The 57,671-nt window shown below is 42.8% G+C and carries 54 protein-coding genes, 1 pseudogene and 3 riboswitches (1 of these 58 only partly in view); of the genes and pseudogenes, 42 read left to right on the plus strand and 13 right to left on the minus strand.

Going from position 1 to position 57,671, the window contains the following annotated elements; translation table 11 throughout:
- Positions 1-323: 323 nt before the first annotated feature.
- A riboswitch (cyclic di-GMP riboswitch) is annotated at positions 324-408 on the plus strand.
- Positions 409-566: 158 nt separating this feature from the next.
- Entirely contained in the window at positions 567-2,543 is a 1,977-nt protein-coding gene (locus CVD19_RS02680) for a methyl-accepting chemotaxis protein (RefSeq protein WP_101580334.1), read from the plus strand.
- A 313-nt stretch (positions 2,544-2,856) separates the two neighbouring features.
- On the opposite strand, the gene CVD19_RS02685 is transcribed toward CVD19_RS02680, so the two are convergent.
- Positions 2,857-3,282 carry a CPBP family intramembrane glutamic endopeptidase gene (locus tag CVD19_RS02685; RefSeq protein WP_101580335.1) on the minus strand — a complete coding sequence of 142 codons (426 nt, stop codon included), beginning with the start codon at positions 3,280-3,282 and terminating at the stop codon, positions 2,857-2,859.
- A 61-nt stretch (positions 3,283-3,343) separates the two neighbouring features.
- On the opposite strand from CVD19_RS02685, the gene CVD19_RS02690 reads away from it, so the two are divergent.
- From CVD19_RS02690 to CVD19_RS02725, 8 genes and pseudogenes are all read left to right on the plus strand, one after another.
- The gene (locus tag CVD19_RS02690; RefSeq protein WP_101580336.1) at positions 3,344-3,499 is read left to right on the plus strand and encodes a DUF1540 domain-containing protein; all 156 of its coding nucleotides are present in this window, start codon (positions 3,344-3,346) and stop codon (positions 3,497-3,499) included.
- 340 nt (positions 3,500-3,839) lie between these two features.
- Positions 3,840-4,463 carry a TetR/AcrR family transcriptional regulator gene (locus CVD19_RS02695; RefSeq protein ID WP_101580337.1) on the plus strand — a complete coding sequence of 208 codons (624 nt, stop codon included), beginning with the start codon at positions 3,840-3,842 and terminating at the stop codon, positions 4,461-4,463.
- A 53-nt stretch (positions 4,464-4,516) separates the two neighbouring features.
- Positions 4,517-5,401: an ABC transporter ATP-binding protein gene (locus CVD19_RS02700; protein WP_101580389.1), complete on the plus strand. Its 885-nt coding sequence runs from the start codon at positions 4,517-4,519 to the stop codon at positions 5,399-5,401.
- A gap of 6 nt (positions 5,402-5,407) precedes the next feature.
- A complete protein-coding gene (locus tag CVD19_RS02705) occupies positions 5,408-6,205 on the plus strand; it encodes an ABC transporter permease subunit (RefSeq protein ID WP_101580338.1) in 798 nt (265 codons plus the stop codon).
- Positions 6,206-6,250: 45 nt separating this feature from the next.
- Entirely contained in the window at positions 6,251-7,048 is a 798-nt protein-coding gene (locus tag CVD19_RS02710; RefSeq protein ID WP_101580339.1) for an ABC transporter permease subunit, read from the plus strand.
- 102 nt (positions 7,049-7,150) lie between these two features.
- The gene (locus CVD19_RS02715) at positions 7,151-7,438 is read left to right on the plus strand and encodes a hypothetical protein (RefSeq protein WP_101580340.1); all 288 of its coding nucleotides are present in this window, start codon (positions 7,151-7,153) and stop codon (positions 7,436-7,438) included.
- Positions 7,393-7,719, plus strand: a pseudogene (locus tag CVD19_RS02720) (GntP family permease); the annotation flags it as partial. The gene CVD19_RS02715 and the pseudogene CVD19_RS02720, both read left to right, overlap by 46 nt.
- A 16-nt stretch (positions 7,720-7,735) precedes the next feature.
- Entirely contained in the window at positions 7,736-8,872 is a 1,137-nt protein-coding gene (locus CVD19_RS02725; protein ID WP_101580390.1) for a glycerate kinase family protein, read from the plus strand.
- A 39-nt stretch (positions 8,873-8,911) separates the two neighbouring features.
- Here the strand turns inward: CVD19_RS02725 and CVD19_RS02730 are convergent, their stop codons facing one another.
- Complete coding sequence (locus tag CVD19_RS02730; protein ID WP_101580341.1) at positions 8,912-9,940, minus strand: CdaR family transcriptional regulator; 1,029 nt, start codon at positions 9,938-9,940, stop codon at positions 8,912-8,914.
- 328 nt (positions 9,941-10,268) lie between these two features.
- On the opposite strand from CVD19_RS02730, the gene CVD19_RS02735 reads away from it, so the two are divergent.
- From CVD19_RS02735 to CVD19_RS02745, 3 genes are all read left to right on the plus strand, one after another.
- Positions 10,269-11,438 (plus strand): sensor histidine kinase, encoded by a 1,170-nt coding sequence (locus CVD19_RS02735; RefSeq protein WP_101580342.1) that lies wholly within the window; start codon positions 10,269-10,271, stop codon positions 11,436-11,438.
- Between the two features lie 3 nt (positions 11,439-11,441).
- Positions 11,442-12,116, plus strand: coding sequence for a response regulator transcription factor (locus CVD19_RS02740; RefSeq protein WP_101580343.1), 675 nt, complete (start codon positions 11,442-11,444; stop codon positions 12,114-12,116).
- 175 nt (positions 12,117-12,291) lie between these two features.
- Positions 12,292-13,398 (plus strand): serine hydrolase domain-containing protein, encoded by a 1,107-nt coding sequence (locus CVD19_RS02745; protein ID WP_101580344.1) that lies wholly within the window; start codon positions 12,292-12,294, stop codon positions 13,396-13,398.
- Positions 13,399-13,498: 100 nt separating this feature from the next.
- Here the strand turns inward: CVD19_RS02745 and CVD19_RS02750 are convergent, their stop codons facing one another.
- The gene (locus CVD19_RS02750; RefSeq protein ID WP_101580345.1) at positions 13,499-14,002 is read right to left on the minus strand and encodes a hypothetical protein; all 504 of its coding nucleotides are present in this window, start codon (positions 14,000-14,002) and stop codon (positions 13,499-13,501) included.
- A gap of 99 nt (positions 14,003-14,101) precedes the next feature.
- On the opposite strand from CVD19_RS02750, the gene CVD19_RS02755 reads away from it, so the two are divergent.
- Together CVD19_RS02755 and CVD19_RS02760 are read left to right on the plus strand one after the other, a co-directional pair.
- Positions 14,102-14,692 (plus strand): vWA domain-containing protein, encoded by a 591-nt coding sequence (locus tag CVD19_RS02755; protein ID WP_101580346.1) that lies wholly within the window; start codon positions 14,102-14,104, stop codon positions 14,690-14,692.
- 651 nt (positions 14,693-15,343) lie between these two features.
- The gene (locus CVD19_RS02760; RefSeq protein ID WP_101580347.1) at positions 15,344-15,964 is read left to right on the plus strand and encodes a hypothetical protein; all 621 of its coding nucleotides are present in this window, start codon (positions 15,344-15,346) and stop codon (positions 15,962-15,964) included.
- 203 nt (positions 15,965-16,167) lie between these two features.
- On the opposite strand, the gene CVD19_RS02765 is transcribed toward CVD19_RS02760, so the two are convergent.
- On the minus strand, positions 16,168-16,821 hold the full coding sequence (locus CVD19_RS02765; RefSeq protein ID WP_257985004.1) for a DsbA family oxidoreductase: 654 nt from the start codon (positions 16,819-16,821) through the stop codon (positions 16,168-16,170).
- 297 nt (positions 16,822-17,118) lie between these two features.
- Here CVD19_RS02765 and dacB point away from each other — a divergent pair, with 297 nt between their 5' ends.
- From dacB to CVD19_RS02780, 3 genes are all read left to right on the plus strand, one after another.
- Positions 17,119-18,642, plus strand: a complete 1,524-nt coding sequence (gene dacB, locus CVD19_RS02770) for a D-alanyl-D-alanine carboxypeptidase/D-alanyl-D-alanine endopeptidase (protein WP_101580349.1) — start codon at positions 17,119-17,121, stop codon at positions 18,640-18,642.
- Positions 18,643-18,988: 346 nt separating this feature from the next.
- A complete protein-coding gene (locus CVD19_RS02775; RefSeq protein ID WP_101580350.1) occupies positions 18,989-20,179 on the plus strand; it encodes a murein hydrolase activator EnvC family protein in 1,191 nt (396 codons plus the stop codon).
- A gap of 258 nt (positions 20,180-20,437) precedes the next feature.
- Entirely contained in the window at positions 20,438-21,010 is a 573-nt protein-coding gene (locus CVD19_RS02780) for a GNAT family N-acetyltransferase (protein ID WP_101580351.1), read from the plus strand.
- 52 nt (positions 21,011-21,062) lie between these two features.
- On the opposite strand, the gene pdxR is transcribed toward CVD19_RS02780, so the two are convergent.
- Complete coding sequence (gene pdxR, locus CVD19_RS02785) at positions 21,063-22,463, minus strand: MocR-like pyridoxine biosynthesis transcription factor PdxR (RefSeq protein ID WP_101580352.1); 1,401 nt, start codon at positions 22,461-22,463, stop codon at positions 21,063-21,065.
- 341 nt (positions 22,464-22,804) lie between these two features.
- Here pdxR and CVD19_RS24485 point away from each other — a divergent pair, with 341 nt between their 5' ends.
- The 3 genes from CVD19_RS24485 to CVD19_RS02795 all read left to right on the plus strand — a co-directional run bounded on the left by CVD19_RS24485 (position 22,805) and on the right by CVD19_RS02795 (position 26,219).
- Positions 22,805-22,960 carry a hypothetical protein gene (locus tag CVD19_RS24485; RefSeq protein WP_180953484.1) on the plus strand — a complete coding sequence of 52 codons (156 nt, stop codon included), beginning with the start codon at positions 22,805-22,807 and terminating at the stop codon, positions 22,958-22,960.
- 594 nt (positions 22,961-23,554) lie between these two features.
- Positions 23,555-24,109 (plus strand): GNAT family N-acetyltransferase, encoded by a 555-nt coding sequence (locus CVD19_RS02790; RefSeq protein WP_101580353.1) that lies wholly within the window; start codon positions 23,555-23,557, stop codon positions 24,107-24,109.
- 313 nt (positions 24,110-24,422) lie between these two features.
- Complete coding sequence (locus CVD19_RS02795; RefSeq protein WP_257985003.1) at positions 24,423-26,219, plus strand: bifunctional metallophosphatase/5'-nucleotidase; 1,797 nt, start codon at positions 24,423-24,425, stop codon at positions 26,217-26,219.
- Positions 26,220-26,373: 154 nt separating this feature from the next.
- On the opposite strand, the gene CVD19_RS02800 is transcribed toward CVD19_RS02795, so the two are convergent.
- Positions 26,374-27,573: a NupC/NupG family nucleoside CNT transporter gene (locus tag CVD19_RS02800; RefSeq protein ID WP_101580392.1), complete on the minus strand. Its 1,200-nt coding sequence runs from the start codon at positions 27,571-27,573 to the stop codon at positions 26,374-26,376.
- Positions 27,574-27,808: 235 nt separating this feature from the next.
- Between CVD19_RS02800 and CVD19_RS02805 the strand changes: the two genes are divergently transcribed.
- The 11 genes from CVD19_RS02805 to CVD19_RS02855 all read left to right on the plus strand — a co-directional run bounded on the left by CVD19_RS02805 (position 27,809) and on the right by CVD19_RS02855 (position 40,482).
- Positions 27,809-28,639 carry an SPL family radical SAM protein gene (locus tag CVD19_RS02805; protein ID WP_101580354.1) on the plus strand — a complete coding sequence of 277 codons (831 nt, stop codon included), beginning with the start codon at positions 27,809-27,811 and terminating at the stop codon, positions 28,637-28,639.
- A 494-nt stretch (positions 28,640-29,133) separates the two neighbouring features.
- Positions 29,134-30,024, plus strand: a complete 891-nt coding sequence (locus CVD19_RS02810; RefSeq protein WP_101580355.1) for an SAM hydrolase/SAM-dependent halogenase family protein — start codon at positions 29,134-29,136, stop codon at positions 30,022-30,024.
- On the plus strand, positions 30,011-30,568 hold the full coding sequence (locus tag CVD19_RS02815) for an ECF-type riboflavin transporter substrate-binding protein (RefSeq protein WP_101580356.1): 558 nt from the start codon (positions 30,011-30,013) through the stop codon (positions 30,566-30,568). The genes CVD19_RS02810 and CVD19_RS02815 overlap by 14 nt, the downstream gene beginning before the upstream one ends.
- 53 nt (positions 30,569-30,621) lie before the next feature.
- Positions 30,622-32,334: an ABC transporter ATP-binding protein gene (locus CVD19_RS02820; protein WP_101580357.1), complete on the plus strand. Its 1,713-nt coding sequence runs from the start codon at positions 30,622-30,624 to the stop codon at positions 32,332-32,334.
- Positions 32,325-33,155: an energy-coupling factor transporter transmembrane component T family protein gene (locus tag CVD19_RS02825; RefSeq protein ID WP_101580358.1), complete on the plus strand. Its 831-nt coding sequence runs from the start codon at positions 32,325-32,327 to the stop codon at positions 33,153-33,155. The genes CVD19_RS02820 and CVD19_RS02825 overlap by 10 nt, the downstream gene beginning before the upstream one ends.
- A gap of 102 nt (positions 33,156-33,257) precedes the next feature.
- A riboswitch (SAM riboswitch) is annotated at positions 33,258-33,363 on the plus strand.
- 86 nt (positions 33,364-33,449) lie between these two features.
- Positions 33,450-33,556: riboswitch (SAM riboswitch) on the plus strand.
- A gap of 87 nt (positions 33,557-33,643) precedes the next feature.
- Positions 33,644-34,675 (plus strand): methionine ABC transporter ATP-binding protein, encoded by a 1,032-nt coding sequence (locus tag CVD19_RS02830; RefSeq protein WP_101580359.1) that lies wholly within the window; start codon positions 33,644-33,646, stop codon positions 34,673-34,675.
- The gene (locus CVD19_RS02835) at positions 34,665-35,315 is read left to right on the plus strand and encodes a methionine ABC transporter permease (protein ID WP_101580360.1); all 651 of its coding nucleotides are present in this window, start codon (positions 34,665-34,667) and stop codon (positions 35,313-35,315) included. The genes CVD19_RS02830 and CVD19_RS02835 overlap by 11 nt, the downstream gene beginning before the upstream one ends.
- Before the next feature lie 16 nt (positions 35,316-35,331).
- Positions 35,332-36,159, plus strand: a complete 828-nt coding sequence (locus tag CVD19_RS02840; RefSeq protein WP_101580361.1) for a MetQ/NlpA family ABC transporter substrate-binding protein — start codon at positions 35,332-35,334, stop codon at positions 36,157-36,159.
- Between the two features lie 121 nt (positions 36,160-36,280).
- The gene (locus tag CVD19_RS02845; protein WP_101580362.1) at positions 36,281-37,492 is read left to right on the plus strand and encodes a M20 family metallopeptidase; all 1,212 of its coding nucleotides are present in this window, start codon (positions 36,281-36,283) and stop codon (positions 37,490-37,492) included.
- Between the two features lie 277 nt (positions 37,493-37,769).
- Entirely contained in the window at positions 37,770-38,738 is a 969-nt protein-coding gene (locus tag CVD19_RS02850; protein ID WP_101580363.1) for a carbohydrate kinase family protein, read from the plus strand.
- Between the two features lie 58 nt (positions 38,739-38,796).
- On the plus strand, positions 38,797-40,482 hold the full coding sequence (locus tag CVD19_RS02855; RefSeq protein ID WP_101580364.1) for a glycoside hydrolase family 13 protein: 1,686 nt from the start codon (positions 38,797-38,799) through the stop codon (positions 40,480-40,482).
- 149 nt (positions 40,483-40,631) lie between these two features.
- Here the strand turns inward: CVD19_RS02855 and CVD19_RS02860 are convergent, their stop codons facing one another.
- Positions 40,632-41,600 (minus strand): sugar phosphate isomerase/epimerase family protein, encoded by a 969-nt coding sequence (locus tag CVD19_RS02860; protein WP_101580365.1) that lies wholly within the window; start codon positions 41,598-41,600, stop codon positions 40,632-40,634.
- Positions 41,601-41,790: 190 nt separating this feature from the next.
- On the opposite strand from CVD19_RS02860, the gene CVD19_RS02865 reads away from it, so the two are divergent.
- The 7 genes from CVD19_RS02865 to CVD19_RS02895 all read left to right on the plus strand — a co-directional run bounded on the left by CVD19_RS02865 (position 41,791) and on the right by CVD19_RS02895 (position 49,719).
- Entirely contained in the window at positions 41,791-42,780 is a 990-nt protein-coding gene (locus CVD19_RS02865; protein ID WP_101580366.1) for a LacI family DNA-binding transcriptional regulator, read from the plus strand.
- A 28-nt stretch (positions 42,781-42,808) separates the two neighbouring features.
- Complete coding sequence (locus CVD19_RS02870; protein WP_101580367.1) at positions 42,809-43,816, plus strand: Gfo/Idh/MocA family protein; 1,008 nt, start codon at positions 42,809-42,811, stop codon at positions 43,814-43,816.
- A gap of 195 nt (positions 43,817-44,011) precedes the next feature.
- The gene (locus CVD19_RS02875) at positions 44,012-44,818 is read left to right on the plus strand and encodes a sugar phosphate isomerase/epimerase family protein (RefSeq protein ID WP_101580368.1); all 807 of its coding nucleotides are present in this window, start codon (positions 44,012-44,014) and stop codon (positions 44,816-44,818) included.
- Between the two features lie 24 nt (positions 44,819-44,842).
- On the plus strand, positions 44,843-45,841 hold the full coding sequence (locus CVD19_RS02880) for a Gfo/Idh/MocA family protein (RefSeq protein ID WP_101580369.1): 999 nt from the start codon (positions 44,843-44,845) through the stop codon (positions 45,839-45,841).
- A 260-nt stretch (positions 45,842-46,101) separates the two neighbouring features.
- Positions 46,102-47,076: an ABC transporter substrate-binding protein gene (locus tag CVD19_RS02885; protein WP_101580370.1), complete on the plus strand. Its 975-nt coding sequence runs from the start codon at positions 46,102-46,104 to the stop codon at positions 47,074-47,076.
- Between the two features lie 86 nt (positions 47,077-47,162).
- Positions 47,163-48,683 carry a sugar ABC transporter ATP-binding protein gene (locus tag CVD19_RS02890; RefSeq protein ID WP_101580371.1) on the plus strand — a complete coding sequence of 507 codons (1,521 nt, stop codon included), beginning with the start codon at positions 47,163-47,165 and terminating at the stop codon, positions 48,681-48,683.
- Positions 48,673-49,719 carry an ABC transporter permease gene (locus CVD19_RS02895; RefSeq protein ID WP_101580372.1) on the plus strand — a complete coding sequence of 349 codons (1,047 nt, stop codon included), beginning with the start codon at positions 48,673-48,675 and terminating at the stop codon, positions 49,717-49,719. Before CVD19_RS02890 ends, CVD19_RS02895 begins: the two co-directional genes overlap by 11 nt.
- Positions 49,720-49,801: 82 nt before the next feature.
- On the opposite strand, the gene treR is transcribed toward CVD19_RS02895, so the two are convergent.
- The 6 genes from treR to CVD19_RS02925 all read right to left on the minus strand — a co-directional run bounded on the left by treR (position 49,802) and on the right by CVD19_RS02925 (position 54,965).
- Complete coding sequence (gene treR / locus CVD19_RS02900; RefSeq protein ID WP_101580373.1) at positions 49,802-50,518, minus strand: trehalose operon repressor; 717 nt, start codon at positions 50,516-50,518, stop codon at positions 49,802-49,804.
- A 95-nt stretch (positions 50,519-50,613) separates the two neighbouring features.
- Positions 50,614-52,041 (minus strand): PTS system trehalose-specific EIIBC component, encoded by a 1,428-nt coding sequence (treP, locus tag CVD19_RS02905; protein WP_101580374.1) that lies wholly within the window; start codon positions 52,039-52,041, stop codon positions 50,614-50,616.
- A 405-nt stretch (positions 52,042-52,446) separates the two neighbouring features.
- On the minus strand, positions 52,447-53,484 hold the full coding sequence (locus tag CVD19_RS02910; RefSeq protein WP_101580375.1) for an OmpL47-type beta-barrel domain-containing protein: 1,038 nt from the start codon (positions 53,482-53,484) through the stop codon (positions 52,447-52,449).
- A gap of 42 nt (positions 53,485-53,526) precedes the next feature.
- A complete protein-coding gene (locus CVD19_RS02915; protein WP_101580376.1) occupies positions 53,527-54,165 on the minus strand; it encodes a superoxide dismutase family protein in 639 nt (212 codons plus the stop codon).
- Between the two features lie 129 nt (positions 54,166-54,294).
- Positions 54,295-54,483 (minus strand): hypothetical protein, encoded by a 189-nt coding sequence (locus tag CVD19_RS02920; RefSeq protein WP_101580377.1) that lies wholly within the window; start codon positions 54,481-54,483, stop codon positions 54,295-54,297.
- A gap of 230 nt (positions 54,484-54,713) precedes the next feature.
- Entirely contained in the window at positions 54,714-54,965 is a 252-nt protein-coding gene (locus tag CVD19_RS02925) for a hypothetical protein (RefSeq protein ID WP_101580378.1), read from the minus strand.
- 388 nt (positions 54,966-55,353) lie between these two features.
- Here CVD19_RS02925 and tapA point away from each other — a divergent pair, with 388 nt between their 5' ends.
- From tapA to CVD19_RS02945, 4 genes are all read left to right on the plus strand, one after another.
- Complete coding sequence (tapA, locus tag CVD19_RS02930; RefSeq protein ID WP_101580379.1) at positions 55,354-56,205, plus strand: amyloid fiber anchoring/assembly protein TapA; 852 nt, start codon at positions 55,354-55,356, stop codon at positions 56,203-56,205.
- Positions 56,206-56,230: 25 nt separating this feature from the next.
- A complete protein-coding gene (sipW, locus tag CVD19_RS02935) occupies positions 56,231-56,800 on the plus strand; it encodes a signal peptidase I SipW (RefSeq protein ID WP_101580380.1) in 570 nt (189 codons plus the stop codon).
- Between the two features lie 96 nt (positions 56,801-56,896).
- Positions 56,897-57,496, plus strand: coding sequence for a CalY family protein (locus CVD19_RS02940; protein ID WP_101580381.1), 600 nt, complete (start codon positions 56,897-56,899; stop codon positions 57,494-57,496).
- A gap of 88 nt (positions 57,497-57,584) precedes the next feature.
- Positions 57,585-57,671, plus strand: partial view of an LPXTG cell wall anchor domain-containing protein gene (locus tag CVD19_RS02945; protein ID WP_101580382.1) — the 5' end (the start) only. 672 nt of this gene lie beyond the right edge of the window; 87 of the gene's 759 nt are visible here — the first part of the coding sequence; its start codon is at positions 57,585-57,587; its stop codon lies off the right edge, out of view.

Consider the following 57,671-nt stretch of genomic DNA (forward strand, 5'->3'; position numbering starts at 1 on the left):
TACCTTGAATACTGTTTATTGCAGAAAGAAGTAAAACTGAGTATAAGTGTGCAGAGGTCTCTCTGCGCATTTTTTTATACCCATGATTAGCCCGGAGATCGATAAATACCAGAAACTTTTTATTACTAATTTCCACCAATTCCGCACTGTGATTGAAAAAAATATTCAACGGAGAGAATATCATATAGTAATATTGATTCAGGCAAAGTATAATATTAAAACAAACCAGTAGGTAAAAATACTTAAGCACCAGGGGGAGTTTGCGGGTTTTAATGTTTGTTTTACTCCATTAAGATTTTTTCTTATACAAATATTTCATTTTCTTACGATAATGGCAAACCTGCCAAAAGACAGGGACGCAAAGCCACAGGCCTAAGACAGAAATGTTATGGCGGCTGGGTTACCGAACAAGATGGTTTTATTTCCTATAAGTAAATCCACCTTTTTTTGGTGGATTTTTTTATATCCATCGAAGCGTGGGGACGGTTCTCCTGCTTGCTTGGAAGCAAAAGAACCGTCCCTATGCTTCAAAAAATTTTATAACATCTGGAGAGTGACATAAGGTAATGAGGTTGGTTGTTAAAAACACGATAGTGATCAGTTTATTGATTACAATATCCATGATAAGCATTTCTGCATTTGGATATATGAAAGCAAAGGATTTTCTATATGAAAGATTTCAGGAACAAGCATACAGTGAACTTGAATCGGTGAAAGCGAATATAGATATATGGATCAAAGGTAAACAGGAAACAATGGAATACATAGCTGAAGCGGATGAATTAAAAACAAGTGACGTCAATAAGGCAGACGCTTTAGGTGCACGGATCGCCAAAAGGATGGATAATCCGGATGCATTCGCCTTTATGAGTGCGGAAGGTTTCTTATATTTGGGGGGAAATAAAATACCGGTCACTGACTTTGAACACTATAAAGGTGGCATGGACAAACTTACAAAAACATACAATCCAGTTCCTTCGGCAACCCCAAGTTTGAATGGGGCACCGATCGTATTATCTTCATCACCAGTTTATGGTGCAATTGGAGAGGTTGTTGGAGTTGCATCAGGAGGCAATCAAATCGAAAGCCTGATGAATATTATCTCTAATGTAAAAATTGGGGATAGTGGATACGTCACGGTCTTTACCGGCGATGGAACCATTGTGGCAGGTCAAAAGAAAGAGGATGTCCTTAAAAAGAAAATTGCAGATTATGAAAATAGTGACCTGGACAAATTGGTAGCACAAAGCATGAATGGCAAGACGGGCGCGATCGAAACAAACTTTAACGGGGAAGATAATCTGATTTTTTATGGCAAAGCGAAAGAAATGGATTGGGGCATCATGATCTCCGTGCCTGTGAAGGAAGCATTTGCCGATGCAAAGTCATTGTTGAATTACTTTGTGATTATTACATTTGTCTTTATCCTGTTAAGTGCAGTCATCAGTTATATTATTAATTTACGCTCCTTAAAACCAATAAATGAAGTTAATGAAAAACTAGCTGAATTGGCAAATAACGAAGGCGATTTGACTCAAAGATTAAGAATTAAGAGCAAAGATGAAGTCGGGAATCTGGCAAAAAACTCTAATTCTTTGCTGGATAGCTTGCAGGATTTAATTGGCGGCATTCTCCAAAAAGGAGAAGTTGTTGCAGAAAACACTTCTGTCCTGTCGGAGCATGCTGAAGAAATGGTGCAATTATCGGGTGTCGTTACAAAGAACGTCCAAGTTGCAGCAGAAATATCTACAGAACAAGAAATAGGAAACAAAAAGAATTTGCAATCAATTAACGGGATAACGCAAAGTGTATCAGGGATAAAAGATTATTCTTTATTGGTTTCCGAGAAAACAAAGAAATCTTACAAGGAAGTTGAGAAAGCGAATGAGGATGTTATAGCATTGTTGAATCAAATGTCTGTTATACAGGACTCGGTTCGCAATTCTTCCGACATTGTAAGGAAATTGGGTAATCGCTCTGTCGAAATTGGAAATATCGTTGAATTGATCACCAGAATCTCACAACAAACAAATCTGCTTGCGTTAAATGCTTCCATTGAGGCAGCCAGGGCTGGCGAACATGGAAAAGGATTTGCTGTCGTTGCTGAGGAAGTTAGAAAGCTGGCGGAGGAATCTGCGCAATCAGCTAAGCAAATTTCCGAGCTTGTAAATGAGATACAAACAGACACGTCCAATGCGGTTGTGGAGATTGAAGCTGGAACAGGCCAATTCGGGACTGGTATGGAAAAGTTGAAAGATGTAAATGGAAGTCTGCAGGATGTATACCACTCATCTAAAGAGTCTTCAAATGAAGTGGACAAGATATTTATAGAAATCGAAAAACTGCTTTCAAAAGTAGAAGATGTGGAACGGGTGATAAATGATAATTCGCAGAAATCTATGGACTCTACTAAATACATCCGTGAAGTTGCCGCTTCTTCAGAAGAACAGCTATACTCTATTCAAGATATTAAAACATCAATTGAAAAAACCGCCCAATTCGCCGAAGAATTAAGTGTTTTATTGAACCGGTTCAAAATATAGAAAAAGGGGCCTGACCCCCAGTGAGTTAGTGAATTAACGTACTGGGGGGCGGGGCTTTTTGGACTAATAAGAGAATTTAAAATTTTCAGATTTGTTTTCAAATGCCTTAACAGAATGATGTAGCTTTTGTTTATAAAAAACCATTACTAATATTATTTGAATAGCCAGGAATAGTCATGCAGAACTGCGTGGTAACTATAACTGGGTGTTCCTTCTAACTGAATGATGCTGATGTCACTGTTTCCAATTATTTGCCGTGTTAAAAAGTCGTAAACAAAATTTGGAATTGTCGCTGCTATGAGTGAACCAGTTTTTAAATCACATACATTAATGTGATTGCCGCGCTTAGAATCACTAGCAAAAGTGGATTTAAACCGTTGATAAATATATGTGAAAAGGCAAAGAAAAAGCTGGACACCAAAAATAATTTTGTTATCGAAAGATGTTTAAAAGTTGCTACCATATAACCTCTGTACATCATTTCTTCATTCAGACCTACCAGAAACCAGGAAATAGCTGATAGTAAAAACATGGGAATCACATGCGGGTTTGAGAGATAGTTGCTGTTAAACTCTGCCGATACCATTTCGGTTTCTGACATGATCATGGTCACCAGAAAAAATAAACCAACAGTTAAAACGGTAGATGAAATCGAAAAAACAGCCTGTGTGCGATCAAGTTTGAAGTTCATAGTTCTCAGTAAATTAATTAGATCGCCCACTTTTTTTAGAGCAATCATCTTGATTATTCCATCTCCAAAGAGGGTATTGATTACAAAACCCTTAAGGAGGTGGCCTTTAATGGCAACTGAGGTATTGTGCAATGTGCAAAATTGTAAATACTGGGCAGAAGGGGACAAGTGTGTTGCCGACTCTATTTTTGTGATTGGTGAACGCGGAAGAATAGCTTCCGATGTTGAGGAAACTGCTTGCAAAACCTTTGAACACCGCAAGTAACGCCAAGTAGTTTAAACGGGACGGCCAAATAGGAAGAGTTCTATACCTGGGATAGTATAATTAGTATTTAGATCATCTCATGGAATTGATCCACTCAATTGAATATTTGTCGGGCGTGTTTTTGATCAAACTTTTTTCAAAAACACGCTCTTTTTTTGTTCGTTTAACAAGGCTGGAAGTTGAATAAACATTATTCCGAATGAAATGCATCAAGTTTCATTTTTTTGTAAAAAATGTAGCTTGAACACCATTGACCAAATGGGTCAACAAGGATACAATATGATTGACTAATGTGGTCAATCTCGATATTCAGTATGACAGAAAAGAGGGCTGTCCCCTAATGTTTTCGAAATTTTTGAACCTGGAAAAGGAAAAACAAGACCGTATCATAAATGCCGCGATAAAAGAATTTGCCCAGAAGGGATATGATAAGGCATCGACCAATGAAATAGTCAAGGAAGCGGGAATATCAAAGGGTTTGCTGTTTCATTACTTTCAAAACAAAAAACAGCTGTTTTTATTTTTATTTGATTATTGCTACAACATAGTCGCCGATGAATTTTACAAAAAAGTCGACCTTACTGAAGTGGATTTTTTTAACAGAATACGTCAGTCAGTGAAGATTAAAATGGAACTGCTAACGAAATATCCGGAGATCTTTAAATTTATCCAAGAGGCTTATATGGAGGATTCAACCGAAATAAAAACAGAGCTTGAAACAAAGATAGCTAAGCTGAATGAAATTAATGCCGGAAAAGTTTATGAAGGCATTGATGTTACAAAATTTAGAGATGATATGGCTATTGAAAAAATCTTAAAAATCATAACTTGGACTTTTGAAAAAATGAGTGATGAGGAGCTTTACAAAGCAAAATTATCACGATCCCACGAAATTGATTATCCAAAAGTCATGATGGAAGCAGAAGATTATTTCGAGATATTAACTAAATGTTTTTATAAATGAGACGACGCGCATGACTGTGTCTGAATAAGAAGGAAAAAAGGGGGCTATAAATGATGAACGTAATAGAAATAAACAACTTAACCAAAACTTACGGCAAGGCAAGGGGAATATCTGATATTAGTTTCAATGTCGGGCAGGGTGAAATTTTCGGGTTCATCGGACCTAATGGAGCTGGGAAGTCGACTACGATTCGCACCTTATTATCGCTCATTTACCCAACCAGCGGCAGCGCCACCATTTTTGGGAAAGACTGTATTCGATTTGCCCCAGAAATAAAAAAGGAAGTTGGCTATTTACCATCAGAAGTTTTTTACTATGACAATATGAAAGTAAAAGAGCTATTAAAATACTCAGCCAGCTTTTATAAAAAGGATTGCAGTAGGAGAATCAAAGAGTTGGTAGAAATAATGGACTTGGATCTCAATAAAAAAATTGACGACCTTTCCTTAGGAAACAAGAAGAAGGTAGGCATTGTCCAAGGCCTCCTCCATGAACCGAAACTCATTATTTTAGATGAACCGACGAGCGGGCTTGACCCATTAATGCAGCAAAAATTTTTTGAACTATTAAAGGAAGAGAACAAAAAAGGTGCTACAATTCTATTTTCGTCCCACATCCTCAGCGAGGTTCAAAGGTTATGTGACCGTGTCGCCATCATAAAAGAAGGCAAAATCGTCACGGTAGAAAAAATCAGCACATTACAAGAAAACAATTATAAAAAGTTTAAAATTGAAACCAAATCAGCCTTGGACAAGAATTATTTCCAATTCAGCGGGGTCAATAAATTAGAGGTTAAAAATAACGTCACCACCTTTTTATTCAGGGGCAACATCAATACGATGATGAGAAGAATCGCTGAAATTGAAATAGACAATCTGTGGGTTGAAGAGCCGGACCTTGAGGAGATTTTTATGCATTATTACGAAAAGGAGGCCTAGGAAACGATGAATATCTTTATGCATGAATTGAAAGTGTATCGAAAGTCAACGATCATATGGTCATTGTCATTAATTGTGATCATCATTCTTTTTATGTCGATGTATTCTTCGTTTGCTTCGGATGCAGAGGAGTTCATAAAAATATTGGAAAATTATCCAGAAGCAATAAAAAACGCATTCGGGTTGAATCAAGAAAATTTCTTTACGATTCTAGGATTCTATAGTTTTCCAATATCATTTATTACTCTTTGCGCAGCCATCCAGGCGATGATTATCGGCACTTCCATTGTCAGCAAGGAAGCCCGTGAAAAAACAGCGGACTTTTTGCTAACGAAGCCTGTTACCCGTACGGAAGTTTTGACAGCCAAGTTATTGGCAGCGTTGGTTTCGATTGTCGTGACGTATATCTTTTATTTCGTTGCAGCCAGCTATGTAGCATTACAGGTCAAGACTGATAATTTTAGCTTGAAAATTTTCTTTTTACTTTCGCTTACCATTTTATTCATTCAACTAATATTCCTGGCTTTAGGGGTCATCATTTCTGTTATGGTTCAAAAGATCAAATCCGTGCTCACCGTCTCGCTTGCTACCGTTTTTGCTTTCTATTTTTTAGGACTGTTTAGTGATACGACCGGCGATGAAGTGAAACGTTATTTTTCTCCATTTAAATATTTCGACACCACCTATATCATGAAACATTCCAGCTATGAAGCATCATTTTTGATTGCTGGTGCCGTGATTATTATTGTTGCCATTGCAGCCAGTTATGTCGTCTATCTCAAGAAGGATATCCATGCTGTTTAAGAATGCCGGCTTTGCGTGTGGAAGTTAAATAGAGGGGGTTTGGTGATGAATATATTTTTAAAAGAATTGCGGTCTCATCGAAAATCGCTCATATTTTGGTGTATCGGTGCCTTCCTGATGGTCGCATCTGGGATGACTAAATTTGATGCGTATTCGTCATCGGGTCAATCGATCAATGATTTGATGGCAGATATCCCAACATCGTTGCGGGCAGTATTGGGACTCAGCGATTTAGATTTAACGAAGGCGGGCGACTACTATGGCATGCTTTTTCTCTATTTATTGCTGATGGCAACTATTCATGCGGCAATGCTCGGAGCAACCATTATTGCCAAAGAAGAACGGGATAAAACATCCGAGTTTTTATTCGTGAAACCAGTATCAAGAAATAAAGTCATTACTGCGAAGTTATTGGCAGCATTCACAAATATCGTGATCTTTAATTTCGCAACCTTCATTTCGTCCATTATTCTTTTAGGTCAATACAGCGATGATAAGGCGGTGAATGGTGAAATCGCCATCTTAATGGCGGCAATGTTCATTTTGCAGGTATTGTTTATGGTTATAGGCAGTGCGCTCGCTGCTGTAAAAAAGAAACCAAAGACAGCTGCAACATCAGCTGCAGGAATCCTGCTGATTACGTATATGTTATCAATCGTGATTGATTTGAATGAGAATATTGAAGGCTTAAGATATTTTACACCATTTAAATATTTTGAAGCGAAAAATGTAATGTATGGCGGCGGCTTTAATGTAGTCTTTGTTGTAATTTCACTCATATTGGTCCTGTCACTTTTGGCCGCAACCTATGTTTATTATAAAAAAAGAGATTTGAATGCTTAATGGAAAAAACCGTCAATTCGGTCTTTTTACATTTCATTTCAAGTCTAAGTGGTTTTAATCCCTTTGTGGTCTAAAATCACCTCGTAAAAAGGCCCCGAATTTATGAAATTGAATTCGGGGGCTTTTTACGTCCAGCGCTTGCCATTACGGCTTTGCGTATTAGGAATTCCAATTGTAAATACGATGTTTAGTGCGAATGCACAATATTATTTGTTAGATTATCAATTGTTAAAGTACCATTATGCTACTATACTGAAAGCGTATTCAATTAAAAGGCTTTTAAAAAAGGATTGGAATGCTAAAGTGATTGTTGACAAACTTGGCGGGACGAAAGCCATGCTGTCACTAGCATTTCAGGATTTTTCCTTGCACCAATCGCAGGTACATTAATTGCGGCCGCGACAGCATCGACTTTGACAGGTGTTATCCTGGCTACTGGCTCATTCTCGGGTGCCATTTTGAATACTGGGGTTGCACCGCTGGCAGCTGCAGTCATGACCCATGCGGGTGCTACAGTGATTGATCATCTGCCGCACGGAACTTACTTCCACGTTACACGCAATGCTATGAACATGACAATGAAAGACAGGATGAAGGTTGTCGGGTTTGAAAGCATTGTCGGGTTAACAATGACGATCATAGCAGTAATATTATTTGGTTTTATTTTATAAAAATGGGGTGTTAACAATGGGGAAAACATTTTTATTGGCTCCAGATTCGTTTAAGGAAAGCATGACGGCAAAAGAAGTTTGTGAAGCAATGGAAATCGGGATCAAAAGAGCCATACCGGATGCCGAATGCATCCATGTTCCAATGGCGGATGGCGGTGAGGGCACCGTACAGTCGTTGGTCGATGCAACAGGCGGCACACTGATCCAAAAAGAGGTTACCGGGCCGCTTGGCACACCAGTCAAGGCGCAGTATGGAATTTTGGGCGATGGCAGGACAGGCGTCATTGAAATGGCGTCAGCGAGCGGAATTCACCATGTGACGAAGGAAACAAAAAATCCTATGGTGACAACCACCTATGGTACTGGCGAGTTAATCAGGGATTGTATCGAACAAGGCATTACAGACATCATCCTGGGCATTGGAGGAAGTGCCACGAATGATGGCGGCACTGGAATGGCAGCAGCAATGGGGTATAAACTCCTGGATAAAGAAGGGAAGGAACTGCCACTGGGCGGCGGATATTTAGGGGAACTTCATACCATTGATACTTCTGATGTCATACCACAATTAAAAAATATAAACATTTTAGTAGCGTCGGACGTAACCAATCCATTGTGCGGAGAACGCGGGGCATCAGCTGTTTTTGGACCGCAAAAAGGTGCTACTCCTGAAATGGTACAAATTCTGGATCGAAATTTGAGGCACTATGGCAATATTGTAAAAGAGCAGCTTGGCATCGACGTGGTGGATGTGCCTGGTGCAGGCGGAGCTGGCGGTCTAGGTGCAGGACTGCTCGCTTTCACCAACTCTACAATGAAAAAAGGAATCGAAATCGTCATCGAGTATACAAATTTAAAAGAAAAACTGGAAAATGTGGATTTCGTTTTCACAGGTGAAGGCGGCATCGATTTCCAGACGAAATTTGGCAAGGCCCCGTACGGCGTTGCCCAGGCAGCCAAAAGTGTCAACAACGATATTAAGGTGATTGCACTGGCAGGATACGTGGGCCAGGATGTTGAAGCATTATATGATGAAGGCTTTGACGCCATTTTTGGAATCGTACCAGGTGCAGCAGTTATTGAAACCTTACTTTCGCAAGGCAAAGAAAATGTGGCACGTACATCTGAAAGCATTGCCAGATTGTTAAAATGATAATGAAAACAACACATCCTTGATTGGGGTGTGTTGTTTTCATTTCACCCGATTCACCAACATAAAAATCAGTTCCACGAGTTCCAATATATTTTTCGGGTCTTTCCCTGTGATTTTATGGATTCTGCTTAATCTGTAGTTCAATGTATTCCTGTGGATAATAAGCCGGCTTGCCGTTTCATTGGCGTTCAGGTTACAGCTTAAATAAACCTGAAGCGTTTTTATTAATTCATCATGACTCTCAAGTAAATAGGCCGGCCCTTCTGCTTTTGGGTCTTCCCTCAGCAGCATGGAAAGATCGGCAATAAATTCACATCTCGCATAGGAAATGACTTTTTCATCCGAAAATACTCCCTTTAATACACGCATGGCAGCTTTGGCTTGCAAGAACCCCTCGGAAATTTTATCATTCCATTTGCTAATGGAAATCAACGCATCAGGATACTGAGTGTCAATCTGTTCCTGCAGGCCATCCATCTTATCCTCTTCCTGAACAACAATGCAGAGCGAGTGACTGGATGTTTTAAAGGAAGGGAAATTTTTAATGGTATCCTCATCAATCTCATTAGGAAATTCCACATACACGATTTGAGAAGTTTTTTTTAACTGGATGCCATAGGCTTGGGCCTGGTCTGTCAGTTCTTTCGAGTAGAGTGTATCCGGATCTGTAATTAAGTTAATAAACTTCTGTCTCAGGTTTTTTTCCAGATTCTCTTTTTCCATTGCAGCGCTTTGTTCGATTAATAAATTAACAGCTGACTTAACAAGGTTTCCGAATGGCCTTGTTTCTTTAACCTGGCCACTGATCCCTACGATTCCGACGATGGAGCCACGCAATTCGATCGGCAAGTTAATGCCCTTCTTTACGAATTCTTCATCCTTATGGATTTCGACTACTTTCTTTTGTTTAATGGCAGCCACCGCACCCTGATGCAGCGTGCCTATCCTTTCTTTGTCTCCACTGCCAATAATAATACCAGTTCTATCCATAATATTTATATTATAAGGAATGTCTTTCATCATTTTATCAACAATGTTTTGAGCCTGATTATACGTCAATTCATACATAGCTGAAGCTCCCTCATGATCACATGGCTAAATTGTAGCATCTGGATTTTTGAATATAAAGTCCGGAATGTGTCGCCTGGTCTCATTAAGCTGCCAGGCTTTGGACACGCATAGGTTATCACTAGTGAAAATCCAAGGAGTTTAAATTTTGTTGGAATTCATACTATACTCATTCTTATCTATAGTATATTAATAATATATACGGGTAAATTCGTTGGCCAAAAACTCACAATCTGGTGTTCAATAGGTCACAGTGGCAAACATCGATTACTATGCACGGGTGGCACAAGGCTTTTTTATGAAAAAATAAAAAGAATGGGGGCATGAAATGAGCGAAAAAAAGGGAGTAAAGGTTCTATTTGGATCGGTAGAAATCGCGGTGTTTTGCTTCCGCATATTGTTTTATATTTTTGCGTTTCTTGATTTGTATGTTGAGAGGAACACTTTCGAGCCATACTTACTAAGTGTTATATGGATTTTTACCGCAATGCTTGCCCCGTTATGCTTTTGGATCCCGTTTTTCATACATAAACGTACACAGTTCGTAGTAGCAGAGTTATTGATGAGCGGTTCATTGGCGATTTTGGTTTACGCAACAGTTGAAGAATATTCGAGTATTTTTATCATGGCATCGCTGACCATCGCCTTTCATCTTGAAAAACGCTATTATTGGATGCTTGCCGTACTGGCTTTATTTCCCTTCATGGAATTTTTCTTTAAGGGTGTGAATACACAATATGAAAACCCTTACTTCGGCATATTTTTTCAATGGTTATTCCTCGCGATCGGTTTTTGCCTCAACCTGATGATCACTTCCTACAGGAAAACAGAAACATTAAACCGGATTATTGAAGAACAAAATCAAACGCTTGTCCAGTACGCGAAGCAGATTGAAACCCTTACACAGGTAGAGGAACGGAACCGGATGGCCCGGGATTTGCATGATACTCTGGGGCATTCTTTCATATCATATATCATGGGGCTTGATGCAGTCAGTTATTTAATAGATTCAAATAAAGAAGAAGCGAAGAAAAAAATAGCCGAGCTACGGGACCACACCGCAGCAAGTCTGGAACAGATAAGGGAAACAATCCATGAAATCGGGGCCGAGACTGATATTTTGCTAACCAGCAATTTTTCAGCAATTATTGATGAATTCTCGAATTATACGAATACAAAGGTGTCTTTTTCAAGAGAAGGAGAGGAGGATGTGCTGCATCATCCGATGAGAATGGCTCTTCTCAGATGTCTGCAGGAGTGTTTGACGAACGCGAAAAGGCATGGCCACGCAACGGAAATCTCCGTCTGTCTCTCCTTCAGGGAAAGTTTAGTCAGGTTAATCATCAATGATAACGGCGTTGGGACAGATTCAGTACGGTACGGGTTCGGGCTGAAATCGATGAAGCAGCGTGTGGAAGCATTGAACGGTGAGCTTATCGTCACTTCTGCTTTGAACAGTGGAACAACGGTCGACTGCCAAATTCCATTTCGGAGGTAAAAAATGAGCGACATTAAAGTGTTAATTGTTGATGATCAAGGACTTATCCGGGAGAGCCTCGGCATTGTCCTGAATATGGAAGCGAACCTGACGGTGGTGGGTCAGGCGAAGGATGGCCAGGAGGCGGTTGAATTGTGTGAAAGCCTTATGCCGGATGTAGTGTTGATGGATATCAATATGCCTGTGATGGATGGAGTAAGCGCGACAAAATTAATTAAGGAAGCATGGCCGGATATTAAGGTTATCATTCTTACTTCCTATCAGGATGTTGATTATGTTGTCAGTGCCCTGGCGAACGGGGCAGAGGGGTATTTGTTGAAGACTCTTCATCCACAGAGCCTTGCCAGCAGCATCCGTCTTGTCCATTCGGGCGGGACACTGGTAACGAAGGAAATGGCCGCAAGCCTGATTAACAGCAACCTCCAAAAGGAAGAAGAAATTCAAACCAAAAGCCAGACAGACCAGCGTTCAAACCTTATCCGCCAATACGGGCTCAGTGAACGGGAACTCGAAGTACTTCAGCTCCTTGCGCAGGGGCTCAGGAATAGCGATATTTCCGAGCGTTTATTTCTGAGCGGAGGAACTGTTAAAAACTATATCTCCAATATCTATGCGAAGCTGGAGGTAAAGGGACGCACAGCAGCTGCCAACAAGGCCAGAAGTGAAGGGTTTTTATAAGAAATGTATGGATGGCCAATAGTCTATGATAACTTGTCTCAGGACAGGTTATTTTTTTTATATCTAAAAGTCAGAAAACAATTAACCGCAATGCTATCGATTGTGACTTTTCTTCACTCCTTCATATGACTCCTTTTTTCTACAATTTAAATATAAATTGGTGGAGGTCATAGAAATGAAGAAAATTTTGAAAGTATTAGCGGGCATCATTTGCAGCCTGATTATTTTTTCCATACCGGCGGCGTACTTATTTGGTAGTACGGTGCATGCCGACTTAAAAGGCACGAAAAAGGAAAAAGTAAATCAGTTTGTCGCACAATTTGCCAAAGAAAAGAAATTCAACGGTTCTGTTCTAGTGCTTCATAAAGGGAAGGTGCTCGTTGACGAATCATATGGCTATGCTGACCGGGAACAGAAAGTCCCTTTTAAAAATGACGAACTGTTCCCAATCGGATCGATCACAAAATCAATGACGACAATTGCGATTCTGAAGCTGGAGGAAGAAGGCAATCTTTCAGTAGATGATAAGGTGTCCAAGTATGTTCCTGAATTTAAGTATGGCAATAAGATCACGATCCATCAGCTTTTGAACCATAGCTCGGGCTTGGGAGATTATTTGACAATGAAGGATTACTCAAGGCCCTACAGTGACGAAGAAATTTTGAAATTAATAAATAAAGAGCCTCTGCAATCCGAACCTGGTGAAAAATATGCATACGTCAACTCTGACTATTACTTGCTTGGGAAAATCATTGAAAAGGTATCCGGAGAAGAATATGAAGCCTATGTACAACACCATGTGTTTGACAAAGCGGGGATGTCCAATACTTTCTTCATGGACGATCAAAAACTTGACGTCAAAGGCTATGAAGAGGATAAACTGGTTAAAAATATTCATCCGTCACTCCTTTTTGCGCTTGGAAATGTGATTTCTACAAAGGATGATTTAGCAACATATATTGAGGCAGTCGAATCATACCAATTGCTTTCTAAATCACAGACGGATAAAATGCATGAGCCTTCGATTGAAACAGGGCTGGCTGGAAGCTACGGGTACGGCTGGTATGTCGCCAATAACCACATTTCCTTTAAAGAAAAACTGTATTCGCACGGGGGTTCCTTGCCCGGAATACGCTCAGGATTAATGCGGTATGAGGATCAGGATTTAACAGTCGTCATTTTTAGCAATATGGGTGAAGCATGGAATTATTTCGCATTGGGCAACGAAATTGCTTCAATTGTGTTTGACAAACGTTTGTGGTTCTTTCAAAAACTTCAATAGGCTTGGTTATAGCTAAACCTAAAAAGAAGCAGGGACCAAAAACGAGGTTCCTGCTTCTTTTATTGCATTCAATGTAGTTCAATACATTGGGATAGTACAATTACAGTGCTCCAGTCAACGGTTTCAGGCTGAAAGAGTCCAATGCTTGATTAACAAAATGTATATCATAAATTTTTTTCTCTAAACAGAACTGAATGATCAAATCAGAGGTGTCGCTGTCCGATAATGAGTAGCCGGCCAAGCTCAGGAGATCCTCGGTGTCTTCTTTATCCAGCTCAAGGGCTAACGCAAGAGCGATAATGGTATTTTTCCCGGGACGGTAGTTTGGATTGGATCGGATTTTTGAAAAATGTTTGCGGTCAATGCCCGCTCTTTTATAGATCTCTGAATCGGTTGCACCTTTATTGTCGATAAAGCTGAACAAAACCTGTGCCAGAGTTGGCTTGCGATTGTTTTTAATGAAATCTTCCAGTTCACTATGCTGCCTGTTTTCATCAATATTGTAATCTATGAATTCGCAGGCTTTTAAACCTTGTAATTCCATTATATTTAAGTGACTGTCTATATACTCCTGCATTTCTTCCAGCAGCTTTTTATCGATCATAGGGCCGACCTCCCAAAATGTCGCTTAACAGGCGACCATATCATGGATGAACTCAGCTAATATTATAGCATGATTAATAACTTGAGAGGATGGGTTCATATGAATAGGAATCTGACGGAAATCATTTTCCTGCTTGACAGGAGCGGGTCGATGGCGGGGCTTGAGAGTGATACGATTGGAGGATTTAATGCTTTCATAAACAGGCAATGCCAGCTGGAAGGGGAAACGATGCTGACAGCAGTGCTTTTTGACGACGAGTATGAAATATTATGTAACGGCATCGATGCAAACAATGCAAAGCTGACGGACAGGGAGTATTACGTAAGGGGATGTACTGCACTGCTGGACGCGGTGGGAAAGACTATTTTGGATGTAGGCCAAAGGCTCGCAAAGACCAGTGAGGAACACCGGCCTGGAAAGGTCATATTTGTCATTACAACGGATGGAATGGAGAATGCGAGCCGGGAATTTACCTATGAAAAAGTAAAACAGCTGATCAAACACCAGCAGGAGAAATATAGCTGGGAGTTCATTTTCATGGGGGCAAACATTGATGCTGCAAAAGAAGCAGACAGTATAGGAATTGATGTTGATAATGCGTATAACTTTGAAGCGACCGAAACCGGTGTCGAGAAGATGTATAACATGATGTGTGAGGCAGTGTCAGAGAAAAGGCTTAAATTATATTAAAACCAGGGTTGGACGGTCGAGTCGACTTATACCGGTGCCCAGGTTTCTGCTGTGGCAACGTCCCCGCATGCAGGGGACAAAGTAATTTTATCTCCTGCTCCTGGCTTTATTTTTACGGTAGTACAGGTAACCTACTATAAATACTGCTATAAGGAAGATTGGCACGAACGATAACAGGGTTTGTCCAAAATCGAGATCCATGATAAACCTCCTCAAGTTTTTTAGCATTATACCCGTTAATATTCAAAATAAGCCTGTTTTTATGAATTAGGCTCTGTTAAACTTCTCTGTTGATTTCTATTCAGTTGGCTAGTCCAGCTTGCCCAGTTACTTTGATTACAGCGTCAAACATACTGTCCCGATTTATTTAAGCTCGCGTATTCATATTTACATATACCGAATATTGTGTATTCTTTTTTGTTAACATCGTGGGACAAGCGAATCCAACCGAAAATAAGAGAGGATAAATAATTTGTAAATATACAAAAAAAGTAAATAGCTATGTTATCATGATTATAGTGTGTTTCATAGAGACATAAGAGTTAAAGAAGATAGAAATAAAAAAGAACGGGGAGAAGTGATATTATCAAAAGGGTTAATGGTTCTTTTGGGGCTGTATCATCAATTGTTGCCGGTGTTTTGTATTTTGGGATGGTATTGCTTTTTATTTTGGTACCCGTTGGTGCCAACGCAGTAGAGGATCATCATCATTATTATACCATCTTAAACGTGGGTCATTTTTTGCTCGCCTTTTTGGGATTGTGTGGAATCGCTGCTGTTCCGGCCATTACAAAACATGTAGTAGATGAGCCGTCGGAGTTTGTATCTTTTTCCAAAATGATTGCCACGATCGGTTTTGCTCTAATGTCCATTAATAATTTCAGGCAGTCAGGGCTAGATCATGATCTTGCACATGATGCCGTCACGCACGGCGACGATGTATTAGATGCGGTGATTATCGGCTGGGCAGGTCTCGTGGAATTAAGTCCAGATGGATGGATCGATTTTGGTGGCGTAGGTCTTTGGATTCTCTCCATAAGCTATGTGGCTCTGCGAAACAAAACGCAAACTAGTAAAATGAACTATTTGGGGTTTGTTTCGGGGACATGTTTAGTCATAACGGTCATTGGTAATGCACTGTCTTTTCAACCCCTTGTTGTGTTAGGAGTAGGTATTGGTGGATTAACCGTTATACCTTTATGGTTTATTTTGCAGGGAGTAAAATTACAGAAAGTAAATAAACAATCCAATGTTATTGATGTAACTGCATAATCAATTATTGCAAGATAATAACAACTAACACACAGATATAGAAGAATATAAGGTTCTGAGGAGCTTTTTTTGTTGCTCAAATATCAACATTGTAATTTAACATAGCTATGAAATAAAAAAGCTATTCCCCAATTTTGGAGAGTAGCTTTTTGTAAAAGGTTGTTTTAGCCAAGTTATACAGTTTATTCGTTCAACCAGCAGCACTACTTTTTCGGAATTTCACATCCGTCATCATCACAGAATTCAGCTTCCTGGCTGTTTAAAACAGTGATTTTATCCTCGGCGATTACTTTTTCCAATGCCTGGATAAATGCCTCGGTTGGCTGGGCACCAGTGAGGGCATATTTCTTATTGATCAGAAAGAATGGCACACCTGTAATGCCATACTGCCGCGCTGTTTGCTCATCGGCACGGACGGCATCGGCCATCTCGTCACTTGCAAGCATATTTGCGACAGCTTCCCGGTCCAGGCCGACTTCAACTGCCAGCTCGGTCAATGTTTCATGATCACCGATATGTTTGGATTCGGTAAAATAGGCTCGCAGGATCCGTTCGGCCATCTCTTTCATTAAACCCTTTGTTTTGGCAAACATCGTCAATCGGTGCGCATCAAAGGTGTTCGTTAAAATCAGAGTATCCATTTGATAATCCAATCCGGATTCCTTCGCCATTTGCACCATGTTTTTTGTATTTGCTTTCGCCTGGTCTATGCTCATGCCATATTTCTTGGCTAACATTTCATACATGTTTTCTTTTATGTCCCGTTCCGCTGTCGGATCCAATTCAAAGCATCGATAAGTCACTTCAATTGGATGGTCAATCTTCTTAATGGCGTCCTCCAGACGCCTTTTGCCAATATAGCAGAATGGTCACGCATAGTCAGTCCACATTTCAATATGCATATTTTATCCCCCCTATCGTTATTCTCTATAGTATAGGAGTTAAGCCTGGATTTTACACGCGATTTGCATCGGCACCCCGCCCGCTGTTGATAGTCCATTTTTCTGGGTTATAGGATATTATCGATTTTATCGAAGCAGTAGAAACGTCTATTAATGAATAGGTAAATATGATTATTTTATTAACTGAATATTCTTTAATATTTATAAATGATGTATAGTCAAACCATATTGGAAGAGGGGTGTGATCTGGTAATGCTTATAAATCAGAATATCAAGAAAAAGTTTCTGCTAATGCTAATCGTTATGGTTATGTTTTTGCCCATAGCAGGCCAGCAAGAAACATTGTTTAAAGCAGCAGCTGAAGAATCGGCAAAATCGGCACAAGCTGCACCATTACAAACCAAAATTGAAGCCATTCTTAACGATGTGCGAATTGACGGAGCCATCACAGGAGTGAGCATCCGGAAAGCGGAAACGGGCGAGGTGTTATATTCCCACCTGGGCGATACCAGGTTACGCCCGGCATCCAATATGAAGCTTTTGACTGCAGCAGCGGCATTGGAAACACTCGGAACAGAATATCAATTCACAACCGAAGTATTGACGGATGGGGATGTTAAAGGGAAGGTCCTTCATGGGAATGTTTATTTAAAAGGGAAAGGCGACCCGACACTTTTGAAAGCGGACTTCGATCAATTTGCCAGGGATTTGAAGGCGAAAGGCATTGATAAAATTAAAGGCAATTTGATCAGCGATGACAGCTGGTATGATGATGTCCGGCTTTCTCAGGACCTGAATTGGTCGGACGAGACTAACTATACTGGTGCCCAGGTTTCCGCGCTGACAATTTCACCAAATGAAGACTATGACGCAGGGACTGTCATTGTAGAGGTAGGCCCTGCTGCCGAAATTGGGGGCAGTGCCAAAGTGCAGCTGACACCAGCAACCGGCTACGTTACCATCATTAACAATGCCAGGACAGTTGCGCAGAATGAGCCAAAAAAGATTTCCATCAACAGGGAGCACGGAACCAATAACATCATTATAGAAGGTACAATGCCTATAAATGGGACGAACTCCAGGTCATGGGTTGCCGTATGGGAACCAGCAGGCTATGCCCTTGATATCTTTAAAAAATCGCTTGAAGAAAATGGTCTGAGCGTGATTGGCAACGCGGCAGTGAAAACAGGCGTGACACCAAATGATGCAAACATGCTGACTTATAAAAAATCAATGCCTCTTAAGGAGCTGCTCGTGCCATTCATGAAATTGAGCAATAATGGACACGCGGAAACACTGACAAAAGAAATGGGGAAAGCAGCTCACGGTGAAGGCAGCTGGGAAAAAGGGCTGCAAGTAATTGAGGAAACGGTTAAAGACCTAAAAGTTGATGGTGGAACCATCAGGCTTCGTGACGGTTCGGGAATGTCACATAAAAGCTTGATCCCGGCTGATGAGCTGACCCAACTGCTGCATGCTGTGCAGGATAAGGACTGGTTCCCTGTATTCGAGAATTCCTTGCCGGTGGCAGGCGTATCAGACCGTATGGTCGGTGGGACGCTGCGTTCCCGGATGAAAAAAGAGCCGACAGCCGGAAATGTCAAAGCAAAGACAGGGTCCCTGAACGGTGTTTCCGCTCTTTCAGGGTATGTCTCTTCAAAGGATGGAGAAAAACTGATATTCTCTATTATGATAAATAACTATATCAGTTCTTCAGTGACGCAAATTGAAGACGCCATTGTAACCGAACTGGCAGAACACTCATTCAGGGAGTAGAAAAAAGGTTGTTAAGAATCACCTATTGGAATTGTTCATAGTGTTGCAATGCGATGGTTGAAAAAATTATCATTTATAATAAAACTCAGCTTCCGGCTGAGTTTTTTATTTGCACTTTATGAATAATAAAAGGATTTTTTCCAAAAGCGTCGAAACAAATAATTACAATAATTATCCAAATCCGAGTGGTCTGCCATCACTTGACATGCAATATATAGTATTTAGGATCATTCCTCGTCTAAATCAAACTCCAGCAGCACACTGAACACAGTCCATCAAAATAATCCGGAAATGACCAGTGTGTGAGGATCCGCCATTGCAATACATGCATTAAGGAGAGGTAGAAATGAAGACAAAATCTCCATTGTTGAAAACGCTGTTGATCACCCTCACGATTACAAGTATTTCATCACAAAGCCTCACTGTACATGGTGAAGACAATACACCCACTATTGAAGATAAACTCCAGGAATTACGGCAAAAGCATACACAATTTAAAGAAAACAAAGATAAGCTTGGAGAGATTGACCATAAGGAACAAGAAATCCAGGCACAATTAAAACAGCTCGACGATGATGTCGCGTTCAATAACGATAAAATCCGTACGTTGCAATCCAGCATCAACAACACAAAGCACAAAATTGACAAGCTTGAACATGACATTGCGGCATTGCATGAACGAATAACCAAACGGGAAAAGGTCATTAAGGAACGGCTCAGGGTAATGCAGGCCCATGGCGGGGGTCTATCCTATATGGACCTGTTTCTTGGCATAAAAAAATTCTCGGATTTCATCGATGCGACCAACACAGTGGCAGCAATTATACAGGCGGACCAGGAAATGCTCAAGGTGCATTATGAGGACCAAAAACTAAAAAAGCAGATGGAAGGCGAATTACATAATTCACTGCCTGTTCTTGCTGAGCAATTAAAAAGCCTGGAATCTGTAACCGCAATCCTTCACGCAAAGGTAGCTGAAAAAAATAGCCTGATGCAGTCACTCAAGCAAGAAAAAATTGAAATTGAGGCTGAACTCGTGGATCTTTCCGAAGCACATGAGATTTTAATTGAACAGGCAATTGCCATCATACAAGAGAACAAGAGGGCTCAAAAGGAAATTTCTCCGGGCGGCAGCGGTATTGATTTCATTAAACCGACTAACGGCGGTGTAACGTCTGGATATGGGCCGCGAGGGGATGGACACCACGCAGGGATAGATATTTCCGATCAAAATCCCGATACGGCTGTAGCAGCCGCAGCCAGCGGCACAGTCATCCGTTCGTACTACTCAAACAGTTATGGAAATTGCGTTATGATTGCCCATAAAATCAAAGACAAAATATTCACTACGGTTTATGCCCATCTTGAAAACCGGTTTGTGAAAAATGGGGAAACAGTCACCCAGGGCCAACAGATTGGTTATATGGGCAATACCGGCCACAGTTTCGGCAAGCATCTCCATTTTGAACTTCACGAGGGGCCATGGAATATTGACAAAACAAACAGTGTCGATCCAGTTAGGTACATTCGATTTTAAACAGCCTGCCGGGAAATCCGGCAGGCTATATACAATCAATCTAATTATCGTATAACGGAACATGCACTATCTCTCTGAAACTTTCTTGATTAGCAAATATAGAACCCCTTTTCCCTTGCCTAAAACACAGTCCCGAAATGACCAGATCGCTATCACAAGTACCTCTGCCCTGTCATTGAAAAAATTCAAAATCTGTCCATTTCCAACTGTTCAAATCGTTGATATCGTAAAAATATAAAACAATCGGGGGAAAAAGAAATGGAAAAACAATCGGAAAAGTTCCTGCAGGGCAGGCGGGTATATTTAAGGCCATATAGACCGGAGGATCTGGATTTCTTTTATGAAGGCCTTTATATCTTTGAGGCAAGGGAACTGACAGGTCTAAAACGGGTGTACAATAAGGAATTCATGGCTGATTATTTAGGTAAAATAGCGAAAGATGAGAGCCGGATTTTCCTTGTCATTGTTGATAATGAAACGAATGAACTGATCGGGGATGTTGAGCTAAACTATATTGACTTATTAAACAGGACGTCGTATATCAGAATTCAAATTTCCAACAGTGATTATCTTTCCAAAGGTTATGGAACTGAAGCCATGAGACTGCTATTGGACTATGGTTTTGGTGTTTATAATCTTCACAGGATCGAGCTGGAGGTCTATTCCTATAATGCCAGAGCAATCAGGGCGTATGAGAAGCTCGGATTTAAACAAGAGGGCATTAAGCGCGAAAGCATTTACTATAACCACAAATTTCACGATACGATCATCATGGGCATGCTTAAGTCTGAATTCCAAAGGGTTCATAACATTGAGGGCGATCTAGAATAAGAAATTGGGGACCCTGCGAAAAAAGGGTCCCTGTTTTTTCAAGGTTACAGTGTTACAGCCATGCATCTCTGAGGGTTTTGATTCCTTCGTCGATTTTGTCCAACGGTATGCCGGCAAAACCGATCATGATGGTTGGCAGCTGTTCCTCGGATATTTTTGACCAATAAAATGCTCCATTTGCTACGCGGACACCTTTTTGCTTAGCCAGGAGCACCAATTCCTCAGCGTTTCTCTGGTCATCGACAGTGATAAGAATATGAAATCCGCCGTTCCTGCTTTCGATGGCTACTTTCCCTTTAAGATATTTTTCGATAGCGGCTAAAAGGGCATCCTGTTTTTTCTTGTATAAATTTCTCATCTTACGCACGTGTTTAGCTAAAAACCCGCCTTCTATAAACATTTCCAGCACATTTTGATGGATCCTGGAAGCGGACTGCTCCAGCATTAATTCAATTCTTAACTGGTGATAACCGAATACAAGTTTTTTCGGCAACACCAAATAATGGATTGAAATTGCGGGTGATAATACTTGCGAGAAGCCTCCCAAATAGACAACACTGGCGTCAGGAGCCAATCCTTGAAGTGCAGGGACAGGCTTCCCATAATAATGAAATTCACCATCATAATCGTCCTCGATTATGAATCCTTTTTCTGTTTGTGCCCACTGGAGAAGCTTCATTCTCTTTTCGATGGTCATAATCTTTCCGGTCGGGAACTGATAAGAAGGTGTGACTGTTACGATTCTGCTGTTGCTCTTATACAGCGCATCGACATTCAGACCGTCAGATTCCAGTGGAATGGGATGAATGTCAAAACCCATTTTGCTGAAGGTGGAAGGGATCAGAAAATACCCTGGATTTTCTATTGCAAGATCTTTGTAATCCTTTTTAAGCAAATTTGCCAGGATAAAAATTAACATTGATTGATCGCCTGCGACAATAATCTGTTCAGGTGAACATTTAACACCCCGGAATTGGTATAAGTAGCTGGCAATTCCGTTCCGCAAACCGATTTCACCCTGGGGGTCGCCAAAACCCAGGCATTCTTCCGTCAACACCTGGTTATACAATTTTTTCCACACTTTTAAAGGGAACATAGTATGGTCATTGCTCGACATATGAAAGTCGAATGGATAAATATTTCTATCCCGATAAGGATATAAACCCGCCGGATCATTAGCCGGAGCTGATTGGTTCTCCAGCATCAAATAAGGAGCCGGAATTTCCTGGACAAAATAACCTGATCGGGGCCTGCTTTGAATCAATCCTTCTGATAATAAATGTTCATAGGCAATCTCGACCGGTGTGGTACTAATATTAAGAAAATCCGCGAGAGTTCTGATGGAAGGCAATTTGTCATTTACAGCCAAATTCCCTTTAATTATTTCCAGTTTAATGAAGTCGTAAATTTGTATGTAGTGTGGGGAGTCGGTGTTTAGCGCTGGTAAAATCATGGACATTTCCCTTTATGTTTTATAAAAATTATATCATTGTGAACGGCAAAATTGGGAAGGCTGTTATAAACTGTTTTCAATAATTGCCTGTGCCGTCGCTCAGGGATACACGATATCTGCAGTACCCCTCCAGGGAAAAAGTATAGCCTTCGAATAATTGGTTAACATTTTATTAAGACAAAACAAATCGGAATTGCGAATGGTACGGTGATAGCGGCAATGATAAAACTTCTGGTTCCACAGATTGGAATGATATGCGGGATCAGTTCAATGTATAAATATGGCGCCATTTCCTCATTATAAACAGGAACTATCTTTAATGCGAAGGAGGATATGGAAGAATGAACAATGACAAACAAGGCCGGATGATTCAATCCGACGCTGTGAATAAGCAGCTCAACCAGCTCGAGGCACAAAACGCTGCGGATGAGAAATATAAAAAGCGCAGTACGAACGAGGTTCAGCCAATGGCTACTGATGATGGGATAACACAATAATTGCTCATCTTCACTCCCTGCCAAATATCGGTGCCTGACCCCCGGTGCGTTAATGCGTTAACGTTGTGGGGGTCTGGACCCTTTTTTGATTTTCTACTATTGTAAACATATATAATTTGATACGTTCAACCGTTCACAAGCTTTCGTAAATTCGCTTCTTTAGAGATGAATCCTGGCTTGCACAACCAGCCAACAACATTTACCCAATGCCTCTGTGCTCAATTGTTACTCACCAGTTCAATCATGCTCAAAAGCTGCAATTGCCGTATTAAAAGTGACAGAAACAGGTGAAGATGACGGTGAAGCAAGCACCGTGAGCCATTAAGTTATGTTAGTGTAAGTGGAAAAATTTGGGCCAAAACGGGAACAGCGATTAGCCTGGATTAAGGCTAGCGATGTGCCGCACTTCCCACCATATAGGCTCATCCTGAACCTAACCAGGCAGAGCTTTTTCAATTGATAATAAGGATTGAAACATATGATAGATTAGTATTATCTAGACTCATTATTATGGGGGATGGGTAAAAAGCCACGGCCAGATAAAAAAGTTGCAGCCTTGTTTTTTGTCCTTATGTAGAATGAAAGGAGCATATCATGAAAATCAACAAACAAGAGTTTAATGTCAATGGATTAAATTATATTGTCAGATCAGCAATTGAATCAGATGCAAAGCATTTATCTGAATTAAGATTACAGATTGATGGAGAGACAGAAAACCTGGACAGAGAACCTGGGGAGGCTTTCCTGGATTCGCAGGCATTTGAACAAATTATTAAAACCGATGCAGAGAGTCCAAGAAATATATTCATAGTTGCTGAAGCCCACGGCCGAATTGTCGGATTTTCAAGATGCGAAGGAACTGATTTAAAGAGATTGCGCCACAAAGTAGAATTTGGCGTAGGCGTTTTAAAAGAGTTTTGGGGATATAGCATCGGGAAAAACCTTTTAAAAGAATCCATCGCCTGGGCTGACTCCAATGGCATTAAAAAAATCAGTTTGCATGTATTAGAAACGAATGATAAAGCTGCCAAACTGTATGAAAAGTTTGGTTTTGAAATAGAGGGTATATTAAAGAACGACAAATTCCTGTCTGATGGTCGCTACTATAACACGATCGTAATGGGCAGAATTAATAATGATTCTCTATAATCGCATTCGAGTCAACATGAGTGCAAACCTACCATTGAACATATTGAAAAGCTCAGCCTGGTTGTATAGGCTGAGCTTTTTCATATTTATGATCTCTCGTAGCTGTGGCACTCACTACGGACTGACATGCAAACCTTCGTTTACGCCAATTGGGTGTGACCTGCCCATTCAAGATGGGGGTCTTTTCTCTTGAAATGATAAGTTGAGTGGCCTAAGTCGAAACGTCCGGATTCTAGCCATAATGCAGCCGGATAGGAAGCCCATGATTAACAAATAATAAACCTCACTTAATCTGATTATGGGGGCGGTTATCATGAAAAAAATGTATAAAACATTTTTACCGTTTATCCTGTTGTTTATGTTAGTTGGTTGTAACACGAACAATGATGCGAAGAATGACGAGGAAAAAAATACGGGGCAAACGACACAAAATAAAAAGGAAGATAACAACAGGCGGATTCTTGAAAATGACGGCACCCGCCAAAACCAGCCTGCAGAAGAGGTCCATAAAGATGTACAGGGTTTGTCCAACTACTATGGACACATAGAAAAACGTCCTGGGACAGGTCCGAAGGCGCTGGCGGATCAGGATGAAAAAATATTCAATGATAAACGCTATATTAATATCCAGTTGCTTGGAATAAATGACTTACACGGCCAGCTGAATGTGACCCGCCAGGTAAACGGGAAACCCGCAGGAAGGGCAGATTATCTGGCCGCCTACCTGAAGCAGCGCCAAAGCCAGAATAAGAATACACTGCTTATCCAGGCGGGGGATATGATCGGGGCAAGTCCCCCGATTTCTGCGTTACTGCAGGATGAACCGACTATCGAGATTTTAAACAGGATAAAATTCGACCTTGGAACGGTTGGGAATCATGAATTTGATAAGGGTGTAACAGAGCTGCACCGAATCATTAACGGTGGGAAACACGAGAAAACTGGTAATTTTGAGGGAGCTTCATTTCCATGGATTGTTGCCAATATAATTGATTCACAAACCGGCAAGACAATTCTTCCCCCCTATAAGGTAGTGAGAGTTAAAGGAGTTCCCATTGGTTTTATCGGAGTGGTAACAACAGATACTGCCAGTCTGGTGATGCCAAGTGCTGTACAAGGGCTGAAATTTCTGGATGAAGCCAAAACGATCAATAAATACGCAGCACAACTTCGCAAAGCTGGAGTCAGGGCGATAGTGGTGCTGGCCCACAATCCGGGAACTTCAAATATTAACGGCCAGCAGGCAGTGGGAGAAGTGGTTGACATCGCAAATGCAGTCAACGACGAGGTTGATATCATCTACGGCGGCCATAACCACGCATACCTTAACTCAGTAGTGGATGGAAAACTGCTCGTTCAATCCTACTCCTACGGAACAGCTTTTTCGGATGTAGACATCGCAATAGATCCGAATACGAGAGACATTGCAGCGAAAAAGGCGGAGATTGTGACTGTCTACCATGAAAACATGAAACCGGATAAAAAAATCGCACGCATGATTGCAAAGTATGAGGATAAAGTCCGGCCGCAGGTGGAAAGGGTGGTGGGCTCTGTTGAAGAAAATATAACTGCACTGCAAAACGAAAGCGGTGAATCAGCACTTGGAAATTTAATTGCTGACGCACAGAGGGCAAGCATGAAGACTGACTTTGCCTTTATGAATCCTGGCGGTATCCGTGCCGATATCGAAAAGGGCGATGTGACATGGGGTGAATTGTACACTGTCCAGCCATTTGGGAATGACCTGATCAAAATGAGCCTGACTGGAAAGCAGATACGGCAAGTCCTGAACCAACAGTGGGTCGGCGCGCGGACAAACATGCTGCAAGTATCCGGGTTGTCATATACATGGGATGACAACCAGCCGGTGGGCCAGAAGGTGCAAAATATTCTTGTCCAAGACGGAACCGAGCTGGACGAAAATAAAACATACACCGTGACAGCCAATAACTTTATAGCCGGTGGCGGAGACGCATTTACGGCATTTACACAGGGAACAAACAGGGAGACAGGAGTGAAAGACCTCGACGCCCTGGTCAGTTTCTTTGAAAATAAGAAAGATGCAATCAGCTATAAAATCGAGGGCAGAACCAGCAAACTAAGATACTAAAATCAGGGGCCTGACCCCCGCCGTATTAACACATTAACGCGGCGGGGGTCAGGCCCCCGGCTTGTTAAAGCGGTAAAACAGCGGAGTCAGGAAATAAATAAAAATAGGCGAGGTGGGCCATACCTCGCCTTCCTGTACTATTTTCATTAAAAAATTAAAAGAACAACCCTACAATTGTTGCCGATAAGAAGGATGCCAAAGTGGCCCCAAAAAGCAATTTGAATCCGAAGCTGGAAACGATACGCCCTCTTTCCCGGTCGATTGCTTTTACCGATCCTGCAATGATGCCGATTGAGCTGAAATTCGCAAATGAGATTAAGTAGGTGGATACAATCGCAACTGTCCGGTCTGACAGGTCGGGAATCATCGGCTGAAAACTGAGCATCGCCACAAATTCGTTGAGCACGATCTTTGTACCCATTACCGCACCGGCCTGCACAGCTTCGTTCGCAGGAATGCCACTTAAAAACGCGAGTGGGTACAGGATGTATCCGAGGATTTCCTGGAAATTTGTTTCCGCGCCGAAAAGTCCGCCGACGCCAGCTACAATGAAGTTTACGAACTCCATGGTGGCGATGAATGCTATGAGCATGCCGCCAACGATGCCGGCAATTTTCAAGCCGTCGATTGCCCCTTCGCTCATTGCCTCAAAAAAACTGTCAGCCTGCTCCGTTTTATTGATCTCAATGACATCCTCTTCCTTTGGCACCTTGACCGGCATCAGGATGGAGGCGATGATCAAAGCAGAAAAAGCATTCAGCACCATTCCTGCAAGAACAAATTGTGGCGGGAGCAGCTGCATATATGATCCGCTCGTCGACGCTGATACAGATCCCATGGCCGAAGCACAAACCGTGTACAGCCTGTCTTTGTTCAGACGGAAAAATTGTGATTTGATCGCCAGCAGCGCCTCGGATTGTCCAAAAAAGATTGAATTTATGGCATTGAATGATTCAACCTTTGGCAGTCCGGTAATCCGCGACAAAGCACCACCGAGCACCCTGATAATAAGCGGAAGAATTTTTAGGTACGTTAAAATCGAAAGCAGCGTTGAGAAGAAGATGATGACCAACAGCACATTAAAGAAAAACACAAATGGTGCATTGGTCTCAATCCCTCCGAAAACAAATTCGACACCAACGCCCGCGAATTCAAGCAGTCTGTTAAAACCGCGCGATACTGCGTTGAGGAATGATTGTCCAATTGAAGTATTAAACATGAACCAAGTGAGCGCAAATTGCAGGACCAGCATAATCACGATGGCCTTGATATCGATATCTTTCCGGTTCTTTGAAAAGATCAATGGGATGGCCAGAATGACAATAATGCCGATGATCCCGATTAATTTATCCATATTTTGTGCCTCCGGTATTTTGATGTTCGTTCCTGTCTTATATTGTTCCAACGCTTCCATTTTTATCCGCGCTAAGTGGTCCCTGTTCCCAGGCAAGCTAACGCATTACAGCTTGGGGCCTGACCCCCGGGGAGTTAAAGCATTAAAGCACGTACCCAGTGAGGTTGATGCATTCCAGGCCGTAACATTAGGGAGAATAGGCCAAATGATTTATAATTAAAACAAGGTGATCAACATGAAAATACAAATAAAAGATATTGTTTCAAAAAGTATCTTAACGCCGGGTAGAGGTTTGTTGGAGGAATACTCTCATTCACTGAATCCGTATGCCGGCTGTGCTTTTGGATGCAGCTATTGCTACGTGCGGCAGCTTCCTGTCGGCCTGTACCGTGAGGAAGAGTGGGGAACGTGGGTAGATATAAAAACAAATGCTGCTGAACTGTTAAGAAAAGAAATCATAAAAGCCAGGAAAAAAGGTCCTGTGACCTTGTTTATGTCATCAGCCACTGATCCTTATCAGCCAATTGAGGCTAAAACGAAGCTGACAAGGAGTTTGTTGGAGGTCATGCTGGAAGAACGGCCTGATTTCCTGTTTGTACAAACCCGGTCTCCTTTAGTGAAGCGGGATATCGATTTATTTAAACAGTTTGGGGACAGAATCCGGGTCTCAATAACGATAGAAACTGATAAGGAAGAAGTCAGGAGGGCCTTTTCGCCGGCTGCACCGCCGATTCCGGCGAGGATGCGGGCTTTGAAAGAGATAACGGAGGCAGGAATCGCAACCCAGGCAACAATCTCTCCGCTGTTGCCTTGTTCAAAGGAATTTCCGAAAAAGCTGACAGGCATTGCCAGCCGAATTACCCTGGATGATTACTGGATGGGTGATGGCGGCGGCGGCAAGCGGACCGAAAATCTTGGCATTTACAAAATATACGAACAAATGGGCTTGGAGAAATGGTACAATCCAACTGCCTATAAAGTAGTTTTGAAAATGCTTAAAGAAGAAATCGAGGATGTCGAACTGCTGATTTCACAGAAAGGGTTCGGGCCTGGTGGGATAAAATAGATATATAGTTTGCTGCCTGAAATAGGCTCTATTTTTTTATCATAAAAAGTCAGTAAATTTTTAAATTTTGAATTGTTTTTTATTTTTACTTATTGTAAGATTATCAATAAATATTTATCACTTGCGATGATGGGAAAAGTAGGTCCAGGTTTATTTTTCACAGAGAGCTTCGGCAGCTGAAAAGAAGCAAAAATGCTGGTTCGAACAATGGTCCCTGAGCTCCGCGCTGAACGTGCTGTTGAAGTACAAGTAGGTTCCGGCGAGATTTGGCACTCGTTACAAATGCCAGAGTATAGAAGGAAACTCTAAATCTGTACTTGCTGAGGCTGGCTGCGTGAGCAGGCAGTGAATTAAGGTGGTACCACGCAATCATGCCGCGTCCTTATCGTTTGATGAAGGCGTGTTTTTTTATTTATACAAGGGGGGATCATGCTCCGCATAAGTAAACTAAACAGGAAAAAGCCATTTACATTACAGCAAACAGGGGAGGAACTATGAGCCGGGCATTGGTATTTCAATCAGATTTTGGTTTGGGTGATGGGGCTGTAGCTGCGATGTATGGTGTGGCCAGTTCCGTGAGCGGGTCGATCCGCCTGTTTGACCTGACCCATGACATCCCTCAGTTCAATATTTGGGAAGCTTCTTACAGGCTTTTGCAAACCGTTTCCTACTGGCCGGAAGGTACTGTGTTTGTCTCGGTCGTCGACCCGGGGGTTGGATCGGATCGGCGCAGCATCGTTGCCAGGACTGAGTCGAACCATTATATCGTCACACCTGATAATGGGACGCTTACACATCTGAAAAGGATGAACGGGATTGTTGAGGCCCGCGGGATAGATGAAAAGGTGAACAGGCTGCCGAGGTCAGGAGCATCACACACCTTCCATGGCCGGGACATTTTTGCCTATACAGGTGCAAGGCTTGCAGCCGGAGTCATTTCACTAGATCAGGTAGGCCCGGGATTATCACCTGAATCTGTTGTGGAACTGCCGTTTACTCAAGCGTCAGCCAAAGGTGATTCGATCATGGGGATCATTGATGTCCTCGATGTACGCTTTGGGAATGTGTGGAGCAACATTCCACGCCAGCTTCTTAATGATTTAGCCATCAGTTACGGGGATCAGCTGGAGGTAGTAATCAAGGATGGCCACAGAACAGTTTATAAAAATGCAATGGTGTATGGCAGGTCGTTTGCCGACATAGGGGTAGGGGAACCCCTCGTTTATGTGAACTCTCTGGACAATCTGGCGATTGCAATGAATCAAGGCTCGTTTGCAGAAGAGTTTAACATTGCGAGCGGCATCAACTGGCATATCTCAATACGGAAAGCTCAAAAAATATATAAAATGATTAAAAAGGGGATAGGGGATTATGCAGGGAAATAAGCTGTCAACGAAAACGATAGTGGCGATTGGGATAGGAACTGCTGTTTTTGTGATCCTCGGGAGGTTTGCATCTATTCCATCGGGGATTCCCAATACATCGATTGAGACTTCTTATGCATTCCTGGCTTTGATGGCGGTTGTTTTCGGGCCAGTGGCCGGAGGGCTGATCGGCTTGATTGGCCATGCCTTGAAGGATGCTCTATTCTACGGTTCCCCATGGTGGAGCTGGGTAGTAGTATCGGCTGTGGTTGGGTTGTTAATTGGACTCGCAACACGAAAAATCGATATTGAAGAAGGTGAATTCGGAACGAGGCAAGTCGTTTCGTTTAATGTCTCCCAGGTGGTTGTCCAGGCCATCGGCTGGTTCCTTGTGGCCCCTGCCCTTGATATATTCATTTACGCGGAGCCTGCTAATAAGGTGTTCGTTCAAGGTATCGTAGCTGGAGTTTCAAACATGGTAACCGTAGGCGTATTGGGAACGATCCTGCTCGTGGCATACGCAAAAACACGCAGCAAAACAGGCAGCCTCACAAAGGAAATGTAATGAGACACCGGGGGCTCTATGCCTCCGGTATTTTGTTTAATGGAGAAAAATACATGAAAAAACCAGTGATTCAATTCTCTGACTTTGGTTTTAAATACCGCAGCCAGACCGCACCAACACTGCAAAATATTAACTTGGCGATTTATGAAGGGGAAAAAGTGCTGATCGCAGGGCCTTCAGGCTCGGGTAAAAGCACGCTTGCCCACTGCATTAACGGGCTTGTGCCCTTTTCATACAAAGGCGAAGTAACTGGCAGCATCAAAATTATGGACAGGGAAACGAAAGATGAAAATATTTTCGCCCTTTCCAAATTTGTTGGGACAGTACTGCAGGATCCTGATGGGCAATTTATCGGGCTGACTGTAGGGGAGGATATAGCTTTCGCATTGGAAAATGACTGTGTGCAACAGGACCGGATGAGAGAAAGGGTAACGGAAGTGGCGGAAATGGTGGACGTGGACAGCTACCTGGCTTCTTCCATCCACCATTTGTCAGGCGGGCAAAAACAGAAGGTCGCCCTTGCCGGAGTGATGGTCGACGATGTGAAAATCCTCCTGTTTGATGAGCCGCTTGCCAATCTTGACCCGGCGACGGGAACGCAGGCCATTTCCTTGATTGACCGCATCCACAAGGAGACTGGCACGACTGTAGTGATCATCGAGCACAGGCTTGAAGATGTACTGCACTGCGATGTAGACCGGATCATCATTGTCAATGAAGGCCGCATCGTTTGTGACATGCCGCCGGACGAGCTGCTGGCTTCAAATATGCTGGAAGCGGCCAATATCCGTGAACCATTATACATAAGGGCCCTGAAATATGCCGGCTGCAAGGTAACATCTGATATATACCCGAACCATATTGATAAATTGAAAATCGGGCAATGCCGGGATAAACTGCTAGCCTGGTACAGCACGGCCGATGAGCCTGAACCAGCTCCGAAAAGCACGCCTGCTTTGGAGCTGAATGGCATATCTTTCAGCTATCAAGCTGGCAAATCAACATTGGATCATATATCTTTTACGATTAACAAAGGCGAGATGGTCAGTATCGTCGGTAAAAATGGCGCGGGGAAATCGACGCTGTCAAGATTGATTTGCGGGTTTGAAAGACCTGATTCCGGGAGAATCATTGTACACGGAAGGGACATAACTGCTGATACGATTAAGGAGCGTTCCTTAAGCATCGGCCTTGTCATGCAAAACCCGAACCAGATGATTTCAAAGCATATGATTTATGATGAGGTGGCTCTCGGGCTTGCGGTTGGCGGTGTTCCGGAAAAAGAAATGAAAGAACGTGTCGAAAGGACCTTAAAGATATGCGGGCTTTATCCTTTCCGGAACTGGCCAGTTTCAGCACTGAGCTTCGGACAAAAAAAGCGCGTGACGATTGCATCCATTCTAGTCCTGGAACCAGCGGTAATCATTCTCGATGAACCGACGGCCGGACAGGACTTCCGCCATTATACGGAGATGATGGAGTTCTTGGCAGAGCTGAACAAGCGCGGTGTGACGATTTTGCTGATCACCCACGATATGCATCTCATGCTTGAATACACACCGCGGGCGATTGTGATTGCGGATGGGAAAAAGGTCGCCGACGACACATCAGTAAACGTCTTGAGTGATCCAGCTGTGGTAGAGCAGGCGAATTTAAAGCAGACCTCATTATTTGATCTGGCACTGCGGTCCGGCATCAGCTCGCCCCGGGAGTTTGTACGGCGGTTTATCGCCTTTGACAAGGGGGCGGGACGTGCATGGCAGTAGAAATGTTGTCTTATATCGAACGCAATTCACCGATCCATCAGTTGACAGGCGCCACGAAATTAATCTGTTTTATCATGTGGTCCACTGCTGCGATGCTGACCTATGATACGCGGGTTTTGTTATTATTGTTTTTGGCAAGTGCAGCAATTTTTTATGTCTCAAAAATAAAGCTTAGCGATGTTTCTTTTGTGCTGGCATTCATATTGTTTTTTCTGCTGCTCAATAATATTGCGATTTATCTATTTTCGCCGCAGGAAGGGGTACAGATATACGGAACGAGGCATGTGCTGTTCGGGATGCCCGGGAATTATGATGTGACACTTGAGCAATTATTCTATGAATTTAACATTACACTAAAGTATTTCACTGTCATCCCGGCTGCACTGTTGTTCATTGTCACGACCAATCCAAGTGAATTTGCCGCGTCTCTCAACAGGATCGGCATAAGCTACCGGGTGGCCTATTCTGTCGCAATTGCGTTAAGGTATATCCCGGACATCCAGCGGGATTACAGGAACATCGCGCTCTCGCAGCAGGCCCGGGGCATCGACATGTCCCGGAAGGAAAAGCTGCCGAGGCGCGTGCGCAATGCGGCATCTATTATCATGCCGCTGATTTTTTCGAGCCTGGACCGGATTGAGGTGATCAGCAATGTCATGGATCTGAGGGGATTTGGCAAAAACAACAGGCGCACATGGTACAGTGCCCGTCCTTTTAGGGGAACGGATTACATAGCAATGGGCATCGTTTGTTCGTTGCTGCTAATCTCATTAATTGTCACGTTTCATGACGGTAGCCGGTTTTATAATCCTTTTCAATAGAATATTTTTCAGAAAAATAGAACTATAATAAAATAGTTGACTTATAATATTGCTTCCCATAAAATGAGGGACATACTTAAAAACCTAATAGCACTTTTCAATTTCTTATCCAGAGAGGTTGAGGGACTGGCCCTATGACACCTCGGCAGCGGACTCTATCAAGAGGACTGTGCCAAATCCAGCAAGCGGACGGCTTGGGAGATAAGAAGGGGACGATTCATATAATTACAGCCTCTTCTTGTTCCCGGGAAGAGGCTTTTTGTATTCAGTGACAATTTTATACCAAAATTAACGTTCTTATCAAGAGAGGCAGAGGGACTGGCCCTATGAAGCCTCGGCAGCGGACTCTATCAATGAGACTGTGCCAAATCCAGCAAGCGGAGATGCTTGGGAGATAAGAAGAGACACTTGCCCATATAATGGCATGCCCTCTTCCTGTTTCCGGGAAGAGGGCTTTTTGTTTTTCGACAACATAAGGAGGTACATACATGATTGAATTTCAAAACCTGAAGAAGGTTTATGACAGTGGCGGGCAGCAGGTGGCGGCACTGAACGGGATAGATTTGAAAATAAACAAAGGGGAAATTTTTGGGGTGATTGGTTTTAGCGGCGCCGGAAAAAGCTCGCTGATCCGCTGCGTCAACTTGCTTGAGCGCCCAACATCAGGGAAGGTGATTGTCAACGGCCATGACCTCACTGCCATGTCGACAACCGAAATCAGAGAGGTCAGAAGAAATATTGGCATGGTGTTCCAGCATTTTAATCTATTAAACTCGAAAACGGTATTTGCCAACGTGGCCATGCCATTAACCCTGGCAAAAGTCCCGAAAGACCAAATCAAAAAACGTGTCCATGAACTGCTGGAGTTCGTCGGTCTTGCCGATAAGGCCGACAGCTATCCTGACCAGCTTTCCGGCGGACAGAAGCAACGGATCGGCATTGCCAGGGCACTTGCGACACAGCCTTCGATCCTGCTTTGCGACGAAGCGACTTCGGCCCTGGACCCGCAGACGACAAGCTCGATCCTGCAGCTGCTCAAAAAAATCAACCAGGAGTACAACATCACAATATTGATCATCACCCACGAAATGGCGGTGATCAGGGAGATTTGTGACCGGGTCGCGGTCATTGAAGCAGGAAAGATCATTGAAGAAGGTACTGTGTTTGATGTCTTTTCGGCACCGAAAACAGAAACAGCAAGGAACTTTGTCAGCTCTGTAATGAATGACCGGATCCCTGATTCAGTAAAAGAGCTCATCCAGAAGCAAGCCGGGCTGCAAAAGGTTTACCGAATCAACTTTGTCGGGGAGTCCGCCGGGCAGCCGCTTTTATCACAGCTCGCCAAGAAATTCGATATCGATGTCAACGTCCTGTTCGGGAATATCACCGAGCTGCAGGGAACCCCATTCGGGAATCTGGTAGTGGAGTTCCAGGGGGATGAAAAAGAAATCCAGCGGGCTCTCGATTTTATCAACCAGAGGCAAGTAAGCATAAAGGAAGTGATGGCACATGCTAGTTAATTCACAGCAAATTGTTGAGGCACTGATAGAAACGATACAGATGGTCGCCTTCTCCCTGCTTTTCTCGGCACTGCTCGGGCTGCCGCTCGGGATTCTCCTCGTCGTGACAAGGAAAGGTCATCTGCTGGAGAACGTGCCCTTTTTTAACATCTTGAATGGAATCATTAATATTTTCCGGTCGGTGCCATTCATCATTTTAATGGTGGCGATCATCCCGGTCACAAGGCTGATTGTCGGTACATCGATCGGCACCGCGGCGGCAGTCGTCCCGCTCGTCTTCTATGCAGGTCCGTATATTGCACGGCTCGTAGAGAACTCCCTGCTTGAAGTGGATCCCGGGGTCATTGAAGCCGCTGAAGCCATGGGGGCAACCCCTTCGCAAATCATATTCAAATTCCTTATACCGGAGGCACTTAGCTCGCTCGTACTTGCCTTCACAATTGCCACTATCGGTCTTGTCGGGGCATCCGCCATGGCCGGTGCTGTTGGTGGTGGCGGCCTCGGTGACGTGGCGATCACCTACGGCTACCAGCGGTTTGACACGGCCACCATGCTGATTACAGTGGGAATCCTCATTGTAATCGTTCAAGGTCTGCAATCATTTGGAAATATTTTAGCTAAGAAAATCAGAAGAAGATAACCTAGGAGGAAACATCATGAAAAAACTTTTACTATCCATCATTATTTTGGCGCTGGCGGTTTTTGGCGCAGGCTGCTCAGGAACAACAGACGGCAAGGAAAATGTCAAGGTGAAGCTTGGAATCAGCGGCACTGATACCCGTATATGGGATTTCGTTGCAAAAAAGGCTGAAAAAGAAGGCATTGAAATTGAAATCGTGAAATTCTCTGACTATGTTGCACCGAACACTGCACTGGCTGAAGGTGAACTTGATGTTAACGCATTCCAGACGGTCGCATACTTTGATGTGTTCATTAAGGAACACAAGCTTGACCTTGTGCCAATCGCAACTACAGTGCTTGCCCCTATGGGGATTTACTCTGATAAGTACAAGGATGTGAAGGATATTCCACAGGGCGCAAAAATTGCCCTTCCTAACGATACTTCAAATCAGGGCAGGGCGTTGCTGCTTCTTCAAGAGGCTGGCCTGGTCAAATTGGCTGATGATTTCGATCCCAATGGTTCTTACGACCAAATTGTTGAAAACCCGAAAAAACTTGAAATTGTGCCAGTTGTGCCAGCCCAGACACCAAGGGTAATGGCGGATGTTGCCGCTTCTGTCATCAACAATGGCATCGCTGTCGATGCAGGTCTCACTCCGCTTAAAGACGCCATTTACCATGAGAGTGAAACAGCGACTCCATACATCAATATCATTGCGACAAGAGAAGAAGACAAGGACAACAAAACGCTGAAGAGGATTGCCGAGCTTTACCAGGAGGATGACACAGCTGAGTTCATCGAGAAAGAATACAAAGGCAATATGATCCCGACATTCGTTCCTTTGAGCAAGATTGGCTGGTAATTGAAAGGCCCGGGTGCTGTTGAAAACTACACCCGAAACCGCAGTTGCAGCGATCAGAAAGACACGGGCGGGGGAAGCGAAACACCCCTGTCAGGAGATAAACCAACCGGGAGATGATCTTATGTCCAACGCCGAAACAGCCGGGCAGCGCGCCCGAATCATCGAGAGCATTGAGGGCTCGAAAGACCTTTATATCCAGACAAGCCAAACCATCCACGCAAACCCTGAAATAGGGAACCAGGAGTATTTTGCTTCCCGCACCCTGACAGAAATCCTTGAGAACGCCGGGTTTGCTGTCACGAGAGATGTAGCCGGCCATGAAACAGGGTTTGTCGCCAGGAAAACTGCCTCAAAACCGGGGCCGAAAATCGGTTTTCTGGCAGAGTATGATGCCCTGCCAGGCCTTGGCCACGCCTGCGGCCACAATATTATCGGCACAACAAGTGTTGCAGCCGGAATCGCCTTGGCGGAACTCATCGAAGAAACTGGCGGCGATGTAGTTGTTTTCGGGACACCGGCTGAGGAAGGCGGCCCGAACGGCAGTGCGAAAGGAAGCTTTGTAAAACATCACCTGTTCGACGATATCGATGCCGCGTTCATGATACATCCTAGTGGCAAAACAGGTTTGACCGGCCCGACGCTTGCGGTTGATCCTTTGGACTTCCATTTCTACGGAAGGGCTGCCCATGCATCAGGTTCACCGGAAAAAGGCATCAACGCCCTTGACGCTGTCATTCAATTGTTCAACGGAATCAACGCATTAAGGCAGCAGCTGCCAACCGATGTCCGTATCCATGGAATCATCACCCATGGCGGCGACGCACCGAACATCATTCCGGATTACGCATCAGCCAGGTTCTACATTAGGGCAAGCACTTGGGCGTTCTGTGAAGAAGTGTCTGCAAAGGTCCGCAACATCGCGGAAGGCGCTGCCCTTGCGACAGGTGCGACAGTAAAGGTTGAAAGGTTCCAGAATGAAGTCCATGATTTCATCCTGAATTCTGCGCTTGATAAAATTTTGGGTGAAGAACTTGAACTGCTTGGTGAAAAGGTCTACCGGGAAAAAGGGAAAGGTATCGGCTCAACAGATGCAGGCAACGTCAGCCATGTAACGCCAACTGCCCATCCCTATATAAAAATCGGGCCGGATGACCTTATTGCCCATACGAATGAATTTAGAGAATCCGCCGGTTCCCCGCAAGGTGACCAGGCATTGTTAACCGGAGCGAAAGCCCTCGCCCTGTCGGCACATCGCCTGTTGACAGACGAAGAGCTGCTTCGGAAAGTGAAGCTCGATTTTGAGAAAGCCAAGAATCCGGAAGTTGTTGCTTAAAAGCAAAAAGCGGTACCAAAACAGTCTGTCTGTTTTGGTGCCGCTTTTTTATTAGAGAACGATTCTATTGCCCGTCGAAGTATCCTTGCAGAAGGTTCTCCAGGATAAAAAGGATGACGGGTACTCCATCACCGTGTACGAAAAATGTAAATAAAGGATTCGTACAATAACTTAAACTGACAAGTGTATTGATGTATACTTTGGTTAAACAATTAAGTATAAACAGCTATGGCCGTGACAAAGAACGAATATAAAAATGGGTTTCGAGGTGGAAATGGTGGGGCGTTTATTTTCAATAGGTGAAGTATTAATTGATTTCGTTCCTCTGCAAAAAGGCAGAGCTTTAAAGGATGTCATTTCATTTGAGCGTGCACCCGGCGCACCTGCAAATGTGGCAGCTGCCGTTGCAAAATACGGCGGGACTTCGTCGATGATCACAAAGCTTGGGGCCGATGCGTTTGGGGACTTCCTCCTCGAGCAGCTGCAAGACGCGGGCGTCCAGACAGATAAAATTACAAGGACAACAGAGGCTAATACAGGCCTCGCTTTTGTATCATTGCGTGAAGACGGAGAACGGGATTTTTCATTTTACCGGAAACCGTCGGCGGATTTGCTGCTGACAGAGGAAGAAATCGAAGCGGAATGGTTCGCAAGCAATGATATCCTTCATTTTTGCTCTGTTGATTTAGTAGACAGCCCGATGAAACAGGCACATGTCAAGGCGATCGAGTCAGTGAAGGCGGCAGGGGGCATCATCAGCTTTGACCCAAATGTACGACTCCCGCTGTGGGACGATCCGCAGGAGTGCAGGAACACAATACTGTCATTTATCCCGCTCGCCCATATCGTGAAAATTTCTGATGAAGAACTCGAATTTATCACAGGCATGTCCGATATAGACGAAGCGATTGCCTCCATTTTCACCGGCGATGTAAAGGCGGTCGTTTTTACAAAAGGCGCAAACGGTGCTGCCTTATATGTAAATGGAAAGAAATATGAATCAAAGGGCTTCCGGGTTGAGGTGCAGGATACGACAGGCGCCGGGGATGCCTTTATCGGCGGCCTGCTGTCTCAGTTGCTGGACATGAACACGGCACAGCAGACGCTGGAGGCAACCCTCGAAAGCTGCCATGAGCTTATTCTGTCCATTGCCAATGCCAGTGGCGCGCTGACGACAACGGGTAAAGGGGCAATTTCCGCCCTTCCGGAAAAGCAAGAGGTTGAACAGCTCATCAAAGCACGGTAGAATACCATTAGACCCCTCCAACTTGGGGGCCGGTACATAGTAAAAGGAGCGACAGGTGATGAAAGCGAAAAAATGGTGGAAAGAAAGTGTCATCTATCAAATATATCCCCGCAGCTTCATGGACAGCAACGGCGATGGCATCGGTGATATCCGCGGGATCATCTCCAAGCTGGATTATTTAAAAAAACTCGGTATTGATGTTGTCTGGCTGTCTCCTGTCTATAAATCTCCAAATGATGACAATGGCTATGATATCAGTGATTATGAAGACATAATGGACGAGTTTGGAACGATGGAGGATTGGGAGGAACTGCTGGATGAAATGCACAAGCGCGGCATCAAGCTTGTCATGGACCTGGTCGTGAACCACACTTCCGACGAGCATCCTTGGTTTATCGAATCCCGTAAATCAAAGGAGAATCCATATCGTGACTACTATATTTGGCGTCCTGCTGTCGATGGAAAAGAACCGACTGACTGGGAATCGATATTCAGCGGCCCGGCCTGGGAGCTTGACGACGAAACCGGTGAATATTATCTCCATATGTTCTCGAAAAAGCAGCCGGATTTGAATTGGGAAAACCGGCAGCTACGGGAAGACATCTACAAAATGATGAGATTCTGGCTCGATAAAGGCGTGGACGGGTTCCGTATGGATGTTATCAACATGATATCGAAAAAGGAATTCCTGGCACCGTATGAAGACTTTTTGGCTGGCAATGCGGTCAATGCAGACTACGAACCGGATGGTGCGCGGGTGCATGATTTCCTTCAGGAAATGAACAGGCAGGTACTGTCCAAGTACGACATCATGACGGTCGGCGAATGCCCCAGTGTCACACCTGAACAGGCCGAGCTGTACACTGGGGAAAACCGTGAAGAGCTGAATATGGTATTCCAATTTGAGCATATGAGCCTTGATAAACAGCGGGGCAAAAGTAAATGGGATCTGAAGCCTCTTGATTTGAAGGATTTAAAGCAAAATTTATCGAAATGGCAAAAACAGCTTGAGAATAAGGGCTGGAACAGTCTGTATTGGAACAACCATGACCAGCCGAGGATTGTATCCCGCTTCGGAAATGATAAAGAGTACCGGGTAGAGTCAGCGAAGATGCTTGGCACACTCCTCCATATGATGCAAGGGACTCCATATATTTATCAGGGAGAAGAAATCGGCATGACCAATGTCCGATTCCCATCCATTGATGATTATAACGATATTGAGAGTCTAAACATGTACAAGGAAAGAGTGCTCGAGCAGGGCTATGATGCTGCAGATGTGATGGAATCGATTTATGTAAAGGGGCGGGACAATGCCCGGACTCCTATGCAGTGGGATGATTCAGACAATGCAGGGTTTACGTCAGGCAAACCATGGCTGCAGCTGAACCCCAACTACACCCGCATCAATGTACGGCAAGCGCTGCAGGATGAAGATTCCATCTTTTATCATTATAAAAAATTGATAGAACTCCGCAAGCAGCATGAAATTATTGTTTACGGATCGTACGACCTAATCCTCGAAGACGATGAGTCCATTTTCGCATACACCCGGAAATTGGGGGACGAGCTGCTGGTCGTGATCAATAATTTTTATGAAAAAGAAACAATTTTCGAGCTTCCGAAAGATATTCAATACAACAATGCTGAGCTTTTAATTAGTAATTATGATGTTGAAACAGGACAACGCTTGGACCGGATCAAGCTTCGTCCTTATGAATCGTTGGTTTATAAATGTAATTAAGCAACAGGGTGCCGTATCCCCGATTGCGTCCCTATCCGGATGGTATTGATAATATAACATTTAATCCGGGAAACCTAATTCTGTCTGTAAATATGCTGGGCGGGCCAATTTTTATATATTGGCCCGTTTAAGCATGTAAATCGAGCGGCTTATGTCCACCACATATCACCGACAGCTTCTTTGACCATCACAGGCAGAAGGGTTTCGACCGCTTTGGAAAAACCTTCATCAATGGACATTAAACCGTCTTCGTGTTCGATGCTGACAACATAATCATACCCATAAAGCCTTAGCGCACTGATCATATCAGCCCAAACTTTCGCTTCGTGGCCAAATCCAACCGTACGGAAATACCAGGCCCGGTTCCTCATATCATTGTAAGATGTCATATCTGTTAGACCATTTCGGTTCATATTGGGCTGGTCAATGATGGTGTCTTTGGCATGGAAATGGTGGATCGCATTTTCACGCCCCAAAATTTTAATTGCCTCTACTGGATCGATGCCTTGCCACCACATATGGCTTGGATCAAGATTGGCGCCGATGGCCGGGCCACATGCTTCCCGTAATCTAAGTAGGGTGGCAGGTGTATGTACCGAAAATCCGCCGTGCAATTCAAGTCCAATTTTAACATGATGCTTTTCGGCAAATGCTGCTTTCTCTCTCCAATACGGAATGATTTTTTCTTCCCACTGCCATTTTAAAATTTCCTGGTAATCGTTTGGCCATGGAGAGACAGGCCAGTTCGGATATTTCGCATTTTCATGGTCACCGGGACAGCCTGAAAAAGTATTGACGACTTGAACCCCAAGTTTGCCAGCTAATTGAACCGTTTTATTGAAAAGGGCATTGGCTTGTTCAGCAATGTGTTTCTGTGGATGAAGCGGATTTCCATGGCAGCTTAACGCACTTATGGTCAGTCCCTTGCTTGAGATTTTGCTTAAAAAGTTATTCTGCTTCTGTTCGTCCGCCAGCAATTCATCCACTTTGCAATGGGCATCTCCAGGATAGCCGCCTGTACCCAGTTCTATAGCTTCAATTCCTTTTGAGGTAACATGGTCCAGCATTTCATCCAGTGTTTTATCAGAGAACAAAACGGTAAAAACGCCTAACTTCATAAAAGAACCTCCTTAAAAGAATGGTTGTAATCCATTACATTTATATTATAACGTAAGCGCATACATTATCAATCTATAAACTACTCTAGGTATGGTTGTTGACATTTTAGCAGGTTGATTTTATAATTTTCAGTAAATATGTAAACGATTACAAAAAATATTCGAATATTAATTGTGAGTGTGAGGCATCATGGCCAATATCCAACAAGTAGCTCTAAGAGCTGGTGTTTCCGTTGCCACGGTTTCAAGAGTGCTTAATAATGTATCATCGGTAAGTCCGAAAACAAGGCTTAAAGTAGAAAGTGCCATTAAAGAGCTCAACTATGCTCCAAGCATGCTGGGAAAAAATCTGCGGAATTCAGAAAGCCGCCTGTTGCTTGTATTGATCCCCAGCATATCAAATCCCTTTTATACCGGAATTATCAACGGGATTGAAAATGTTGCGATTATGAACGATTACAGCATTCTGCTATGTGAAACAGACTCAAATCCGCAGCGGGAAAACATTTATTTTAACATGGTAAAAAATAAGCTCGCAGACGGGATCATTTCGATGGACCCGGCAGTCAATAAGCAGAAGCTGAATGAACTGGCTGAAAACCACTCGATTATCCTGTGCAGTGAGTACGATGAAGACGGTACGATTCCATACGTCACCATCGATAGCGAACTTGCGGCCTATCATGCTGTCAAACATTTGATTAAGCTTGGGCACACAGAAATAGCACTTATCAATTCAGATGAAAAATTTTTATATGCCCGCCAGCGCAGGAGTGGTTATGAAAAGGCATTAAAAGAGTTTGCCCTTCCGATCCGATGCGAATGGATTTATAACACGGAACATCTCGATTTTGAAAATGGCGTTCATGCCATGAGAAAGCTGCTGCAGCTAAAAGAGAAACCGTCCGCAATTTTTGCCGTTTCCGATACGTTGGCTATTGGAGCATTAAAAGAAATAAACGCAGTCGGGTTAAAAGTTCCTGACGATATAGCAGTTGTTGGTTTTGACAAGATCAGCTTTTCCAACATGACGAATCCAACACTTACTACTGTTGCCCAGCCAATGTATAAAATGGGGACTACCGCAGCGAATATGCTAATTAACAGCATTAAAGGAAATACCGTTGAAAGTGTCATTTTGGATCATGAACTTGTCATCCGTGAATCAACAATGGGATAGAAAATAAATAAGAAGGAGGATATGGACTGTGGGAATTAGCGTAGGTATCATTGGATGCGGGTCGATAGCAAGATTTCGTCATGCACCAGAGTATAAAGCCAATCCAAATGTTGATGAGATTGTCTTCTTTGACAGGAATCCGGAGAGAGCAAAACAACTTGCAATGGAATTTGGTGGACGTGCGGTCGAAACAGTGGAGGAACTTTTGCAGGATCCAGACGTTGTGGCAATCAGTGATTGTTCATCCAATGAAGCACATCATATTAATTCAGCGAATGCATTGTTGAATGGCAAGCATGTACTATGTGAAAAGCCGTTGGCGATCAACGTGCAATCCGCACAAACAATCCTTGAAGCTCAGGCAGTATCCGGAAAAAAATTAATGGTGGATCATAACCAGCGGTTTACAAAAGCCCACCAAAAAGCAAAGAAAATAATCGAAAGCAAAGAATTGGGCGAGGTACTCACTTTCAAGACTTCCTTTGGCCATCAAGGCCCTGAAAGCTGGGGTGTTGAGAAATCCAATGCAACATGGTTTTTTAAAAAGGAGCGCTCTTACTCAGGTGTAGCAGGTGACTTGGGAATACATAAAATCGATTTGATCCACTATCTGCTGGACGATGAAATTGAAGATGTCCATGCATTTTATGGCGCGCTTGATAAAGTAGATGAGAGCGGTAGTCCGATTGAAGTTTGTGACAATGTGGTATGTGCACTTAAGACGAAAAAAGGCCGATTGGGTACCGCTTCTTTTTCATGGACATATTACGGGTCAGAGGATAACTCGACAACGATCTACTGCCAGAAAGGGATTATCAAAATCTATCAGCATCCAATACATCAGCTGATTATCGAGATGAAAGACGGGTCAGGAGTCAAATATGAGTTGGAGCCAATGCAGACAAACGACAACCAAACCAGTACAGGCGTGATCGACTCGTTTATCGAATCAATTATTGAGGACAAAGAGCCAGTGGTTAATGGCAGCCAGGCACTTGCGACGATGAGAGTGATTGAAAAGATCCTTGGTGAGTAAAAACCATCCTATCCTTCTTTTTTTATTCTAAGGTTCAAATACAATGAATATTAAATATTAGGGACCGTTGACTGAATAATCAAAATACAATAAGATAAATGTAACGGATTACATAATGGTTTTGAACAAAAGCTTAATAGATTAAATGAATGATTTTTTGTTAATTGTAATCAATTACATTGAAGGAGGGGTGTCATGCTGGAACAGCTTGCTATCAATTCTAATACGTATCACGGGTTCTCATTGGAGGATGCAGTAAAAGGGGCAAGTCAGGCAGGATTTACCCGGATCGAACTGGCTGCAGTGAAAGACCATACTCCCCATGTTTTGCCAGAAATGTCGCCGACAGAACGAAACGATATCAAGCAACTGCTAATGGATTACGGGATGAAATGCGTGGGGATAGGGGCACACAGTAACGTCATGCGGGAAGAAGGAGTTGAAAACCTGTTCAAAAGCATTGACCTGGCTGTGGAATTTGATTGCAAGTATATCATAACAGCTACTGGTGATGCCCATGGTGATACAGATGTGATTGAAGATGAACAATTGTTGGCGGCGAATTTGAAACCCATCATCGAGAGGTGCGAAAAGTTTAACAAAACGCTTGTTTTTGAAACGCACGGAAATAACTATCCAACTGGTACTTCCTTGAAAAAACTGGCCCGGTCACTAAATAACCGAGTCAAAATCAATTATGATACCGCCAATGTGATTTTCTATGGCAATATTTTGCCCTACGATGATCTGGAAGCTTCTGTGGCTTACGTGGAATTCATGCACTTGAAGGATAAGCTTGGTGTTTACAACGAGTGGAATTTCCCGGCAATCGGCGATGGGGAGCTGGATTTCCACAGGATATTTGGAACGCTTAAAAAATTCAACTTTAAGGGACCGATTAGTGTAGAGGTTGAATTTACACCTTCAGGTCCAGCCAATCTTGAGGAAGTTAACGATAGTGTTAAAAGGTCTTTCAGCTATCTTTCGAAAATAATCGGTTGATTGAGGAGGTTGGAAGAATAGGAAATGATGAACATCGGACTTGTTGGTTTAGGGTTTATAGGCAGAACTCATTTGGAAGCATACAGTCATATTGATAATTGCCAGGTGAAGGCAATCTGTACAAGGAGTCTGTCTAACAGGTCACAAGTAACCAGCAGTTATACTGGTTCCTTTGTGACAGAATATGATGAGCTGTTAAATGATCCGGAAATCGGGATCATCGATATCTGCCTCCCTACCTATCTGCATGAGGAATATATTATAAGGGCCGCGAACGCCGGAAAAAACATCATCTGTGAAAAGCCGCTGACATTGACGCTCGAGTCTGCTAAGCGAATTAACGACGCAGTAAGTAAAAATAAAGTGCTTTTATTTGTCGCCCATGTACTGAGGTTTTGGCCGGAGTACAAGGCCATTAAATCGTATAGTCAAAGTGGCAAATTAAGAGACATTGAGATTGTCCATGCAAAACGGCTGGGCGAGGCACCTAAATGGAGCAGCTGGTTCCAATACCCGGAGAAAAGCGGCGGTGCATTATACGATTTGCATTTGCATGACATTGATTTTGTTTATTACCTGCTTGGCGAGGCCGAAACCGTCTATGCTGTCGGAAACAAGAACGAGTTCGGGGCATGGGATCATGTCATGACGACACTTTCTTTCAAAAATAAAAGCGTGGCTTTTGTCGAAGCATCGCAGCGAATGCCGACGGGGTTTCCATTTACAATGTCATTTCGGGCACAAACACGCCAGAGTGCGCTGCATTTTCATGTAGCTGCAGGTGAAAATATCGAAAACATGAATGACAGTGATAAAAAGTTCGAATTATACACCGAACAAGAGAAGCTCCTTGTCCAAATAGAATCCGAGGATCCATTTCGAAATGAACTATCCTATTTTGTAAATTGCTTGGAGAAGAATGAGGATAACCTGGTCATCCCTTTAGACGAGGTTTTATACACCCTTAAGTTATTGAAAGCAATCGAAACTTCCCTGGCAACAGGACAAGTAGTTAAAGTATAGCAGACTTGTTTTTTTCTGATAGAGTGCCAGTCATCAACTGTATATATATATATTATAACTTTAATAATAGGGCAACAGAGCCGTTCCAGGGGACGAAGGACTTCGGATTGAAGAATAACTTTACACCTCTTTTGAAAGCGCTTAATTGAATTGGTGATGTATAAATTTTAAGTCAAATCAATAGAAACATTGAATTTTTTATGCAAGGTTTCAAGTCTATTTATAATAGATTACTAAATTTATACTTAGGGGGTTATTTGATGAAAAAGGCTTTGTCAGTCGTATTGTTATTCTTATTAATGATCGTACCAGTTCTGGCCGGGTGCGGCGATTCAAAAACGTCAGGTGGTGGCGCCTCGGTAGAAAAAGGGGAGAAAAAGCACAAGATTGGCATTCTTGCACCAGCAGTGACACATGGCTGGGTAGCTGCAGTTGCTTACCATGCGGAAGCCCGGGCCAAAGAATTGTCCGATGAAGTAGAGTACAAGATTCAGACAAGCAATAATGCGGAAGAGATGACATCCCAATTGGATGACCTTAAGACATGGGGAGCCGAAGCAATTGTTGCTTTTCCGCAATGGGAAGGCATGGAGGTGCCAATTCAGCAGGCAAAGGATGAAGGCATCAAAATTGTAAACTTTGACATTGAAATTGACGTGGATGGCGTTTACCGTGTTGCCGGTGACAATAAGGATATGGGTGTTCAGGGAGCTAAATATATCGTAGACAAAATTGGCAAAGAAGGAAATGTTGTCATCCTGGAAGTACCTTCCGCAGGTTCTGTTTCAGAGCTTAGAAAAGAGGGCTTTGTCACTACTCTGAAAGAAATCGCGCCTGATATGAAAACAGAGACTTATGCAACCCAGTTTACGAGAGAAGATGGCTTGAAGGACTTCTCTGATATTTTGACAAAGAATCCAAAGATTGATGCGGTTTATTCCATGGATGATGAAACCTCTATCGGTGTCCTGCAGGCCATTAAAGAAGCTGGAAGGAAGGATATTAAGGTTGTCACCGGAGGAGGCGGCATGCAGGAATACTTCAAGATGATGCCTGAAAATAAAGATATCTGGATCGAGTCGGCACTTTACAGCCCAGCCATGGTGAAAGACGCCGTAGATGTCGCCCTGAAGCTGTTAAAAGATGAAAAGGTTGATGAAGAGACGATAATACCTACCACTATCGTAGACAGGGAAAATTACCAGGAATTCCTTGACGAAGGCTCACCTTATTAATTATTTCATAGGAATGAAAACAGAAAAAAGGAGAGGTTATGGCCAAGCTGTAGCCTCTCTTTTAACAGAGGTGTGGATTTGATGTCATGATAGTCGAAATGAATAATATTAAAAAGTTTTTTGATAGCAACCATGTGCTTAAGGATGTATCGATCACCCTAAGGGGTGGGGAAATTGTTGCCTTTTTGGGTGAAAATGGTGCTGGCAAATCGACATTGATGAACATACTGGGTGGAGTCCATCAGATGGATGAAGGTACCATTACCCTGGACGGCAAACAGGTTGTGTTCAGCACACCAAGGCAATCGCAGGAAGCCGGCATTGCTTTTATCCATCAGGAGCTGAATCTGATCAATGATTTACCAATATTTGAAAACATGTTCCTGGGCAGGGAGTTAAAGACAAAAAGAGGCAGCCTTGATGTTGAAAGAATGATTAACGAAACAGAAAAACTGTTCCGGCAAATGGACGTCCATTTGGATCCGAAAACGATGGTTCGTGATCTGGATGCCTCCTATAAGCAGATTGTTGAAATATGCCGGGCAATGATGATGAATGCATCGATCATTATCATGGATGAGCCGACTACTTCTTTAACGGATAAGGAAATTGCACGGGTTTTTAAAATGATGAGAACGTTGAAAGACAAAAATGTTGGGATCATTTTCATCTCACATAAACTCAATGAAGTCATGGAAGTTTGCGAGAGATACACGGTGCTCAAGGATGGCAAGCTCGTGGCAGAAGGAAATGTCAGTGAAGTAACTACTGATGACCTCGCCCGTTTCATGGTGGGATATGACGTGCGAACAGAACCATTTTTACGCGAGAAAAGTTTGGGAAATGAAGTATTGCGGGTTGAGGGACTTACAAATAACGGTATATTCAGGGATATCAGCTTTTCGGTAACAGCTGGAGAAATTCTTGGGGTTACAGGCTTGCTTGGTGATGGAAGAAGTGAACTGTTCCAGGCCATTTTTGGAGCCGAAAAAGTGTCATCAGGCAAAATTTTTCTCAATGGGAAAGAAGTAACCATCAATAGCACTACACAAGCCATCAGGGAAGGGATTGCCTATGTGCCAAGGAACAGAAAAGAAAATGCGATCATCAAGGATATGAACATTTTTGAAAATGCCTCGATAGTAACCTGGCCCAAATTTTCAAAGCGTGGTGTCATTCATACACAAAGACATGAAGAGATTTTCGAAAAACTACGTGCAACGCTGAAAATAAAAATGGGAAAGATTACCGATAGCATCAATAGTCTGTCTGGGGGGAACCAGCAAAAGGTTGTCCTGGCCAAATGGCTTTCCGCCAACCCTAAACTGCTTATTTTAGACAACCCCACCCAAGGTGTAGATGTGGGGGCGAAAGAAGATATTTATGATATCATCCTAAAACTTGCTGAAGATAATATCGCAATTGTCGTACTTTCCAGTGAAGGGCAGGAGATTATCCGGATTTGTGACCGTGCGCTTGTGATGTATCATGGAACGGTTCAGGGTGAAGTGGCTGGAGAGACCATGAATGAACAAACAATCATGAGCCTTGCTACGGGTGGACATCTGAATGAAGTAGGAGAGAGGGACACGAATCGTGCAAATTGAACGTGAAAAAAACAATCCGAATGTTTTAGTGTGGGCAAGAAGGAAATGGACGCAAGATCCGCTGTTCAGTACTGCCATCGCCTTTTTGGTCATGGTCTTATTGCAGACATGGATTTTGGGCTTTGAATATGATTCCTTTGGGAGTTGGTTTGATTCCTGGACAAACAACTGGATTAACCTGCTGCGTAATAATGCGGGAGTTGGCATCATTGCGTTGGGCATGACACTGGTGATCATGACAGGAGGCATAGATCTGTCTGTCGGGTCTACTTTGGTTGCCGCTGGTGCTTTTGGTATGGTGCTTCTTGATACCAGTTCCAGGGGGATCTTGGGGATGCTGGGATTGACAGGAATCCCTGCTTTTGTTGCAACAATCCTGTTGGTGGTAGTATTGGGATATTTGTTGGGATTATTGATTGGCGTCACCATTACAAAAGGTAAGACCCCTCCATTTATCGCCACATTGGGTGCAATGATGATTTTCAGAAGTCTTACCCAGCATTTCATGCAAGGGTATAATCCGACAGTACCACGGGAATTCTTGTCGATTTCCAGCTTTAGTATTGGCGGTTATATGATCATGCCGATTGTATATTGGGCAATCATCACGTTAAACCTTTACTATGTATCAAAACGAACCGTGTTTGGCAGACAAATCATAGCTGTAGGTTCAAATGAGAGGTCTGCACGGCTTTCCGGCGTCAATGTGGAAAAAGTGAAGTTGCGAGTGTACATACTGATGGGAGTTTTAGTTTCCATTGCATCGATCATTCAAGTTTCCCGTATTGGTTCGATGGATTTTGCCAATGCCGGTAGGGGAATAGAAATGGATGCTATCGCTGCTGCAGTAGTCGGTGGAACGAGCATGAGCGGCGGCCGGGGCATTATCATGGGCACCGTTTTTGGAATGTTGATTATCGCCGTGATGAACAATCTATTAAATTTATTCGGTGTGCCGCCATTCTTGAGAGAAGCATTCAAGGGGTTCATTGTCATTGGCGCCGTGCTTTTGCAAAGAAAAGAAAAAACAGTTTAATAGCAAGGCATTATGTAAAAACATTCATCTGGAATATTGAACAAATGAAAAGGGTGGCCTCCTATCTGGAAGACCACACTTTTTATTTATGCGTTCTCCGGGCAAAGTCGACAAACCTGAATTTGTCGGGCCGGTGCCTTGATTCTGTATATTGGAAAAGGCTGGCGTCATCCAGGTGAACGTAATTCTTGATGACTACCATATTATGAAAGCCTTCTAGGTCCAAAAGGGTCCGGTCCTCCATAGTAGGCTCTACTACAACGATTTCTTTTCTGGCAAAGCTGATTGTCAGGTTCAGTTCTTTTTCAAGGTATTGATAAATCGAGTCTGCACAGATGTCTTCAGTCAGTGTGGGAACGTACTTTTTACTTAAGTAGTCCTTATCCAGAATAATTTTTTCCCCGCCCATTTCCCTCGATCTAACAATCTTCCAAACCTGATCCTTAACACCTAAATGGAGCTGCTGCCTTATATAGCTGTCAGGGGTTATCAAGGACAATTCATTCACAATCGTTTTCGGCTTGTTGCCCATTTTTTCAGCCAGTTCTTTAAAGCTGACCAGGCCGGAAACCGGAAAATCAAACTTGTTGATGTCGATGACCATCGACCCTTTGCCCCTCAATTTTTGGATATACCCATTCTGCGACAGCAAATTCAACGCTTTTCTAATCGTTTCCCTTGATGTATCAAACTGGTCTTTCAGTTCATTTTCAGAAGGAAGCAGGGTATTGGGAGGGATCTCACCGCTTTTAATCTGGTCTACTATCGAGTTGTAGATGGTTAAATACTTATTTGTCATAAAGGATCACCAATTATTTTATTAAAATCATACGGAATCGCTTACATTGAATTTTAAAAAAGAAGGGAGACCTGCTCCCTCCTTAATCATACCATTTATTTTTTCGCAAAAGTAAACTTATTCATTTTCGTTTTTGCAAACACAACTGTCAGGATGAATGGGATCACAATTGCAACAACCATTCCGACTGCGAACATGCCCCAGTCTTGAGCCTGGATGGAAAGAATTCCAGGAAGGCCGCCAACGCCGATTGAGTTGGCCATAACGCCTGTTCCCACTGATACAACAGCTGCGAACAGGGAACCGATCATCGCTGCAAGGAACGGAAAGCCGTATTTCAGGTTGATACCGAACATCGCAGGCTCCGTTACACCAAGGTAACAAGAGATTGCTGCCGGGATGGATACTTGCTTCTCTTCTTCATTCTTTCTATTGATGTAGATCATCGCAAGAACAGCCGAACCTTGGGCAATGTTGGACAATGCAATCATTGGCCACAGGTTTGTCCCGTTAAATTCACTCATCAGTTGAAGGTCAATCGCATTTGTCATGTGGTGCAAGCCTGTGATGACAAGTGGTGCATAAGCAAATCCAAAGATTGCCGCGAACAACCAGCCAAATGCAGATGTCAAGCCTGCATATACTACATCAGAAATTGCAGAACCCATTGTCCAGCCGATCGGGCCAAGGACTGTGTGGGCAATTAAAACTGTAGGAATTAACGCAAAGAACGGTACGACAATCATAGAGATTGAGTTTGGAACAATGTCACGCAGTTTTCTTTCCAGGAAAGCCAACACGAATCCAGCAAGGATGGCCGGAATGACCTGTGCCTGGTAACCAATCATTTCAATTTCAGCAAAACCGAAGTTCCATGTCGGGATTTCTTTCGCGCCTGCTACTCCGTAAGCATTTAGAAGCTGTGGAGATACAAGCGTGATACCAAGGACGATACCGAGAATTTGGGAAGTCCCCATTTTCCTGGTGATCGCCCATGTAATTCCGACAGGCAGGAAGTGGAACACCGCTTCACCAATCAGCCAAAGGAATGCATGGACACCAGCCCAAAACTGGGAAACCTCGATGATGGATTTCGTGCCATTTTCCAGAAGCTTAATGTCACCGATTACATTTCGGAAACCAAGGATCAAACCACCGACAACAAGCGCCGGAATTAATGGAGTAAAGATATCAGCAAGATGGGCAATCATCCTTTGCAGCCAGTTCATGTTCTGCTGAGCCGCAACCTTTGCTGCTTCCTTGGAAGTACCATCGACACCGGCAAGTTTGACGAATTCATTATAGAAGTTGGATACATCATTTCCGATGATAACCTGGAATTGACCCGCCTGGGTGAATGTACCCTTTACAAGATTAATAGATTCAATCGCTTTTACATCAGCCTTGCTTGGATCATTTAAAACAAACCGCATTCTTGTCACACAATGGGTAACGGCTGCAATGTTTTCTTTGCCTCCAATGTGTTCAAGTAAATCCTTGGATGGTTCTGTGAACTTACTCATTTGTATTTCCCCCTGTTGAAATTGGATTTACTCCAATTCTTTCAAAATATTTATCAAATCTATATTTACAGGTTAATGTGTGCGTTTACAAAACTATTGGTTCCTGTATATACAAGCTTTGATTACGTTTTCATTTTATCCTGTATATACAACCTTGTCAACAAAGAAAATTGTGGGAGATTGTTAAGAAGCAAATGCTGTGTCCATGCATTTTTTAAATACCCAGTTTAATAGTGTGGTATAGATAAAAACATCACTTTTTTCTATAAGAACGAAGAGATGGAGGTATGAGGAAGGGTGAGACAGCTAGAAGTGGTGATAGAAGAAATTACTTCTCTCCATGAGGTATTTTGGTGCAAACCAAAACCGCCGGTAATCCGGCGGCTTTGGTCTTATCTCAATATCTCAACGGCTTAAATTAAGGATAAAGCGAACCATGTCTTGGGCAGTCGTCATCGTTTTATTAATTGGGCCGACTGTGCCACGTGAATTATTAATATAAACGTTCTCAAGCTGGTAGCCACTCTCTGTTACACCAATCGTTTTAGCGTCTTCTATATTTCCAGACTTGTCAACACTGCGGTACTGAAGCTGCTCGTCAAATTTAAGTGAAACAGGGTTTGTATAAGTCATCCAATCTCCGCCATTTATCCGGTATTCTGTATTTTCTACTCCTGAATCATTATCAGCAGCGCTTAATATTACACTGAGGCGATTCATTACCACAGATAACGTTGCATTTGTCACTGGAGCCTCGTTATCAACATTCACTTCACCATAACGAATCTGTGCAACCGCAAAACCATGAGTATCACCACTAGCACTGCGGATAACCACACGATCGAATGGTGTTTCCGATGTTGCCCCAAACACCTTAATGCCTCCGTTTGTTAGGGATGTAAGTAAGCTTTGAGTTAAGCTTCCAACAAGTGTTGTTCCTGAGTAATAATCAACCATGTAGCTATATGTTCCATAAGTATTTGGACTCAGCTCAAATCCAAATGTTTTTGTAGGTTGAGACAAATTCCATGTTACTTCATTCTTATAATCTGAAAAAAGAACTTGCGGGTAACGGGATTCAGTATCTGGTCCCCAATCAGCTTCCCAAGAATCCCGCACTTGCCGTCTTTCCATTGGTGAGCTGAAAGAAATAGTCTGGACACCATCTGTTACAGAATTGTACATATTGTAGTTGAAAAGATGCGAGATATCAATTTTACTCGTATTACTTGTGTATTCTGATGTCGGTGTAGTAATTGGGGTGATGTTTCCAGTGACTTGCAGATTCGCAGTTTGCAACGTGTTTGACTTCAAAAGGGAATGAGATTGTGGCGAACTTGCCGGATCAGTTGCCGAACCAGTGTCACTGGCAGCAAAGATCGTTGTAGGTATTAAAAGTGCACATGTTAAAACTCCTGCAGATAAAACCTTTTTCATCTTCATGTTTCCATCTCCCAATATTGTATTTGTTTATAATTAAACCTCTTAGTTAAGAGGGGATTTTAAATCATTTGAACTGAATATATTGCCTCCTGCGATTCTTGCGCCTGAGTTGCCGGAAGGATCGGTTATGCCGTCATCTTCTGCAGCATGTATGATCAGGGATCTCCCGACGATGCTGTTAAGTGCTCCTTCTTTAAGAGTTATGTTATCGAGAAGAATCATTTGATCAACTTTTCCATTTGCATCGGCAACTAAATTCGGCATGTCTCCCAGATGGGCGCCGGCACGATTTTCGTGTCCATGTTGGTGTCCAGTTGGATTAAAATGCCCCCCTGCGGTAGCGAAATCATTTTTCAAAATTGGGTCTTGATGAATATGAAATCCGTGCTTGCCAGGAGTTAGACCAGAAGCACGCACCTTCAAAAATACATGATTGTCTAATTGGGCAAAGGCAGCTGTCCCTATTGTATCTCCATGGATATCCTTTAGTTCAACAACTGTTGTGTTGACTGGAGGCTGTATCTTCTGATGAGAGTCATGTTCATCATCACTAGCAGCTATGCGGGTTGTGATAACAGAAGGCTGTATTTTCTGATGAGAGTCCTTTTCATTAGCAGCAGTTGCTATCCCAGTGATGACAACCGGTGTAATAAGCATCAGCAGTGAGGTGATTTTCTTCATAGTAATCCTCCTGACATTCTTTCATAACACATTGCCCATGAAAGAAAGTTATAGATAAAAAGCGATGAAAAAGGAGTACCTAACTAGATTTTTTAGGTACTCCTTGGTTTACTTCCAAGCTTCTCTGGCTTATCTTGGTTCTTCAGTTGGAAGCTTGATTTGGGCAAGTTCTCCGAGTCCTTCCATACCGTAGCCTACTGCAACAATTGAACCGTCTTCTTTTTCGATCACTGCATAACCGCAACAATCAAAAATAATCAGGCCTCTTAATGTTCCTTGCACTCTGTACGATTCGTGATGGCCTTCGGTTAGGTCCATTGTGTGGATATTGTTGGCTGTATAAAGAATTACTTCACTGCCGTTTTGTACAGCATAATGGTGCCCCGTTTTACTTACAATTCTCTCTTGTGGTGTATAAAAAATCCTGCCTGAATCGTATGCTTCAATATTGTTAGTTCCATAACTGCCATCGTCAAACTTTTCCCAAAGGTCACTATAAATCTTGTAACCCCGAGTGAAGCTAGGACTTTCAACCGCGATGAGCGGTGCTACCAGCTCAGTCCCTTCATGTAGACAAATCCATCAGCTAAAGTTCCTTTTTGAGGTGCGCCCTTTGTTAAAAACATCCTATTAGTGTTGTTAAAAACCGTAATGTTTTTGCCTGTGTCCAAAGCAGAATATGCCCCCTCACGGTCCGCCTTAAGACCACGCACTTCCTGTACATCAGCACTCGCAATTGTCGGCAGAGCCATGATTGATGCCAGAGCAATTCCCGAAAGTACTTTAACCACTTTCTTCATCATATTCCTCCTTTCTGATTTCTTAAAAAGAACGGAACATACTTTATTAAGAATGTTGATACAACTACTATCTTAAGTAAATGGTATCTGTTTGTAAATCCTTATTTTTTTAAATTTTTAGACATATACTTTTCCTTAATGAAAATTTTGTTCAACACCACAAAACGAGTGGTTTATCTTCTATAATATTGTGCTTCCATTTGTTCAATTTAAAGAACTAAATGTTCCTAAAAAAATACGAAAAACTAAGAAAAACAGAGATAAAGTGATAAATCAGGTGGTTTAGGTGAGAAAAAGAGGAAATTTGGCCGTATTTGAATGTTTTTAATACCGCTAGCCACACATATAATAACAACTATAGAAATTGTTCTTTTTAACGAACCTCATAATGCTAAAAAAAGAACATATATATCCTACAGTTCAACTGAAGGAGGGAATTAACATCAGACTGGCACGAATACGAAAATTTAGGAATAAGAATTGGTCCTTTTTCATCCTTGTACAAATTACAACCATTTTTTACATATTCGCCTTTACCCTGATTTATATGTTGGGATCTACCAATGCATACTTCAATGACCGGGTCGGGGCGATTGGGGCCATAACAGCTGGCACTTGGGAGACATCTCCACCGGAGGAAGTTTGGGATAAAAGCTCTCTTGCTTTTACAGGAGCAGTGTCTAATCAAGATAAAAATATTTCTGCAGCAATCAAAAATAATGGAAACGATATGGCTGGCTCAGTTCCTTATGAAATTTGGTGGGCTGAGAAGGGGAATCCAAAAGAAGGAACAAAGATTGGGGACGGCACGGTGCCCGCATTAAAAAGCGGGGAAGTTTTCAATTTGAAGTTCACAACCCAAAAGCCTGGAAATTATATGTTCAAGGCATACCAACGGCCTAATCATGGTGATTCAAATAACAACAAAGACAATAAAAATAATGGAAATGTTGAGGGAGCTTTGTGGAGTACGCAAATCACCGTAGCTGATTCAAACCATGGTTTACAGGTGGTTCCAGAAAAGGGAACTGAACAAAAAGTGCAAAATGATACTCCTGTTCATCAACAACCGGTAGAAAGTAACAGTCCACCGAACGATACAGAAGCTCAACAAAGTATAGAAACCGAAGCGCCGAAGAGTGAAGACACCTCACAAATACAGTCTGAAGAAGTGAAGGCTCATACTGAACAAAATGTGAATGAAGCAGATGTCACACAGTCTGAAAGCCAAATTCCATAAAAACTTTAACTAGAGGTGAATACAATTGGCAAAAGCAAAAATCTGGATTAGTAGACTCATAAGTTACTTGTTACTTGCGACACTATTGTTCATGGCATTTGTTGTCATTTCGTCAAAAGCATCCGGCGGGGAGCCCAGTATATTAGGTTACCAGTTGAAAACAGTTTTATCCGGATCCATGGAACCAGGGATTAAAACAGGATCGATCATTGCCATTAAGCCTGGTGGTGACATGGCCCGGTTTCAAACAGGTGACGTCATTACCTTTATGGATGGCCCGGATAGATTGATCACTCACAGAGTTGAAGAAGTGAAGGGTGAAGGTAAGCAAATTCAATATATCACTAAAGGTGACAATAATGACGCAGCAGATCCAACACCCGTTTTATCAGAGAACGTAGTAGGTGAGTATAAAGGTTTGACCATTCCTTTTATTGGATATGGCATGAATTTTGCCCAATCCAAGGAGGGAGCAGCACTCCTTCTGGTTCTGCCTGGCGCACTGCTGTTAATTTACTCCGGATTCACTATTTGGAAAGCAATACGCGAGGTAGAAGCCACAAAGAAAAATGAAATGCCACCAGTAAACAATTAAGGCTGGTTGTACTCTGCTAAAGGATAAACCCTTTGGCAGGTTCAATATAAAAAAATTACATACCCATTAATAAAGGGTGACAGGAGGAAGTTTTAAATGAGTTTGAAAAAGAAATTAGGCATGGGTGTAGCATCAGCAGCATTGGGTCTGTCTTTAATCGGTGGAGGAACTTACGCTTACTTCAGTGACACAGAAATAACAAACAACACTTTTGCAGCAGGTACGCTTGATTTAGTAGCAAACCCTACAACAATTATCGATGTTGATAACATCAAGCCTGGGGACACAATGCTTCGTTCATTTGAACTTCAAAACAATGGGACATTGGATATCAAAAATGTCGTGCTGAACACTGCCTATGAGGTAAATGATGCTAATGGAAACAATGCAGGTGCGGATTTTGGTGAACACATCCGAGTAAACTTCTTATTCAACATTGACAAGCTGGATGTGCCGGTTTGGTCAACAACACTTGCTGATCTGAGAAGCATGGATCCGAAGGCAGTTAAAAATCAATTTGAGACCCTGTTTGGCGATCAGTGGGGAACAAGAGGACTTGCGGCTGGATCGAGTGACTTGTTATATGTGCAATTTGAATTTGTAGACAATGGAGAAGACCAAAACGTATTCCAAGGTGACTCTTTAAGCTTAGAGTGGAAATTTACAGCGAGTCAAAAGGCTGGATCTGAAATATAAAACTTTCATTAACAACAGGTGGGAGGAACATTTCCCACCTTTTTTACAAGACCAAGCCTCTAAACCTTAATTAATGAGAGGTATTACTATGAATTTAAATTCTAAGAGATTTAAGTTAATACTATTATATAGCGCACTTTTACTAACGGTTATTGTTATTTTACCAATGGGAAAA

The sequence above is a fragment of the Bacillus sp. T33-2 genome, from assembly GCF_002860205.1.
Classification (GTDB): Bacteria; Bacillota; Bacilli; order Bacillales; family Cytobacillaceae; genus T33-2.

Excerpts from the sequence above, each read along its gene's own strand:
- CVD19_RS02755 (WP_101580346.1), top strand. The coding sequence starts at position 14,102 with ATGAATAGGAATCTGACGGAAATCATTTTCCTGCTTGACAGGAGCGGG.
- CVD19_RS02890 (WP_101580371.1), top strand. The coding sequence starts at position 47,163 with ATGATAGTCGAAATGAATAATATTAAAAAGTTTTTTGATAGCAACCAT.
- CVD19_RS24485 (WP_180953484.1), top strand. The coding sequence starts at position 22,805 with ATGAACAATGACAAACAAGGCCGGATGATTCAATCCGACGCTGTGAAT.
- CVD19_RS02940 (WP_101580381.1), top strand. The coding sequence starts at position 56,897 with ATGAGTTTGAAAAAGAAATTAGGCATGGGTGTAGCATCAGCAGCATTG.
- CVD19_RS02860 (WP_101580365.1), bottom strand. The coding sequence starts at position 41,600 with ATGAAGTTAGGCGTTTTTACCGTTTTGTTCTCTGATAAAACACTGGAT.
- CVD19_RS02815 (WP_101580356.1), top strand. The coding sequence starts at position 30,011 with ATGCAGGGAAATAAGCTGTCAACGAAAACGATAGTGGCGATTGGGATA.
- CVD19_RS02830 (WP_101580359.1), top strand. The coding sequence starts at position 33,644 with ATGATTGAATTTCAAAACCTGAAGAAGGTTTATGACAGTGGCGGGCAG.
- CVD19_RS02885 (WP_101580370.1), top strand. The coding sequence starts at position 46,102 with ATGAAAAAGGCTTTGTCAGTCGTATTGTTATTCTTATTAATGATCGTA.
- CVD19_RS02760 (WP_101580347.1), top strand. The coding sequence starts at position 15,344 with ATGGTATTGCTTTTTATTTTGGTACCCGTTGGTGCCAACGCAGTAGAG.
- dacB (WP_101580349.1), top strand. The coding sequence starts at position 17,119 with ATGCTTATAAATCAGAATATCAAGAAAAAGTTTCTGCTAATGCTAATC.
- CVD19_RS02805 (WP_101580354.1), top strand. The coding sequence starts at position 27,809 with ATGAAAATACAAATAAAAGATATTGTTTCAAAAAGTATCTTAACGCCG.
- tapA (WP_101580379.1), top strand. The coding sequence starts at position 55,354 with ATGCTAAAAAAAGAACATATATATCCTACAGTTCAACTGAAGGAGGGA.
- CVD19_RS02810 (WP_101580355.1), top strand. The coding sequence starts at position 29,134 with ATGAGCCGGGCATTGGTATTTCAATCAGATTTTGGTTTGGGTGATGGG.
- CVD19_RS02865 (WP_101580366.1), top strand. The coding sequence starts at position 41,791 with ATGGCCAATATCCAACAAGTAGCTCTAAGAGCTGGTGTTTCCGTTGCC.
- CVD19_RS02840 (WP_101580361.1), top strand. The coding sequence starts at position 35,332 with ATGAAAAAACTTTTACTATCCATCATTATTTTGGCGCTGGCGGTTTTT.
- CVD19_RS02820 (WP_101580357.1), top strand. The coding sequence starts at position 30,622 with ATGAAAAAACCAGTGATTCAATTCTCTGACTTTGGTTTTAAATACCGC.
- CVD19_RS02685 (WP_101580335.1), bottom strand. The coding sequence starts at position 3,282 with ATGATTGCTCTAAAAAAAGTGGGCGATCTAATTAATTTACTGAGAACT.
- CVD19_RS02795 (WP_257985003.1), top strand. The coding sequence starts at position 24,423 with ATGAAAAAAATGTATAAAACATTTTTACCGTTTATCCTGTTGTTTATG.
- CVD19_RS02920 (WP_101580377.1), bottom strand. The coding sequence starts at position 54,483 with ATGGACCTAACCGAAGGCCATCACGAATCGTACAGAGTGCAAGGAACA.
- CVD19_RS02800 (WP_101580392.1), bottom strand. The coding sequence starts at position 27,573 with ATGGATAAATTAATCGGGATCATCGGCATTATTGTCATTCTGGCCATC.
- treR (WP_101580373.1), bottom strand. The coding sequence starts at position 50,518 with ATGACAAATAAGTATTTAACCATCTACAACTCGATAGTAGACCAGATT.
- CVD19_RS02825 (WP_101580358.1), top strand. The coding sequence starts at position 32,325 with ATGGCAGTAGAAATGTTGTCTTATATCGAACGCAATTCACCGATCCAT.
- CVD19_RS02725 (WP_101580390.1), top strand. The coding sequence starts at position 7,736 with ATGGGGAAAACATTTTTATTGGCTCCAGATTCGTTTAAGGAAAGCATG.
- CVD19_RS02915 (WP_101580376.1), bottom strand. The coding sequence starts at position 54,165 with ATGAAGAAAATCACCTCACTGCTGATGCTTATTACACCGGTTGTCATC.
- CVD19_RS02745 (WP_101580344.1), top strand. The coding sequence starts at position 12,292 with ATGAAGAAAATTTTGAAAGTATTAGCGGGCATCATTTGCAGCCTGATT.
- CVD19_RS02680 (WP_101580334.1), top strand. The coding sequence starts at position 567 with ATGAGGTTGGTTGTTAAAAACACGATAGTGATCAGTTTATTGATTACA.
- CVD19_RS02730 (WP_101580341.1), bottom strand. The coding sequence starts at position 9,940 with ATGTATGAATTGACGTATAATCAGGCTCAAAACATTGTTGATAAAATG.
- CVD19_RS02855 (WP_101580364.1), top strand. The coding sequence starts at position 38,797 with ATGAAAGCGAAAAAATGGTGGAAAGAAAGTGTCATCTATCAAATATAT.
- pdxR (WP_101580352.1), bottom strand. The coding sequence starts at position 22,463 with ATGATTTTACCAGCGCTAAACACCGACTCCCCACACTACATACAAATT.
- CVD19_RS02705 (WP_101580338.1), top strand. The coding sequence starts at position 5,408 with ATGAATATCTTTATGCATGAATTGAAAGTGTATCGAAAGTCAACGATC.
- CVD19_RS02750 (WP_101580345.1), bottom strand. The coding sequence starts at position 14,002 with ATGATCGATAAAAAGCTGCTGGAAGAAATGCAGGAGTATATAGACAGT.
- CVD19_RS02700 (WP_101580389.1), top strand. The coding sequence starts at position 4,517 with ATGAACGTAATAGAAATAAACAACTTAACCAAAACTTACGGCAAGGCA.
- CVD19_RS02925 (WP_101580378.1), bottom strand. The coding sequence starts at position 54,965 with ATGAAGAAAGTGGTTAAAGTACTTTCGGGAATTGCTCTGGCATCAATC.
- CVD19_RS02910 (WP_101580375.1), bottom strand. The coding sequence starts at position 53,484 with ATGAAGATGAAAAAGGTTTTATCTGCAGGAGTTTTAACATGTGCACTT.
- CVD19_RS02740 (WP_101580343.1), top strand. The coding sequence starts at position 11,442 with ATGAGCGACATTAAAGTGTTAATTGTTGATGATCAAGGACTTATCCGG.
- CVD19_RS02835 (WP_101580360.1), top strand. The coding sequence starts at position 34,665 with ATGCTAGTTAATTCACAGCAAATTGTTGAGGCACTGATAGAAACGATA.
- CVD19_RS02790 (WP_101580353.1), top strand. The coding sequence starts at position 23,555 with ATGAAAATCAACAAACAAGAGTTTAATGTCAATGGATTAAATTATATT.
- CVD19_RS02715 (WP_101580340.1), top strand. The coding sequence starts at position 7,151 with ATGAAATTGAATTCGGGGGCTTTTTACGTCCAGCGCTTGCCATTACGG.
- CVD19_RS02845 (WP_101580362.1), top strand. The coding sequence starts at position 36,281 with ATGTCCAACGCCGAAACAGCCGGGCAGCGCGCCCGAATCATCGAGAGC.
- CVD19_RS02875 (WP_101580368.1), top strand. The coding sequence starts at position 44,012 with ATGCTGGAACAGCTTGCTATCAATTCTAATACGTATCACGGGTTCTCA.
- CVD19_RS02735 (WP_101580342.1), top strand. The coding sequence starts at position 10,269 with ATGAGCGAAAAAAAGGGAGTAAAGGTTCTATTTGGATCGGTAGAAATC.
- CVD19_RS02710 (WP_101580339.1), top strand. The coding sequence starts at position 6,251 with ATGAATATATTTTTAAAAGAATTGCGGTCTCATCGAAAATCGCTCATA.
- CVD19_RS02775 (WP_101580350.1), top strand. The coding sequence starts at position 18,989 with ATGAAGACAAAATCTCCATTGTTGAAAACGCTGTTGATCACCCTCACG.
- CVD19_RS02695 (WP_101580337.1), top strand. The coding sequence starts at position 3,840 with ATGTTTTCGAAATTTTTGAACCTGGAAAAGGAAAAACAAGACCGTATC.
- CVD19_RS02690 (WP_101580336.1), top strand. The coding sequence starts at position 3,344 with ATGGCAACTGAGGTATTGTGCAATGTGCAAAATTGTAAATACTGGGCA.
- CVD19_RS02780 (WP_101580351.1), top strand. The coding sequence starts at position 20,438 with ATGGAAAAACAATCGGAAAAGTTCCTGCAGGGCAGGCGGGTATATTTA.
- treP (WP_101580374.1), bottom strand. The coding sequence starts at position 52,041 with ATGAGTAAGTTCACAGAACCATCCAAGGATTTACTTGAACACATTGGA.
- CVD19_RS02880 (WP_101580369.1), top strand. The coding sequence starts at position 44,843 with ATGATGAACATCGGACTTGTTGGTTTAGGGTTTATAGGCAGAACTCAT.